A 57,671-nucleotide genomic window follows, 5' to 3' on the forward strand; every position below is an offset into this window, starting at 1 on the left:
ATACCAAGTATCAAACCGCCCTACACATATTTGGTTTGTCGAAACAATGTTCAGTTTTCAAAGGTCTACCAAGTTATTTGCTCTCGCAAACAACTTAATTATTATACCATCTAACTGATATGATGTCAACAAGAAGTTTGATTTAACAACGTTTCTCGTTAATCCGCTGTTCCAATGGAGCAGCTTATTTAATATATCATTTCATCATCATGCTTGTCAACAACTAATTTCAATCTTTTAAATTGGTCTAGTTGGTGAATCGCCGTGACAACGTATATAACTATACCAACCACAGCTTGCCCCGTCAACTAAAATCGCCAATAAATGTAAATTATTTTCAAAGCCGAATGGTATTTATGAAAACATGAAAAAACGACCGAGTTAACCGGTCGTTTGGCCAGGGCACGCCTGGAGATAGTTCGCGTCAATTATTGCTTTCTTTGTAAAGCCGGCACAACGCCAACCAAGAAACTCATGCCGATGACCGCATCGATCCCGGCGCAAATCCAAAACAGAACCGGGAAAGACGCAAACTGGGCGATCACCGCGCCACCCATGACCGGACCCAGGGCCTTTCCTAAGGAAGAAAAAGCGTTCACCAGTCCCTGGTACTTACCTTCATTGCCAACCGTGTACAAATTGATCAGTGCGGGGACCCCTGGAACGTAGACGGCCTCCCCCACCGTGAGCAGGGTCATGGCCGCAAACAAGACCACCACGCCTGATTCACTAGTTAATAGAAGAAAAGAGCTGCCAATGGCAATCAAACCACCTAGGATTTGCCACGGTAAGACCTTACTACGACTGACTTTTGCCATCACTGCTTGGACGACAATTAAGAGGATGCCGTTGTACACCCAGAGGTAGCTGTACAGTTTAATCCCTAAGCCCTCATTTTGGATGTAGACGGAAACGTTGCTCATCCATTGCACGTAGGTCAGCCACATGAACACCAGGCTCAATAGGATAATAACCAGATTCGTGCGGGAGAGCTTGCCGCGGGCTGGCGTGGCAGTCGTCGCCGTGGTGCGTGCCGTCTGTTTCGCCGGTGCCGGTGCTGCCGACTGTCGTTCAAAGCTGCTTGCCCGCCAGCGCCACAGAATAGCGGCCAACCCGTAGCACCCCAGCAACAACCCGAAGATGGGCCGCAAGCTGTTATGGTAGAGAATCCCGATGCTGGCGGTCCCAACGACCAGGCCAACGTTGATAAATATGTAGAGTAAATTGAACAGGCGCCCGTCCAGATGACTGAGTTGCGCCGTCATGGCGGTTATCAGCGTCAGCATGCCCCCGGTCAGGAGACCGAAGATGACCAGGACGATGGGGTACGCCACGATGCCGTTCCAGAAGAAACCGACTAGCGCATCCCCAATCAACCCGGCCAGCATCCCCACCCCCACCGTTTTAGCCGAGTAGCGATCCGTCAAGACGCCGCCCAGGTAACCGCCGAGCACGTTACAGCCGGAGTACGCTGCCAGGATCAGCCCACTCTGGACTAAATTCAGGTCCAGGTCGCCGTGTAAATAGATCGTGGTCAGTGGCCACATGACGCTATAGGCCGTGTTCACCAGGAATCCCAGCAACAGGAGCGGCCACATTTTTCGTATCAATTTTAACATTGCGTTGTTTGCTGCCTCCTTTGCGCTTCCTCATTGTGCCCAGTCTATCATGTTTGGCGGGGTCCTTAAAAGGGGGGCCAACACATTTGCCATTCTGTCGCCTCATTTCTGCGGTTATGGGCCTTTCAAATTGGCACGGCGGATTTCCACCCATTTGAAAGCGTCTTCATTCACCCAATCCCCCTTTATGGCTTGCTTATTGGGCGAAAATCAACTAAATTTAAGGGAGGTCTGGATTCATTGAACTTTTGAATCAATACTTAATAGGAGGACACAACATGGGTAACAGCAAAAATAATAACAATGCCGCACCAGCCGATCTGAACGATCAGATGCAGGTTCGTCGGGATAAAATGGAAAATTTACAAGCACAGGGCATCGCGCCTTTTGGGCATCGCTTTGATCGCACTGACGACAGTCAATCACTCACTGAAAAATACGACAAGTATGACAAAGAAGAGTTGATGGAAGACAAACATTATGTTGCTGTTGCGGGTCGGATTACCGGTAAGCGGGGCAGTGGTAAAGCCGGCTTCATGGATTTACTCGACAGAACTGGTGTGATCCAAGGTTACGCGCGTCAAGATGAACTGGGCGAAGACAAGTACGCCCTCTACAAGACGTTAGACTTAGGGGACTTCATCGGCGCCAAGGGTTACGTCATCAAGACCAATACCGGCGCTTTGACCCTGCGTTTCACTGACTTCGAATTCTTATCAAAGGCTTTGCGGCCATTACCAGACAAGTACCACGGTCTGACAAATCCTGAAACCATCTACCGTCAACGGTACCTGGACTTGATCGCCAACCACGATAGCTTTGACCGCTTCATCAAGGTGACCCAGATCAAGAAGGCCATTCGTGAATACTTGGACGGCCAAGGTTACTTGGAAGTCGACACCCCCGTCCTGCAAACGGAAGCCGGTGGCGCCGAAGCCCGGCCATTTGTCACCCACTCCAACGCCTTTGATATTCCTTTATACTTGCGGATCGCAACGGAACTTTACCTGAAGCGCCTGATCGTTGGTGGGATGGAAAAGGTTTACGAACTGGGCAAGGACTTCCGGAACGAAGGAACTGACCTGCGCCACAACCCTGAATTTAACATGGTTGAAGTCTATACGGCTTACGCAGACTACAACGACGTCATGGACTTGACGGAAAACATCTTCCGTTTCGTGGCCAACAAGGTTAACGGCTCTGGTAAGGTGACCTACCAAGGCAAGGACATCGACCTCGACTCCGATTTCAAACGGGTGCACATGGTCGACGCCGTGAAGGACGCTACCGGAATTGACTTCTGGCAACCAATGTCCGTTGAAGACGCTAAGAAATTAGCTGACGAAAACGGCATTCACTGCGAACCTTACTGGACGGTTGGGCACATCATCAACGCCTTCTTCGAGGAAAAGGTCCAAGACAACTTGGTTAACCCAACCTTCATTTACGGTCACCCGGTTGAAATTTCACCGCTGGCTAAGAAGAACCCTAAGGATCCACGGTTCACTGACCGATTCGAACTCTACATTGATGGGAACGAATACGGCAACGCCTTTACTGAATTAAACGACCCAATCGACCAAAAGCAACGTTTCGAAGCCCAAGACGCAGAACGCGCCGCTGGGAACGAAGAGGCGCACGGGATCGATACGGATTACGTTGAAGCCATGGAATACGGCATGCCGCCTACTGGTGGTCTCGGTATCGGGATCGACCGGATGACCATGCTGCTGACGGACGCTGCTTCCATCCGCGACGTGATGCTCTTCCCAACCATGCGGCCAAACGCCTAACCACGAAAAGAGGCAATTGAATGAGAGCAAACCAACTGATTGCGCTGCTCCAGGAACACGACTTGTTGCTGGGCACCACGCTACCTTCAGCTGACGTCGACTTTGCATCGTTAGCGTACGATTCACGCAAGGCCAGCGCCAATGGCCTCTTCGTCTGCAAAGGCTTCAATTTCTCAGTGGACTATTTACAATCGGCAATCACTAATGGGGCAACCTGTTACTTGGCCGAAAAGGATTACCACGTTGACGTGCCGGTCATCCTGGTCAGTGACGTGCGCAAGGCCTTGTCCTTGGCCGCCCAACTCTACTTTGGCTTCCCGCAAAATGACCTGTTTCTCATTGGCTACACCGGGACCAAGGGGAAAACGACCTCGACGTACCTGACCACGAACATCTTAAGCCACGCGTTTCCACAACAAGTGGCGATGTTCTCAACCATCAATCACATCATCGGCCCCAAGCCAGAAGACCAATTCAAGGCCCACCTGACCACGGCGGAGTCGTTTGACCTCTTCCACGAAATGCGCCAAGCCGTCGACAACGGCAGCAAGGTGTTGGTCATGGAAGTCGCCTCCCAGGCTTACCTGCTGGACCGCGTGTACGGATTGACGTTTGACGTCGGTATCTTCTTAAACATCTCGCCCGATCACATCGGGGTCAACGAGCACCCGAACTTCGCCAACTACCTCTTCTGCAAAATGCAGCTGATGATCAATTCGCGTAACTGTATCATTGACGCGGACATGGACCATTTTGACGAGGTTTACGCGGCGGCTAAGGTCTCCACGGATCCCGATCACATTTTCACGTACGGGTTCGCTCAGGATGACGCCACGCTGGCCATCACCAGCAGTACGGCGACCTTGACCGACAGTACGTTCACGCTGACGACGCACACGACCGACGCGCGGCTGCAGGAACTCGCAACCACGTATCACGTGTCCGTGCCGGGTGATTTCAACCAAAGTAACGCCACGGCTGCCATTCTGGCGAGTCGCTTGGCGGACGCTGCGGTGGCTGACATGCAATTTGGGCTGGCCAATACGACCATCCCCGGGCGCATGGAGTCGATTACCACCAAACATCACGGGACCATCTACATTGACTACGCCCATGATTGGGGCAGTATGAACGCCCTGCTGAGCTTCCTACACACGCAGTTCCCCGACCACCAGATTACCGCCGTGCTCGGCAGTACCGGTGACAAAGGTGAAGACCGTCGCGAAGGCTTTGCCAAGGCGCTGAACGATTACGCGGATACCGCTTTTCTGACGACGGACGATCCGGGTCACGAGGACCCAATCGCCATTGCCAGGGAGATTGACAGTCGGATTGACCACGATAAGGTGCAGACGACCATCATTCCCCAACGTGAAGACGCCATCCGCCACGCCATTACCAGCGCCACCAATCACGATTTAGTCGTGCTGGCCGGTAAGGGTGAGGACGCATATCAAAAAATTAATGGCGTCGACACGCCTTACGCTTCCGATCCGGTCGTGGCTGAGGACGTCATCGCCGGGTTGGCGGACGAACAGTAATTATCTAAATTGGTCGTTGACTGCGCCTCCGGGCGGGTGAAAACTGGGCCGGGACGCTGTGGGCGAACGTGCGGAGCCGAAGTGCGGTCTTCACACTTACTTTGAGCCGCTAGCGCGTCTCAAAGGTATCAATTGCCTAAGCGACGAAGGTCGTCACTAAGGCAATTCCCACGGCTGTGCCCATTGTCACCCGCCCTGCGGCTTCGACGGATTTAGATTGTTATTGTTGTGTGCTGACGGTATTTATACATTGTCACTGAATTTTAGTGAAACCAATTAAAAACGAGCCAGTCGGTTCTTCCTGTGTGGGAGAATTGACTGGCTCGTTTTTTGTTGGGGATTAATACTTTGGCATTGTCGTGTGTTCAAGGAAGTTCGGAACTCAGTCAGTTTGAAGTGACTTTACTCAACCACTTGTCCCAATTTTACACACAGCATGGTACTTTGTGTGTAAAATCGGGACAAATCTGATCACGTGCCGTCGCTGTTGCCCTGAAAACACAGAAAGAGATGGCATCCCTCAATATCGAGGACGCCATCTCTTTTGATTGGACTTCAATCCAATCAGTATTTACCGGCGACGATGCTTCCGCCGCTTTTTTTGACTGTATTTAATCTGCTTAATGTGTTTCTTATGCGTCAGTTGCCGGTCGGTCGTGAACAATTCGCGACTGGTTGTCGGGTGGGCGCGCAAGTATTCTTGCGTGAAGGCGTCCACGGCTTTGGCATCATCGGCGTCGATATTCTGCGCCTGCATCGCGGTGGTCAGGTCCTCAAAGAAGCTTTCCAGCTTCGGATCGTACATGGTAACTAGCGCGGTGTGGTGCTCGCTGACCCAGTTCTCTAACTCGGTTGCGGCCGGCAGTTGGTTCTGCTCGTCCAGGTAAGTGAACAACGTCGTCAGCGCAAATGGCACCAGGTTGAAGAGTGCCGGTACCCGATCCTCTTCATCTAGTAAATGGGTGAAGGGACCAAACATGATTTCGCTTAACGTTTGCACGTCCCAGTCTTTTGGCTGTTGTCCCTTACCGGTAATCATTAATTCAGCGGTCGTGTGGACGATGGTCACGAAGTTCTGGCGATCACCTGCGGCTAAATTGGCCACATCTGACCGATCAATCATCGCTGCAACCCACTGCTCAACCAGCGCCACGACGCCTTCGTAGGCTTCTTGCTCACCGGCCGCATCGCCATGCTTTTCAACCAACGTGGTCCGTGCGGCTTTCAACGCGGCATCTAACGCTTTGAGATTGGCCAATTTTTGCGCCTTAAAGTAAGCTGCTAAGACGGGCACGACCGCGACAAAGTACAAGTGGGGTTGGTCCACCATGGTTGGCAGCGCGGCCAAAGTCGCCGTCACCTGTTGTGGCGTCCAGTCCCCCTGCGCCATGTTGACGGTCTCCCGAACGTGCAGGACGTCTGCCAAAATGGTCGCGGCGTATTTCTGTTGATTAGCTGATAATGAAGCCAACCGTTGCGGCGTCAAGAATTCTGCCGGCGTCAACGATTTGGCGGTTGCATCTGATTGTTCCATCACGCGTATTCCCCTATCTTGAATCCATTACTTATATTATAGAGAAGTTGCGGGAGAAAATGCAAATCTAGCGGGAAAACGGCCTTCGAATCCACCAAAAAACGGGCCCCCTCCCCAGGACCCGCCGCGTTCACCTATTACTTATTCTTCTCGTTTGCGGAAATGGAAGTCACGACCGCCATAGTCCTCAACGTATTGATACAGAATCAGTTCCATCACCGAAATCGTCGAAATTCGTGAACTAATGTCTGTGTTATTGACGGTGACCCCGTCCGTGAAAATGTAGAAATTAATATCGCTCAAATTTTGAATCGTGTTGTTGTCCGGCTCCGTGATCGATACGAGTAGCGGCCGTGGCTGCATATCCACGAGCCGGCTCATGTTATCCAGCATTTCCCCGTCGGACCCTTCGTACGTCAAAATGAAAACGAGCGCGTCACCGTCAACCTGGTTTAAGGCCTGCTTGCGGTAATCGTGGTCGCGTGGGTAGTGGGTCTTGAAACCGGCCATCGTGTATAAATATTCAATATATTCCACGGCGTGCTTGCTGACCCCCTTGGCGAAGAAGAACACGTCAGGGTGTTGTGCCAGCTTTTCAACCACTTGGTGGAGGCGGTTGGGTTGAATCACGTGAATGGATTCCGCAATATTCTTCAGGTATTCCTCCCGGTAGTCCGTCTGCTTCACGACAAACGGCGTGGCTTGGTCGGCTTCTTTCCGGTTGATCAACGTAAATTTGATAACCGTGGTAAATTCACTGAATCCGGAAAAGCCAATCTTCTTCACGAACCGCAGAAACGTGGCCGTGGAAACGAATGTGGCTGAGGCGACCTCCCGAATACTCTTGTTCTTGATCTGGTCCATATTTTTAACCACGTAATCGAAGAGCTTCTGCTCGTTAGGGGTCAAGCTTCCCAAATGGGCGTTGACGATTTCAAAAAAATTCATGCTTATTTTCCTCCCGTATGATGCCCCGGAACGCCGGCCGCAATCGTATGAATGTTGCCGCCACCGGTTAAAATCTCAGTTGCAGGGACGTCGACGACTTGGCGGGTCGGGTAAAGCGCAGCCAGTTGTTCGTGCGCCACGGCATCTTGCGGATCGTCAAAGGTCGGCATCAGAATCGCCTGATTCGTGGTGATGTAGCTCACGTAGCTGGCGGTTAAGCGCTGGCCAGCCACCCGGGGCAGCATGCCGTTGATTGGGTCAACACCATTGGCTTCTGCTTCGCTCAGCGTCAAGACCCGGGGCGTCTGCAGTTTATGAATTTTAAAATGGCGGCCCCGGGCATCGGTCACTGCAGTCAGCCGTTCGTAGGCGTCTTCACTGATTTCGGCTTGCGGGTCGCTGGTATCGTCCGTCCAGGTCAAGACGACTTCACCGGGCGCCACGAAGTTCAGCATATTATCAATGTCACCATTGGTTTCATCCATAAAGTAGCCCTCTGGCAACCAGATGGTCTTGGTCACGCCAAGGTAGTCGTGGAAGATTTTTTCGGCATCCGCCTTGGTCAGTCCGCCGGGGTTCCGGCCTTCCGACAACACCACGCTCTCCGTGGCAATCAGCGTTCCCTGACCGTCCACGTGAATCGCGCAACCTTCCAGCACGGCAGCCACTTCGTACACGGGAAATCCCTGTAAGTCCGCAACCTTTTTACCGATTTGATTATCTTTATCCCAAGGGAAATACAGCCCATCTAAGAGGCCACCCCAGGCGTTAAACTGAAAATCAACCGCCCTGATGTCCCCAGCATCGTTGACCACGTAGAATGGCCCACAATCCTTCATCCAGGAATCATTACTACTCATTTCGACGACACGAACCGCCGGCGATAAACTTGCCCGCGCGTGGTTGTACTGGTCCTGGTTGACCAACATCGTCACCGGCTCAAATTGGGCAATCGTTTCAGCTAAACGGGCAAAAGCCTTTTGGGCTGGCTTGCCCCCTTCGCGCCAGTTATCTGGTCGTTCCGGCCAAATCATGTAGCTCGCAGCCTGGTCCTCGAATTCGCCAGGCATGTGAAAGCCGTCTTGTGCGGGTGTTTCTGCTAGTCTCATATTACTCACTCCGATTGTTTTTATCATTATTATGTTTCAGGTTAAACTGTTCGTTGCCAGTGCCTCCGGGATGGTGAAAATGAGACCGGACCGCTGTGGGCGAACGCCTGGAGCCATAGTGCGGTCTCCGGGCTTATTTTCACCATCCCTGCGGCCGACACAGGTTTAGCCCTGAATCCGTGAATCATGCTTTTGCCGTGCTCTGACTATGAATTAGCCAAGCTCCAATCCATCCGCTTTAAGTTCTTCACCATTTTACACTAAATTGATTCGTAAGACCCGTCGAATTTTAATGACCTGAATCACCAGCAAATTAGCCAAAATGATGGACAACTAGCGGCATCAACCTAAGTCGATACCGCTAGTCGGATGTTATCTGAATAGGTTCTTGGCAGTAAATACAACAACCCACGGGCCAAACACGTGTTAGCCGCAGGGAGTGGGCAAATAGGCTCAGCCGTGGGAATTACCTTAGTGGCGATTTTGGCCGCTTAGGTAATTGGTATCTTTGAGACTCGGGTTTCGAGGCTCAAAGTAAGTTGGTAGACCGCCTTTTGGCTACCAACGTCCGCCCACAGCGGCCCGGTCCTATTTGCCCACTCCCGGAGGCGCAGCTAACGCCTAGTCATCCCCACTAGCCAAATCCAACCATGAGACCCAAGTAACCTGCAGCGCCCGTGTAAGCGACCAGAGGCGGGTCAACGTTTCCAGCTGTGTCGATGGTCTTAGCTGAGTGATTTGCTCAGGTTAGACCATGGGCCGACCTTGGAACCTCACGGGTTCCAGTGAGGTTCCAAGGCGAGGCGGAAGACCGCCCCTCAGGCTGAAGCCGGGCCCCACAGCAGGAAACGTTGACCCCGCCGCCGGGAGCGTCAGAGCAACCCCCAAGGTTACTTGCGGATGATGGTGCCGGAACCGTTTTCCAGGAACTCGCCCACGTTGGCCAGCGAGGTAATCACGACTTGCCCCTGCGGCTGGTTGTTCACAAAGTCCAAAGCCGCTTGGATCTTCGGGAGCATGCTCCCCTTGGCAAATTGGTTCTCGGTAATGTACTGGTTCAGTTCCGCTGACGTGACGTCGGTCAATTGCTTTTGGTTGGGCTGGTTGAAGTTCACGAAGACGTGGTCAACGGCCGTCAAAATGATCAAGAGGTCAGCGTGGACAAGTTCTGCCAATTTTTCAGAGGCAAAGTCCTTGTCAATCACGGCTTCGCGGCCGACCAATTGGTTGCCTTCCTTGACGACGGGCACACCGCCACCCCCTACGGAAACGGGAATGATATCGGCATCGACTAACGCGTTGACCACTGCGGATTCCTTGACGTCGATTGGCTTAGGTGAAGCCACAACGCGCCGGTATCCCCGGCCAGCGTCTTCCACGTACACGTTGTCTGGGTGTGCGGCCTGTTCAGCGGCCACTTCATCCTTGGTGTAGAAGGGACCGATGGGCTTGCTGGGATCCGTGAAGGCTGGGTCATCAGGAGAAACCTCCACCTGGGTGACCACCGTGGCAACGTCTTTTTTCAGGCCTTCATCAGCCAGAGCCTTGTCCATGGCATTTTCTAACCAGTAACCGATGCTCCCTTGGGTCATGGCAACTGCCGTGTCCAGTGGCATTGCGGGATTCTTGGCCGTGCTGCCGGCGGCTTGTTGTAAGAGTAAGTTGCCGACTTGCGGGCCGTTTCCGTGAGAAATGATCAGCTGGTCACCCTGCTTGACGAATTTGACCAAATATTTAGCCGTGTCTGCCAGCGCCGCCTGTTGGGCTTCAGCTGAGGCATCATTGGCTAAGATCGCGTTGCCGCCTAAAGCGACCACAATTTTACGTTTTGACATGTTTACTTCACTCCTATTTTATAAAAATCATGATTAACCGAGAAAAGAGCCTGGGTTTTTCCCAGGCTCTTTTTTGGATTTCCAACTTTATATTGTTGAAACGTGCGACCAAAGGCAGCTGACTCCGCTTAAAACTGGTAGCCAAACAATCCAAGCCCGGGATTATTCGGCTACCAGCCTTAATGCTCGCCAGCTAACCGCCTTTTGTCCCACTCTTTTCCCGTTTCAAAATTTAAGCTTCAGGAACCTGTTGCGTGATGCAGTGGATGTTCCCACCACCGAGTAAGACTTCACGGGCAGGAACGCCGACAACTTTACGGTCTGGGTAAAGTTCTTCTAACGTGGCCTTAGCCTTCTCGTCGGCTGGGTCGCCGAACAGTGGGAAGACAATGCCGCCGTTAGCCGTGTAGTAGTTGACGTAGCTAGCAGCTAAGCGGTCGCCAGCAGTCCGTGGCAAGGTGCCGTCAACAGCGTCAACGCCTTCGCTTTCTTCCTTGGTAATGGTGATTGGCTTTGGCAAGTAGAGCTTAACGACCTTGATTTTCCGGCCCTTAGCATCCGTAGCGTTTTCCAAAATATCCAAGTTTTCTTTAGAAATCTTGTATTGGGGATCGTTCTTGTCGTCCGTCCAAGCCAGGGCAACGACGCCGGGCTTAACGAAGTTGGCAATGTTGTCCACGTGGCCGTTGGTTTCGTCCAGGTAAATCCCGTTCTTCAACCAGATAACCTTCTTCAGGTTCAGGTTTTCCTTCAGAACTTCTTCAATCTGTTCTTTGGAAAGCTGTGAGTTCCGGCCGTCGGATAATAAGCATTCTTCGGTGGTAATCAGGGTGCCTTCACCATCAACGTGAATGGAGCCACCTTCCAAAATGAAATCGTCTAACCGGTAACGGTCAACGTGTTCCAGTTCGGTCATCTTTTCAGCAACCCGGTCATCCTTGTCCCATGGGAAGTAGAGGCCATCAACCAAGCCACCCCATGAGTTAAAGGTCCAGTCGACGCCACGCATGTTGCCCTTGTCGTCTTTGACAAAGGTTGCGCCACAGTCGCGAATCCAAGAATCATCGTTAGACATTTCAACCACTTCAACATTGGCTGGCAACAGGTTCTTCGCGTTGGCGTATTGGTCATCGTTAACCCCGACCGTCACGTGTTCAAACTGAGAAATCGCCTTGGCAACTTCAACGAACGTCTTTTGGGCAGGCTTGCCACCGTTCCGCCAGTTGTCTGGACGTTGGGGCCACAGGATGTAAACACCCTTGTGTTGTTCAAATTCACCGGGCATGCGGTATCCGTCTTGCTTTGGTGTACTATCTAACGTCTTCATAATTGGTTCAGCTCCTTATCAAATTTAGTTGTTTTCTTTCGGTGTTGCTGAGACAGATTCTTGATCGGTCGGCTGGTGGTGTTCCGCGTAACGAACCACAATTTCACCAACGACTAACGTGATGATGACCCCAATCAGAACTGGCATCTTGGCCGCGATTTCGCTAGCAGATGAGTTCATTGGGAAAATGGAGAAGATAATCGTTAAAATTAAGAGGACTTCTGGGACCCAAGTCATTAAATTGATCATAACTTTGCCACCAGGAACCTTAAATGGCCGTTCTGTGTCTGGATCTGACTTCCGTAATTTCCAGAATGCTGGGAATAACAGGGTGTAGGACAACAGTAAAGCGACAACGTTTAAGGAGAAGAAAGCCCAGAAAATGTCTTGGTTCGGAATGAATGGTGCGGCAATGACTAAGACGGTCGCAATAATCCCGTTCAAATAGCCAGTTCCGATTGGCATGCCTTTGGCGTTTTCCTTACCGAAGATTGCTGGTAAGGCGCCATCTTTCCCGGCGTAGTCGGCAACGTAGTTAACCCCTAACGCCCAGGATATCATTTCTGAAACTAAGATGTACAGGAAGAAGATACCGATTAGCACGACGAACCAGTTCATGTGACCAATCAACAGAACAAAACTGTCGATGAGACCACTGGAAGCGGATAATTTGTCAGTAGGAATCGCAGCCCCCATCCCGAACGCGCCTAGTAAGTAGAAGAAGGCAATCAGGATACCACCATAGATGATGGCTTGGGGAATCTGTTTCTTCGGGTTGTCCATGTCGTCAGCCATCGTGGCCACAACTTCAAAGCCTAAGAAGTTGAAGATGATGACGGACAAGTTGGTCAAGCCAGACAGGTTGAATTGTGGCATCAACGTGTGTAACGTGAAGGTGTTGGCCACCCCACGCGTCATAGCCACGTAGATTCCCAAGCCGCCCAACGCCAGAATCGTGAAAATCTTGGTGAAGGCCGCTAAGTTCATGATCCATTTGCTTTCCGAAACGGGTTGGTTCCCCATCAGGACAACCACCCAAACGAAGATCAGCTGGACCACAATTGACCCGAACGTGTTGAGTTTGATATTAAATATCTGGTCACTGACTTGGACAAAGAGCACAGCCAGACTAGCCATCCACAATGGATAGTTGATCCAGTAGAGCCAAGCCAACCGGCCACCCCAACGTTGACCAAACGCCTTGCGGACCCAGTCATATAAGCCACCGTCCCCGGTGTAGGTTGTCCCCAACTCGGATGAAATTAAACCATACGGGATGAAGAACAAGATTAATAAGAAAATCCACCAGAAGAACTGCGACGGGCCGATAGCAGCCGCCGGAGCGACCGATTCCACGACCATGATGACAACCACCGACATTAAGACGGCGTCAAAGAGTCTAAATTTTTTCTTTTCTGTTTGCACGATCCTATCTCCTTAGTCCGCTATCCTTGTTCCGTTGTGCGGCACGCTAATCGGATAGCCAGTTTATTAGTTGTTACGTTCGTCAACGGCGTTCCGTAACATTAATTCAAATTCAGCATCGTACTTGTCGGCAACAGCCTGAGAAGCGTACTTTAATTCTGGGTTCAACAGGTAAACGAAGATTGCACGCATCGCCGTCTTACGGTTTTCAGCTTCGTCCCAAACAATGGAGTAGTCGGAGTCAATGACTTCGTCGGTAACTTCTTCGCCACGGGTAGCTGGGAGGCAGTGCATGAACTTCACGTGATCGGAGGCCTTGGCAACTAAGTCAGCGTTGACTTGGTACTTCGGGTAGAAAATCTTCATCCGGTCTTCTTCAGACAGTTCAGCTTCGTACAGGCCGTACCAAACGTCGGTGTAGATGAAGTCAGCATCCTTCAAGGCTTCGTCAGCGTCTTCCGTGATTAAGACGGAACCGCCAGAGATTTCAGCGTTCTTCTTCCCGATTTCAAGGGTTTCAGGCTTGATTTGGAAGCCTTTAGGGCCAAATTGTACAAAGTCCATCCCCATCTTGGTAGCCATAAACATGGTTGACACACAAACTTGGGTAGCGTCACCAACAAAGACAATCTTGCAGTCGCTGAGCTTTTTGCCCTTTGGTAAATGTTCCGTCATAGTAATGATGTCGCCAAGTTCTTGGGTTGGGTGATTGTAGTCACTCATGAAGTTCACAACAGGAACCTTGGCGAATTTACCAACTTCAGCAACGGTGTGGTGACGTTCAACACGGGCACCGATGATGTCCAGGATCCGGCCAAGAACTTGTGAGGTGTCTTCGATGGATTCGTGACCACCTAATTGGATTTGGCCTGGTGCCAGGTATTGGGCGTGACCACCTAATTCGGTCATGGCTGCTTCGGCGGAGGTCCGGGTACGGGTTGAAGATTGTTCGAAGATCATGCCGAGCGTCTTGTTCTTCAATAATGGTGGATAGTAGCCGTTCTTGATGGATTCCTTAATCTTGATCCCCAATTCAATCATGTATTGGATTTCGTCTTTCGTGTAAGTGTTGGTGTCAATAAAATCACGTTTAGTCATTTCAATTACCCCTCTGTATTTTTTATTTGTGTGCTTCGTATCAATTGATTACGTGCTTAGCATACGGTAAAAATGCATACTTGGGAAGCGTTTTCAGACAAGCTGACTCCAGGGTTTTCGGGGTGTTTTTGGTTTCATTTGATGAAACATGTTTCATCACCGGTGGTGCGCGGGTCGACGGAACGTCGTGGTGACGCGTTTCCTATTTAGAGCATGCTTTAGGCTCGTGAACGATGAAACATGATAGCATGGTGCCGCTGTTCTGGGGTAGGATGCATAGGTTGTGTATAAAATTACAGTTTATTCATAATTTTATGCTGCGGTAATTGCATTTTAAATAATTCTCCCGCTGAAAATTAAAAGGAACCATCAACCTGTCTTTATGCCAGACAAGCCAATGGTTCCTCATATCCTAAATCATTTTACTTTTTTAACTTACGCGCCCATGTATGCAAATCTGTTCCAGCTTGCTTTCGATTAACCTCTGCCCAGGTATAAGGAAAGTAGTTCTTCCAGATTTCATCCGTAAAGGCGATTTCATATTTTTCCAATTGCGGCACGATTGTTCGATCTATCTTCAATAAATTTGCGATGACCTCTAACCCAACAGTTGAAAAACAAGTCGTGACTATTTTCCCCTCTTCATTTGTGACCCAACTACCTTCGTCGCCATTCAGAAAAGAAAAGACATCATTTTCAACCTCATCTAATTTCCGTTGTTGTTGCACCAGATAAATATTCCATTCATTCCGCGTTGAATAGTACCGCCAGAAATAATAATCTTGAAGGAACGTTGCAAAATTCCCAGAAAATTTGGTTGTCGGTTGGAAGTCTGGTCCCGACCCACGAGAAAACATGGAAGCATTGGCAATTAACTTATGAACCGTGCCAAAAGGATTGGCTTGCTTCGTAAACATCGATAAGTAACGCATTTGCCGAGAAAACAAGTCTACTGCGTCTTTCGGCTTCAATGCTCTAACAGTCGTGAGTTCCAAGGACATATCAACTTTGTCAATATATCGAATTGAATCCTTAGGCAACCGACCAGCTTCTCGTAAATGACTGACGTTGCTTTGAAATTCTAGCAACAGTTCTTGACGTCGTTCATCGTCGGGCAATTTATTAACTGGAAACGATTTTGCATATACATAAATGTCACCAATTGACGAATTCCAAGGAAGCTTTGAATACATATAGCTTTTCATCGCTTCGCTTTTAGTAAGCGGATAGTTTCTTGATGATCCAGCAGTCTTCGCATCGCCAGACTGCTGCATTCTGTCCACTCCCTTATACACAAATAAATAGTAGCCCAGTCCTGCTGCTAAAAGTACACCGCTATACATATTCAAGTCTCCCTTCCTTTTGTATTAACTAATACGATACACCAAACTGCATAAAAATAAAGCAAAGCTCATTTCTTTTTAGAAATCGAGCAAAATCAGCACGGAATAGTTTACACTTACATTATATGATAGCAAAAAACAATCATGCAATTATTTATGCATGGTTGTTTTAAAAAACATCTCAACTACCCGTATCCTGACTACATTTCCGTGATAGCCTTATTCAGTAGAGCAATAATCGTGTTTGTCGCATACAGATGCAGAATCTCATCAATTTGGGGTGCCGATTGAACGCCCGTGAATGCGACATTCAACGGAAAATACAGGTTACGGCCCTTAACACCCGTATCAATGCTAACTGCTTGAATGACTTGGTTAAAGTCACGAGCAACACCTTCGTTTTGCAATACTTGAACTTGGTTTCTAAAACTCCGCAACACGGATACCGTTTCATCTCGATCAAATCGATTCAACTGATTGTAGTCGATATGTTCATTTAGAATATTCGTGTACCAAACAATCTTCTCCATAATTTGACTCAATTGATGAACTTCAGATTGGTAAATCTTGCAAACCTGCCACGTAAAACCGCGCAAATCTAGCAATTGTAATCCCTGAACCTGCTTGGCCAAATCTGATTGCCCTTCACTGACAAGCTCAAGAACCCGATCCGTCATATCATCTAAATCAAGCTTCTTAATGTACTCTGCATTGGTCCAATCTAATTTACTTTGATCGAAGTAAGCCGGGGACTTTGACATTCTAGTTGGATCGTACAATTTAATTAGCTCATCTCGCGAGAAAATTTCTTTCTCGCCAACCGGGGACCACCCTAGAAAAGCAATGAAGTTAAAAATTGCTTCGCTGAGATACCCTTGATTTTTGTACTGACTAATAAATTGCAGCGTCTCTTTGTCCCGCTTACTTAACTTCTTCCGTGTCTTCGGGTTATAAATCAAAGTAATATGACCGAAGTTAGGATGCTCAATCCCTAAGGCCTCGTACACCGCAATTTGCTTGGGTGTATTCGCAATGTGGTCGTCACCTCGTAACACATCGGTGATATCCATCAGGTAATCGTCAACGACTACTGCAAAGTTGTAGGTTGGCATACCATTACTTTTTTCAATAATGAAATCACCGCCCATGTTGTCCGAGTTAAAGGCAACATGTCCCTTAATGATATCATCCCATGCGTATACATGGTTTTCCGGCAAGTGTAACCGAATACTTGGCTTTAGCCCCTTTGCTTCTGCCTCAAGTTGATCAGCTTCACTTCGACCATACCAACGTCCATCATAATGAGGCGCATCACCATTTTCACGTTGCGTCTCCCGCATTTCGGTTAGTTCATCTTCCGTTGCATAATCCTTGTAGGCCAGTCCCTGATCCAATAGTTGCATAATGTACTTATGATAGAGATCTTGTCTCTCCGTTTGATGGTAGGGTGCATACTTAGGATTGGGCTTATCAGGACCTTCATCCCAATCAATACCTAACCAATGTAAGTTGTCAATTTGACTGTCCTCTCCATGAGGAACATTCCGCTTAACATCAGTATCCTCAATTCTCAATACCATCGTTCCATTGTAGTGCCGCGCAAATAGGTAATTGAATAGCGCAGATTGGGCATTACCGATATGCAAGAAACCTGTTGGACTCGGCGCATACCTCACCCGCACATTCCTTCTCGATTTCAAATTATCACTCACACTAATTCCTCCCTATGCTCATACATTTTTAACTATCAATCCAAGTACCGACCGCCAGGATCTAGTTATGAACCGTCGTCTTATTGTCCACACTAATGTTGGATTCATCGACTGAACCAAAGCTATGATTCAAGCCATCAACAGCTAATTTCAAGTCGTCTAAGAAATCATCTGCAATCGTCATCGTCATTGAAGGACGAACAACAATTCGACTGATTGTCACGTCGTCCCGGTTCTTTGGTAGTGGATATGCCGGCACTTGCCAACCATATTTTGCCAGTTCAGACTCCAAATCGTACAGCGTCCACTTAACATTCGCGTTATCTGCTAGTTTCCAGCAATTGATTGGTAATTCAGAACCGTCAACCAAAATTTCAAAAATACCATATTCCTTCAACGCTTCAGTCAGCTTCATTGAAACCTTCCGAACATTCTTCATAATGGTCTGGTAACCAGCCTTGCCAAACCGAATGAAGTTGTAGTATTGCGCACTAATGTGAGCACCACTATGTGAAAAGTTAATCGCAATTGAATCAACCGTTTTCCCTAGGTAAGGTACTTGGAAGCGCATTTCTTTAGGCAGAATATCTGCCGTATTATGCCGCCAAACAATCCAACCTAATCCAGGGTAAACCATACCGTATTTGTGACCCGAAACATTGATAGAAACAACGTTCTTCAGTCGGAAATCCCATGGCTTGAATCCATCTACGAATGGTGCAAACAGCCCACCAAACGCAGCATCAACATGAATATGAACTGGCATGACAGCCGCCTTGTTATACTCTGTTACTAATTGATCCAAGGCTTGGATATTATCAACTGATCCAGTGTACGTAATCCCTTCAATACCGATAATACCAATAGTATTTTCGTCAACATACCCCATCACACGGTCCATATCCAAAGAAACTTCATCACCATTAATTGGTACTTGACGCATTTCAACGTTCCAATAAGTACAGAACTTTTCCCAAACAACTTGATACCCGGACATAATAACCAAATTTGGCTTATGGGTATGTAAATTGTCAATGTCAAAACCCAAGTCCTTCGCACGGTGCTTCCAACTGTGCAGTAAGGCTAACCCACCTAACATGCAACCTTCAGAGGAGCCGACTGTTGAGGTACCGATGAAGTCATCATAAATCTTTTCTTCTTCAGGAATCCCCCATAAATGCGCAATCATGCTGACACAATAGTTTTCCATGGCTGCCGTTTTAGGATATTCAGACTTGTCAATGGCATTTGTATTCAATGCATTCTTCATCAATTCATCTGCTTGCGGTTCCATCTGTGTGGTACAAAATGTTGCCAAGTTTTGGTTGGCCTTAGCTTCATTAAGCCGATAGTGTTCGACAAGTTGAGCAGCTACATCTGGTGCCATTGGCTTGTCTGGTAAGACATTCGTTGGCAAAGATTGGCCGGATTCAACGCTGCCCAGAAAGGTCTTTTCTAAATCAACATCACTGATAATCTGCTGCGTTTCCTGATCTTGTTTAGTCATAATATGTTGTCATGTTCAGACGCCAAACATGACTTCCTCCTTAATAAGTGTATTGCTATTACTTTGTTTCTTCCTCTAGAGATTCCGCAGCTGTATCATCTGCAGATCCCGGAATGCTAACACCTAGTTGACTTGCCCATTTATCATGGAACATATACAAAATAAATGGCAAGACTAACATCACGACGAACGCACTGCCTAGCAAAATTAAGTACGTATGTTTAGCTGCCGATGATAAGTCAGCTGGTGGGAAGAACGTGACAATAAATCCAAATGCCGAGAGAACAAACCCTAGGAACCCGTAGACGATTCTTAATGTTTTCGACTTTGAGGCAAAGAATGCCCGATGCAAATCTGGATAACGGAACTGAAGAACCAAGTAGCTAATAAACATTAACATGTACATCAACGTGTAAAGGGCAACCGTTAAACTCATAGCGATTTGGAAGGAAAGGCTCGACTTATTCCCACCAGCACCAAACGTTAGCAATGCCCCCACTATTGAAACAATCACACCTTGTAAAATCATGACATTAGTTTCAATGCCATACTTGTTTGCCTTTGAAAACCGTGGTGGTAAGTATCCTGCCTTGGCAGCTTCGAACATACCAGAGTTAGGTCCAACTACCCAGCTACTAATTTCACCTAAAACACCCACAGCAAGTAAAAACCCTGTTAACTTTTCAACGAACACCACACTGACACCGTAGTTCTTGACCAAAGCGCCATATGCATAAACAATCCCATTGCTAAGTTGAATTTGGTTATTAGGGATAGTCATTGCAATTGCCATACTTCCAATAATATCGGAGCAGATTGCTGCAATTGCGAGTGCCATCATAACTTTGGGATAAACGGTTGGTTTGTCCAGATCCTTAACATGCGGTGCTGAACCTTCAGCTCCTGCAAAGGCTAGAATAAATGGCACAAAACCAACCAAAACGCTACCACTCCAACTCTTTGGCATAATCGTATGCATATTGACATCGATCATTGCCGGATGGCCTTGAATCAGGTACATGATGAATAAAAATAGCAGGAAAAATACAGGAATGATCACGCCTAGCGTGAAGCACCATTGTGCAATTTTCCCGGTTACACTCGTCCCTCTCTGTTGTAATGCAATCAAGCCCCACAGAATAATCATCATCAAAATAAATTTAACGAGTGGATTATCCGTAATTATCGGAAGCCCAAATGTTACTGAGAAACACCCGAGGATAAAGTACATCATCGTGTTCATCCCTACAGTAATATGAATCCATTGATAGAACAACGCCGACCAACCTGCTCGTTCACCCAGCATATTTCGTGACCATGTAAAGATGCCACCTTTACTCCAGCCGTCAATAGATGCCATTTCTCCTGAAGATCGCGTAACTGGTAAAAACCAGAGAATTCCCGCTAAAAACAGGTAAAAGAATGCGGTCGGTCCTTGTTTAGCAAACGCCGCAAAGCCATAAACCGTCATAACCATGGAAGTAGTCATTGAAAATAACTGAAATCCCGTTATTCGGTTAGCTTTTTGCGTGTCAATCTGCTCTCCAGACTTTTTCTCATCCACATTGTACAATCCCTTCGAATCAAATTGATTCCAACCATCGTTTCACCGTTGAAACAGTTGTTAGCGGTTTCAATTTGAATAATAAATACTCGGCCGAGTATCGAAGATTATCCACAAAAAATTTCTTAGTGGATAATTACTTTGTTAACAAGTTCAGATTAATACCAGCGGGTAAAATAGAGAATAGACAGTAGCCAGCTTCTGTACAGGCCTTATACAGACATTAATTGTTGTCTAAATGGATCATCTTCTTTATCGATTACGCCATGAAACAATGTACGTAGTTGCCGTTGACTAACCTTGCTCACACTTTCAACTAGCAAACTGGGGTTTTCCCGTAAGCCACCCCTAAACCAATTTCTTACAATTCCTTGTAGTCCATACTCAAAGAGCAACAGTCCTGACTGATCACGAATTTTAAGCTGGGGGTGCTCCTTTTGCAGCGATTTTTGAAGCTTCGTAATAATGAGATCAATCACCTGTAGCATGAAGTCATCAGCGTATGTGTAAGCATGGGATTCACTCACGTGTTGGAAAAAAGTTTGGTTCTTATCGATGTACAGGAATAGGTCTAAATATACCTTCAGCCAGTTTGACGTTGTTACATCGCCCACCAAATTACTCGCATCCTGATAAAACTGATATTGTAGGCAATCATACTTGTCCTGAAAATGGTAATAAAAAGTTTGCCGATTGACATGACTCTCCAAAACTAACCGTTTAACCGTTATTGCATCAAATTGTTCATCTGAAGCGATTTTTTGTAGCGTCGCCCCAAGAATCTCTTTTGTTCTCGATTCCATAACCTCATCTCCACTTCCGGTTACATGCTCCACCGTCAATTCTGCCCCGCGGCAATTCAATTTAGTATAGACACATTCAACATTTTGTATAAGATAATCACTGCCACCAGCAACTTAGCATGGAACATTCCTTTTAAGATTAATTTCACTTGAAGAAATGTACCGAGAATTCCTATGTTCATCGTTAATCTCTCGAATGCGAAGAACGCCTGAAAAGGCCAGCTTGTCGCGGATACAAATACGACAGACCGGCCTTTTTTCGGATTTTAAATTGACATTGTCTGTGACTTAGTCTACTAGCAATTTACTTAAGTCCTCACTTTTGACATTTGAAGTCAACCGTTCATATGCAAAATTATCTGTTTCCGGTTTCCCAGTTGCAGCAAGGTTAACAGATCCGGTTCGAACGAATCCACATTTTTCAATCACGTATTGCATTGCTTTGTTTTGTGGGTGTGTATCAATTCGAACGCTTTCAATTTCCCTCACTTGATCAGCCTCTCTGATTAGCTCTCGTAATAACCGTTCAGATATCCCCTCGCCATGATGCCCTTGAGCAACCGATACACGATGAATCGCTAGGTAATCTGCGTTCATCGTTAACCACTGGCCGTCAAATATTTCTTGATAGGTTGGATCTGATCCGCTTACCAGCGCGGCAGAACCCAACACTTCATTTTCTTGTACCAAAACAAGCGTGTTCCCCTGCTGTATATCCTCTGCCAAGATTGACATATTAGGATAATCCTTTTGCCATTGATTGATAAATTGCATTGCCAATAATTGTCTTCCATCCATAACCATGTCATAAATCTGCGGTAAATCAGCCATTGTTGCTTGTCTTAACAGCATATACAGCACCACCCTGATATTTATTATTTTTATTCTAAAAAAATGTATCCGCAATCTTACCTCACTGCGCAGATACATTTTTTTAATTGGGCTAGGTGGATTCGAACCAACGCATCACGGGATCAAAACCCGTTGCCTTACCGCTTGGCTATAGCCCAATAATGAAAATGACCCGTACGGGATTCGAACCCATGTTACCGCCGTGAAAGGGCGGTGTCTTAAACCACTTGACCAACGGGTCATACAAACTTTATTTCCAAGTGAACCAAGAACGTTGAATCATTTCGATTCGATAAATTTATTATGCCTCTGATCTTTATTGACGTCATTATACAAAGTACACTCTTTGTCGAACAATCTAACTATTCTGACAGTTCTATCAACTTGTCTAAGCCAATTTTGTCAATTCTCTTCTAAAATGTCAGTTAGAAAGGAAGTGCGCAATGGCACCGAATCGGTATTTTTTATCTTTTAAAATTAGTCAAATTCGTGAGCATTGCTTTGCCGAAAGTTACTCTAGTTTCATAAGAGGTCTTGTTTCCATTACCGGGAAAGAAGTTGGCAGGGGGACATTAATCCGTTGGGAGAGAGGTCAGTCCACACCAAAGCTTACTTTTCTCATCGCCATCGCTCAGCTAGGGAGTGTCAGCTTAGATAACATTCTCAAACCCAGCTATGAATTAAACGTTAATGCGGCCCCTTCAGAGTTATTAAATCAACTGTCTCCTAAAATGATTTCTGACATTTCTCTCAAATTTGGACAAATTAAAAATTTCCCAGTCGAGCGAACCGTTTCAAAATTTTCTCGCGATATTTTCTCGGAATTTGGCTATAACATTAGTACTGTGAAATTGACCTACTGGATAAATGGTGAACACTTGCCCAACCCCCTTTACCTTTATCCACTTGCTCATATGGCAGGCATCTCCGTCGATGAACTGCTGGTTCATCCTTACCCATTGGACTTAATAGTTGTTCAAGAACCAAATTTCTATTAAGTTGCATCATGTACTCGGATACGTCTGTCATTTAAAGGAGGATAAAATGGAAACCGTTTTGACAATTGCTGGATCTGATACTTTATCAGGTGGCGGCATGCAAGCCGACTTGAAAACATTTGAAGAACTCGACGTTTTTGGAGTCTGTGCTCTTACCGGCATCGTTAACGTGACTTCGACTGATACTAAACAGACTCTCTTTTCTCCAAATCTGCTTGCGGATCAGATTGATTCAATTCTTACACAGCTCCCCATTCAGTTTGTTAAAACTGGCTTATTAGGAGATTTCAACAACTTACTGGTTGTCGTTAATAAATTAATGAATACTGAAATTAAATTAGTCATCGATCCTGTGCTCTTTTTCAAGGAGGGACAGCTTAACTTCCATAAAATTTATGGTGATTCAATCAAGTCATTACTAATGCCACTCGGGTTTTTAACAACACCAAATTTGCGTGAAGCCGCATATCTAAGCGATATCCCACAAATTTCGACAAAATCACAGGTGCAGCTAGCCGCCAGAAAAATACAATCATTTGGCTGCCCAAATGTCGTTATAAAATGCGGTAGTGAGTTTCCTGGAGACATTGCTTATAACTACTTGTTAAATGGGGATGAGAGTCATTGGATTACAACGCCCAAACTTCAAACAGTTGCCACTGATGGTGCAGGATGTACCTTCTCTGCCGCCATCACAGCTCTTTTAGCACAGGGATATCCTCTGTTAGATTCAGTTCGAATTGCCACAGAGTTTGTCTACATTGGGATTCAACGTGGACTCACCATTACCAAAGACCTTGGCAATGTTTGGCAGGGGGCATACCGCCAGAAAGTAGTGACAGCAAATGAGAGGAAATAACTTAAAACAAAACGTTCTCGCCGCAATTCTAACTGCTATGACGGTGGCTTTATCAATTCTAGTGATCATCCCTGTTCCGGCCACGAACGGATTTGTAACTTTATGTGAGGTTGGTATCTACACTAGCGCTATTTTATTTGGGCCCAAGGTAGGGAGCATCGTTGGTGGTGGCAGTGGGTTTCTAATCGATATATTGACTGGATACCCTATTTGGTGTGTTTTTTCTCTAATTATCCACGGTTCAGAAGGATTCGTAGTCGGCTACCTCTCATCGCAACAGAACTCTTCACTTAAATCGATGTTTATCCCGCTGCTAATCGGAAGCGCTATCATGGTGCTTGGCTACTGCTTTGCTACCATGCTACTTTTTGGCTGGCCAGCTGGACTGGCTTCAATTTTCAGCAATTGTCTCCAAGTGCTCTTTGGTACTGGTGTTACTTTGGCCATTATTGGGAGTCTCAAGAAAATTAGAATTCACTCCATATGAGGAAAGGATCTACAAAAATGATTGAAATTAAAACTACCCAACTTGTCTCACAGCTAGCCACTGATATTCAAGATATTCTTGATATTGCTCAGCTGAATAGTGGCGATTTATTTGTTCTAGGGTGCTCTACCAGTGAAATTGTTGGTGGTCACATCGGTAAGGACTCAAACTTAACTGTTGGTACCTTGGTTATTAAAACTCTACAGGAAAAATTAACGCCACTGGGCATAGGATTGGCCGTCCAAGGATGTGAACATATCAATCGTAGTCTAGTCGTCGAACGGTCGCTTGCTTTAAAGAACCAGCTGGATATCGTAACAGTGGTTCCTGCCCTACATGCCGGCGGTGCCTGTTCAATCGCGGCTTTTAAACAATTTGATAATCCAGTTGAGGTTGAACATGTAACTGCTGCAGCCGGTATTGATATAGGTGATACAGCCATCGGTATGCATGTGAAGTTTGTTCAAGTTCCTATACGGCCAACGTACACTGAAATTGGCGGGGCCCATGTTACTGCGTTACGGTCCCGACCTAAGTATGTCGGCGGTCCTCGTGCAAATTACGATCTCAGTAAAATTTAGTCAACAAGTAGACAGTTGGGAGCCGACGTTCCGAGGCCCCCAACTGTCTTTTATTTAATGTGTTTGACTAACTGTTATACTTCATTTACCGACTGTATTCCTTAAGAAAATGCAAATCCCCCACCATCTCAGCGCGTCAAGCAAGACAAACGGGGGAAAGTCAGTTATATTTAAGGTTCGGATACTATCGGAAAAGGAGCGTTATCATGGCAGAAGAAGTTGTAATTGTTAGTGCAGTGCGAACCCCAATCGGAAAATTTGGGCGGAGTCTTCAGGGACTTTCTGCCGTCGAATTGGGCACCGTTGCGGCGCAGGCCGCCGTGAAACGCAGTGGCCTCACCCCCGCCATGATTCAGCAAACCATCTTTGGCACCGTCCTCCAAGCAGGGCTCGGCCAAAACGTGGCGCGACAGATTGAACTAAACGCCGGTCTGCCCGTCAGTAGTACGGCGATGACCGTGAACCAGGTCTGCGGCTCCAGCCTCAAGGCGATTCGCTTGGGCCAAAGCGCCATTCTCATGGGCGACGCCGATGCCGTGCTAGTTGGCGGCACCGAGAGCATGAGTAACGCACCATTTTTAAACAACGATATTCGCTGGGGGCAGAAGCTCGGGCACACCACCTTGGTGGACAGCCTGTCGCTGGATGGCCTGACGGATGCCTTTGGCGGCGAGTCCATGGGCATCACCGCTGAAAACGTCGCGGCGAAATACCACGTCAGCCGCAAAGAACAGGACGCCTTCGCGCTGCGTTCCCAGCAAAATGCCACCCAAGCGCAAGTGAACCACCGTTTCGACGCGGAAATTGTGCCGGTCAAGGTTGGCAACCAAACCATTACGGCCGACGAACCCGTGCGGACCACTACGTCCTTGGATCAGTTGGCGGCGTTAAAGCCAGCCTTCAAACCGGATGGCACCGTTACGGCTGGCAACGCGGCCGGTCTAAACGACGGCGCCGCGGCCATGGTCTTGATGCGCAAGTCTAGCGCGGTGGCGGCCGGCGTTCCCTATTTAGCCACGTTACGCGGCTATCAGGAATCTGGCATCGATCCCGCCATCATGGGGTACGCCCCGGTGACGGCGATTCAAGCTGCCTTGGCCAAGGACGGCCTAACGGTGAATGACGTCGACCGGTTTGAAGTCAACGAAGCCTTTGCGGCGCAGTCGGTGGCCATCACCCGCGACCTGCACATCCCCAACGACCGCCTGAACGTGAACGGCGGCAGCATTGCTTTGGGTCATCCCCTGGGCGCATCCGGCACCCGGATCGTGGTTACGTTGTTACACGAATTAATTCGGAGTGACTTGCATCGCGGCCTCGCGTCGATGTGTATCGGTGGCGGCATGGGCATTGCCCTCGCCATTGAACGTGACTAACCCATTTTCTGGTATACTGGTAGCAACTACTACCCACAAAGGAAGCGCGCAGAATGCTGACAACGGATTTTGACGTTAAACTGAAATTAATCATCATGCTAGTCGTTGGTCTGCTGGTCTTGGCCAGCGTCATTGGTTTGCTCTGGCACCGTGACCGCCACTACACCCGCTACTTCACTGGGGTGCTCGGCGTCATGGTTGTCCAAGCGTTTATTCTGGTTTCGCTATTTTTGATTCATCAATAGTTGCTTGCGACTGGGACCATCATTTCACAGGACACAAAAAGTAGGCGTGCTACGGCCAATCGGTCATAGCGCGCCTACTTTTTTAGGCATCGTTTTTAATTTGAGTATCAACGTGGTCAGATTGCCACCAGAAACTGGCAACGCCCAACGACTTTGCCCGCCTACTCCGCGGCCAAATGGCGAATCTGCTTCACGGGCACCGACAATAGGTCGCCACTCGCCAGTAGGTAGAGGTACTGACCCAGCACGGGTTTGCCAGTCATTTGCTTTAGTGCGGCCGCGTACAAATTCACCTGCCCGCCATAACGTTCGAGCAACTTGGCCTCACTTTGCGCAACGGCTTGGGCATTGACGTGGTCGGTCTTGTAGTCAAACAGGATTACCCCGTCCGGCGTGTCCAAATAACCGTCGACGATCCCATGGACCAATACCTGTGAATCGGCCTCCTGGAAATCCCGGAACAGGCTGCGCGCCGGCATTAACAGCGAGAATGGTACTTCGCGATGGAGTTTGTCGGGCGCTGCTAAAATCTGCTGGCCCAAGTCACTGTTGTAGAAGCGGAGAATGAAGTCCGGTTGAATCCGCTGGGCGACTGCCGCCGTTAAGACTTGGTCGGCCACCAACTGGTCGATCACGGCCTGCACACTTTCGGCCGTGGGCGCGCTGGTGACGTCTAATTCCTGGAGCACCAGGTGGGTGGCACTCCCGATTTCCGTAGCCAACGGCTCTCTGACCGTCTGGAGGAAGTCCGGCCGGGAAAAGTCATGGGTCACGAACCGATTCCCGGTCGTTTGACCACTGGCACTGGCGCGGTACTCACCGATTGACGCGTTGTCGGGGTCTTCAAATAGCCGTTTGGCCTCTGACACGGACTGGTAAGCCGTGGTCATCGTGGCCGCTTGGTGGGGATAACGGAAGTCCATGATTGCCTGGAGCTGTTCCCCGGAAACCGTCTTGGCGTTGACCTTAGCCGCTGTTTGGCTATTTTCTTGGAGCCAATCCGCCGCGGCCGCAGCCACGTCGGGTGCCGAGTCTAACTCATCCGCCGTCACAAAGGTCACGCCAAAGTTGGCGGGATCCCCGGCTAGCCCGGAGAAGGTGGTCGTTCCCTGGCGGAGGTCGGCAGGGAACTTGCCGTCACGCACCAGGCACATCCCAATCCAGTCCAGGTAATTGGCCAGCGTGGATTTCTCCCGCAAGGTGGCGTTTAAGACCAGTTCTGGACTCTGGTAGGCCTGTTCCCAAGCAGCAATGGCCTCTTCCTGGGTCTTGTGGGAACCGACGATGTAGAGCCGAGATTCAGCCCGCGTCAACGCCACGTAGAGCTTCCGCATTTCTTCGGCGAGACTGGCCCGCGAAATTGCTTGGGCCGTCACCAATTTTTGTAGGCTCGGCGCCTTGACCCGGCTGTCAGGATCGAGGTAATCAATCCCAATCCCCGTCTTGCCGCTCATGACGTAATTCCCCTGTTGGTCTTGCTTGTTGAACTGGCGCGAGGCATCCATGATGAAGACGACTGGAAATTCCAGCCCCTTGCTCCCGTGAATGGTCATAACGGACACCGCATCCGTCGCCGCCTGCACTGGGGCACCAGCCAGATCGGCGTCCCGTTCCTGGAGGCGTTCAACGAAGCGGACGAACTGAAACAGGCCCTTGAAGCTACTCTTTTCATAGCTTTGCGCGCGTTCATACAGGGCGTGCAGGTTGGCTTGTCGCTGTGACCCGGCTGGCATCCCGCCAACGTAGTCGAGGAAGCCGGTATCCTGGTAGATCCGCCAGATCAGCGTCACCAATTCATTTTGCTGGGCCACGTCACGGAACGTTTGAAGCTGTTCTAAGAAGTGACTGATTTTTTCGTAAACGGCCTGCTGCAGGTTGCTGGCTGAAGCGGCCGCAAAACTATTCTGGAAATGGACCAACGCCTGGTAGTAATCACCAGTCTTCTGGTTGATTCGCAGCATAGCCAGTTCATTTTCGTCCAACCCCACGATGGGTGAGCGCAAGACGGCGGCTAGCGGAATGTCCTGGTACGGATTATCAATCACCCGCAACAGGGCCATCATGATCTGAATTTCCGTGGTCTTAAAGTAATTTTGGGCGTCGTTCACTACCACCGGAATGCCTAAGCGGCGCAGCTCATCGGTGATAATTAGGTTGTTCGTGCGGGTCGGTGTCAACAGGGTGATATCCCCGTAGCACATGTCCCGTACTTTTTTGGCATCGCGGTCATAAATTGGCGTCTTAGCGGCAATCAACTCCTGAATCTTCTTACCGACCATCAGGACTTCTCCCTGGTGCTTGTTGTCGACTTGGAAGGTCGCATCCATGGGTTCCCCATCTGTTTCCGGCGTTTCAGCACCCTCAGTCAAATAGACCAGCAAGTCCGCGGTGCTCGTGGCCCCGGCGCCCTTGTCATCGTAATAGGTCGCCCCATACTTCAGCTGAGCCGATCCAGTGTAGGCGATTTCGCCCAGTTCCCGGTCCATCAGTTGCTTGAAAATGAGGTTGGTGAAGTCGTCCACATTTTTCATGGAACGGAAATTTTCGGCGAGCACAATCAGCTGGCCGTCGTCACCGTTGGCCTCGTAACGGTCGGTCTTGTCCATGAACAGGGTCGGATCCGCCTGCCGGAACCGGTAAATGGATTGTTTCACGTCACCCACCATAAATAAGTTGCCGTGGGGGGCTGGCTGCGCAATCGCGGTCAGGATGGCTTCCTGCAAGCTATTCGTATCTTGATATTCATCGATCATGATTTCCTGGTACTGGTCGCGGAGTTGGGCGGTGACCTGCCGCGACTGCGCGGTGTCACTGCTTAAGATATCTAGGGCCGCGTGCTCAATGTCGGCGAAGTCCAAGACGTGCCGGCGTTGCTTTTCCTGGCGGTAGGCGTCACGAAATAAACCCACGACCCGGGCCAATTCGCCAACCAGCTCACCTGATTTGGTGATAGTGGTCGTCACTTGTTCCTCAGTCTGCAGGAAATACGAGGCTTGCAGCTGATCCAACTGCTTCTTGGCCGGATCGTAGTAGGTCGCCTTCAATTCATTGTAAACGGGATAGTCTTCATTATTCTTCCGCACGAACGGCATACGCCCCCAGGCAAAGCCCTGAATCGCGGCTCGTAGCGCGTTCCAACTGTCCCCATCTACCAAGTCGCTGACCGTCTGCAAGTCGCTTAGAAGCGGCATCAGGTGGTCCAATTGCTTGGTGAGATTGGCCTGGGTGGCCAGCTGTTGCGCGCTGGTCAGGTCGGCCTTAATTTGCTGGAGTTGTTGGGTGAATAAGGGTTTTAACTGTTTTTGATAAAAGGTCGTACCGGTCAGGTGGTCACTATCCAACTGATAGGGTTGCGGTAAGGCCGCCAACCAGGCCGCGGGATCCGGCGTGGCGTTGGCAAACGTATAGGTCCGCTGTACCAAGTCGGCCAGGCCGTCGTCACTGCGGTCCCCGGAAAAGTTTTCGGTCAGCCGGGCAAACAGCCCCGACTCGTCGTTGGCGTAGAGGTCTTCCCGCAGGTCGGCCCAGACCTCATCACGCAGTAACGCGTTTTCCGTCTCGTCGGCCATCAATCGGAAGACCGGGTCCAGATCAATTACATAATAGTAGTGCTGGAGAATCCGCAGACAAAAGGCGTCCAGCGTACTGATGTCGGCCACCGGCAACTGGTTGAGCTGCCGCAGGTAAAATTGTTGTTGCTCACTGTTGCCCTGGCTCGCCGTCAACTCTGCGCGCAAGCTGGTTTGAATCCGCTCACGCATTTCAGCGGCGGCGGCCTTGGTGAAGGTCACAATCAGAATGTGGTCGATGCCCATCCCCGCCTTCAGGTGTTCAATCACCCGTTGGACCAGGACCCGGGTCTTCCCGGAACCGGCCGAAGCCGAGACCAGCAGGTTATTCCCCGTTTGATAAATGGCGTCGTGTTGACTGGGTGTGTACTTAAATGTTGTGCTCATTGGGAGCCTCCTGTTCCTGTTCGGCCTTGATGCGATCCATGACGTCTTCCTTCTTGAGCGCTGCCAGATCCCGGTAGTTATTTTCCGTCAATAGCGGGTCAAACTGCATGATGGACTTGTACGGGGAGTATTGCAGCGCCGTCTTACTCTGTTGGCGGAACGGCGAGAGGTCAACGTGACCGTCGAAAATTTCCGTCGCCGCGCGCTTGATCAGCCGCTCCGTGTGGTTCAACAGTAAGGTCAGCTCAGTCGGATTGACCAGCATCTTACCGTAAGACGTAATGGTCCCCTTCTTGGTCCGCCGTAAGCCGCGGAAGAGCAGTGAACTGCCACTAAAGTCGGGATCGGCAAATAGCGTATCCAGGTTCGTCAATAGGTCGGGATCGTCCAGCAAGAGGCCTTGATACTGTTCGGCCTTCAACAACGCGTCGCCCAGATCCTCACCCAAGATGTCAGCCGCCTTTAAAATGGGGTTCTGCATGTGCAGGTACACGGCGCCCGCCAGCTCGGCATCCTTGGCCGTGGCCGCGTCCAGCAAGTCGGGCATATTTTTCTGCACGGCATCGAGGTACGTCAGCATTTGCATGGCCTGGCCATAGTAAGCGTCTTGATAACTAAATTTATGCTCGGAACTCTTGTAGTCCACGATCCCGAGATAGGTCTTGTTGTTGACCTGCATCGCATCCAACCGGTCGATCCGCCCGCGGACGGTGACCTGGCGCTTTTTACCAACGTCAAAGGACAGGGCCGCCAAGCCCCGTTCGTCCCCCAGCCCAAACTGCAGCTCGGTTCGCCGTGGTCGGAACTGCGTGCGTTTACTCTGCTCCTGCAGGGTTTTGGCCATTCGCCGCATGGTCTTAATCAATTGTTCACGAATATAGGTCATCCGGTGTGAACTTTCCAGGATGGCAAACTGCGGATTGGCCGTGGTATCTAGGATCTTAGCGATGACCTCATCCGTCATTTCTCCCAGTTGCTGGTCGTCTAGCGACGCGAGGTCCAGCTTCTGCTGGTTGACCAGCTTCATCAGGCCGTCTAAGGTCGCGTGAAAGAATTCCCCGGTACTTGCCGGCGAGAGCGCAAAGACGTCGCGCTCCTGCAGTTTTAGCCCATATTTGAGGTAGTATGCGTACGGGTTGGCGTAGTATTCTTCCAATTTAGAAATGGAGGTACTGATCTTGTTGCCGTACAGCTGGGTCACGATATCTGGCGTCAACTGGGTGGGCACGTTGCGGTAACTGAGGCTGCCCAGTAATTTAGTGGTCAGCTCGCCGTAAGTCGGGTCCGCTCGTAACAAATGCAGGACGTACAGCCAGGCATTGGAGAGCGGCTTTTCCCGCAATTGACTGTCGTGACTGGCCTGTACCAGGTGCCGCAGTGTGGTCCGCCGAGTGCCGATAAACGGCAAGATCTCACCGTCTTCGGCTTGCGGCGTCCCCGCAGCCACCTGAGTTGGCAGGTTAAAGTAGGCCTGAATCCGCGCCACGTAAGGCGACAGCTGGAGGCCGTTCTTGTCATCATCGCTGGTGGCCGGGTAGCTGAAAATGAGCTGTTCACTGCTACTCAGGAAGGCCAGGTAGTTCAGATACGGCTCGCCCGCCAGCTGAGTGGCCGCATCGTCACGCAGGTAACTGCTGGCGTCGACCTGCTGGAGTTGACTGCTCAAGTCTTGGCGGTCGTTATCCGCCAGTAAGGTCGTCGGGATCTGATTGTCCGGCATGGTATCAGCCGTGGCCCCCATCAGAAAGGTCACCTTGCGATTGTTGGTCTGCACGATCCCACTTTCAGAAATGGTGACCTGATCCAGCGTTGACGGAATTTGATTGAATTTCGCCCCGGCAAACCCGGCCTGTAACAGCGCTTGAAAGTCAGCCTGGACAAATGGCAGGTCGCCCAAAATCGTATGGAATTCGTCTAAAATTTGGCAGAAAGTGGCCCAGGTCTGTTCGGGCTGGCCCGCACGAACTAAATCGCCGTCCGTAATAGCCTGATCCCGCCAAGCCTGCAGGCGCTCGGTCACGCCGGCCTGGTCTAAGAACTGGTAGAGAACGGCAACCGCGTCGGTATAGGTCTTCGCGGCCTTTAACCGGGCAAAGAATGGCGGTAAGGTCGCCTGCACAAAGTGGCGGATCAGATTAATCTGTTGCGAAATCTGGTCGTCTTGCGTGGTCTGCACGCCACCATCCCCCACGGCAAAGCGGTTAAAGACCCAATCCTTATCCTGCGTCCAGCGATACTGGCCCTCGTAGCCGTTCTTCAGGACCAGATTTTCCGTGAGTGCCAACGCTTGCCGGTACGTGGTCAGAGACAGCGGCTGGTCGTCCGCATCGCGGGGCAACAATAGTTCTGATTTCAGCACCCGAAAGACGTCAGCGTAACGGTAGTTCCGGCGTTCGACGTCGAACAAGGCGTTGAGCAATTCCACGAAGGGGTGGTCGGCCATTTGCACGTCGGCATCGTCAAAGTACGGGATCGCCTGTGCGCTGAAAATGGGGCCAATCACGGTCTGATAGGCATCCAAATGCCGCGCCAGGACTAAGAAATCCTGGTAGCGGTACTTGCCGGTCGCCACCATCTGGCGAATCTGGGTGGCGACCCGTGAAACTTCGACGTACCGGTTAGCCGCCTGAACAACTTGAATGTTGGTGGGCACACTGGTGGCCGGCACGGGTTCTGGCGAAATTGTGTTGCTGGCCTGCCAGTAGGCGTCTAACGCCTGCAGGTCGGCGCTCACCCGGGCCGTCTGCGCGCGTTGGTCCCGCAAGACGTGAACGCTGTTGGCCTGCGCCACCACGTAGAGTTGGTGGTACGTTTTGGCCGACTGAAAGAACAGGTTGGTCGGGTCGGGAAGCTCGCCTGGATAGCCTTTGTCGAGGTTCAAGGCGACCGTCACGCTAGCAGCGTGTTCAATCAAAACGGCAACCAGCTGGCGTTCCTGGGCGCTCAATTGGGAAAAGCCTTCGAGGTAAAAATGCGCGTGACTCAGGTCCACCCGCTGGCTCAAGAAATCGGCCAGCTGGTTGAGTAAATCCGTATTTTCGACATATTTGCCCAGCATCTGGGCTTCAAAGGCGTCATAAATAATCATCAGGTCGTGGAGCTTGGCCTGCAGGTCGGCATTCTTGCCGGGCAACTGGTCAATGGCGGCAAGCAAGTCGGCCGCGGTCACCTGCCCCACCTTGAATTCGGCGAGTTGGGTGGTCAGCTGACTGATGAAGCCCGGCCGATCAACCTCTCCTCTGAAGATAGTCAGCTCATCGGCGTGGCTCTGAATGATTTGATAGATCAACATGTTCAAGCCGGCCGTCGAAATCCGGGGCAGCTGGTACACGGGTTCATTTTTCATGAAGAACCAGGCCAGACGGGTGAACGAGAAGACCTGCACCTGGGTCTGGGCAAATAGCGGTTGATCGGGGGCTACGCGCGCCTTTAAGGCCGCCAGCACATCGACTTCCGTTTCAAACTTAATGTGGTTGGGCACCAGGTAGTAACTCTGGTCCATCGGTTGGGCCGTCACCTGTTGCGCCAACGCTGCCACCATGGGTTCTCTGTGGTCCTGACCGGCCCCACCTAAAATAAATTGTAAACTCATCCGCTACCTCCAATTTCTTTGCCAATCGTTTGTCCTGCACGCCTTACTGAACGTTGTCAGTATACCAAGTCTCCCCGTCATCATTTGTCGTTCGTTAGTATCAAACCACCACTTGAAAAATCAGCGGCGCAAACTTCTGTTAAGTTGATTATATGATAGCATACCGTCGAGCAAAAGCGAACATTTGTTTGGTACAAATTTTGTCATAATCTAACGACTTTGCGAGCCATTTTTCTGAAAGCGTGCTACACTGAATTATAATATTAAAAATTGGTGAGAAAGCGGGCTTGCGTTTATGAAAGATAGTGAACAGATTCAGATTCTCCAGGATTTAGTCAGCATCAATTCCGTCAATGGCAACGAGGACGCCGTCGCCACGTACATCAAACAGCTCTTCGCCGAACACGGCATTGCGTCTAAGATCATCCCCTACGCCCCCAATCGCAGTAACATCGTCGCCGAAATTGGCGATCCCGCTAGCGACAACGTCTTCTCCCTGGCCGGTCACCTGGACACGGTCGCCACTGGCGATTTAGCGGACTGGCAGTTCGACCCGTTCGCCGCCCACATTGACGGCAACACGCTGTACGGTCGGGGTGCTGCCGACATGAAGAGCGGCCTGGCGGGCATGCTGATCACCTTCGTGAACCTGGCCGACGCCCATACAAAACTGAACGGTCGCTTGCGTTTCATCGGGACCGTGGGCGAGGAAAATGGTGCCATGGGCTCACGGATGTTGACTGAACAGGGTTACGCCGACGATTTGAAAGGCATGGTCATTGGCGAACCCACCGGTGGCAACCTGGTCTACGCCCACAATGGTTCCCTCAACTATCACGTCTATTCGCGCGGCGTTGGGGCGCACAGCTCCATGCCAGAGAAAGGCATCAACGCCATCACCAATTTGATCAAATACGTGACCGCCGAGGCCACTGAATTTGACGACGCCCCAGTCAGCCCCGAACTCGGGCCGCTGGTCCACAGTGTCACCGTCTTTAACGGCGGCGAACAGGTCAACAGCATCCCCGCCAAGGCCGAACTGCAAGGCAACATTCGGCCCATTCCAGAGTTCGACAACGCGGCCGTGATCAAGCGGCTAAACGAGACCGTCGACCGGCTCAACCAGGAAGATGGCGTGGCCTTGACCTTACACGTTGACTACAGTTTCAAGCCGATCATCAGCGCGCAAGATTCGCCACTGGTCAAGACGACTAAGGCGATTGCGGACGCCGAATTTGGCCATCCGATTGATCTGCAAGTCATCCACGGGGCGACCGACGCCTCCGAATTTACCAAGTCCACCAACGCCTTCCCCGTTATCGTTTACGGCGCGGGCAAATGGTACGACGCCCACTCACTGAACGAATCCGTCGACCTCGATGAATTCCGCCACGTGCAACGGGTCTACGAACAATTAGTCAAAAAAATGCTGGCTTAATCGCCACACAAAAACGCTTGGCCTCACGGGAAAATGTTCCACGTGAAACTAAGCGTTTTTTGATTGCCTATTTACCGGCGATTCGCGAATCATTGGCGCCAAAGTACTGACGGCCTGGCAATGCCTGGTAGTTTAAGAGTTGACTGACCGTGACCAGCTTGTAGCCCTTGGCCTTTAAGCGTTTGATAATCGTCGGAACGGCAGCCACGGATTGTTTGTGGATGTCGTGCATCAGAATGATGTCGCCCCCACGGGTATCCTTCATCACTTCATTAATATCTTTTTGCGTGTTCAGGTAAGCCCAATCCCGTGAGTCGACCGACCAACGGATGATGGGTTGCTGCACCTTGCGCCCTTCTGCGGCAGTGATGTTACCGTATGGCGGCCGCACGTACTGTGGCAGCGTGCCGGTCGCGTTGTAAATGGCGCGGTTGGTCCGCGTAATTTGGCTAAACGTGTTGGCGGTCCCGATGCTGTCAAAGTTGGGATGATTCCACGAGTGGTTGCCCAGTTCCTTGCCCCCAGCCAATACGGCGCGGGTAATCTTTGGGTAACGCGTCACGCTCTGGCCAACTTCAAAGAACGTCGCGTGCACGTGATTGTTCTTCAGCGTCTTCAGCAACCGCGGCGTCAGGGTTGGGTCCGGCCCGTCGTCAAACGTCAGCGCCACCATCTTACTGGTCTTCACCTTGCTGGTCCGGTTGGCCTTAGGTAGGTAGCGATTCAGAATCTTGCCCTTCAAGTCACGATAGGGCACCGTAACGTGCGTTAATTTAAAACTGTTCTTCAACAGTGGCATCCGCAGGCCGTTCTTGGTCAGCGTGGCCTTCTTGGTCATGTGCGTTGGTAAAGCCACCTGATAAACGGCGGCGACTTTGGAACTCTTCGCCTTGGTCGTCTGCAGGATGGACTGACGCGCGGCCTCCCGAATCGCCCCGAGCCGGTACTGATTCTTGTTGGTCAGTTGTCCGTAAGTCACCGTCTTGTTCGTCGTCTTGGCTTGGGCGCTCAGTGGCCCTGCCCCTAGTAATAGGACGGTTGCTGCCGCTAAAATTCCGGTCACGAGTCCCCGTTGGTATGTACGCATAGAAATCCCCTCCAATTGCATTGTAAACTCCCCTGAGTCTACCCCCATGTTACCAGTTTTACCCCTAAAAAGAACCCTTTTTGCCCATGCATTTTTCTGTATAAAAAAAGGCAACCGACCGTAGTCAGTTCCCTTAGTCCGTTTCACTGTCGGGCGGGTTAATCGCCTTGTGATTCTCCGTCAAAACTTCATTGGTATACTGTTCCAAATCAGCCAACGTGGTCGCCGCATCGCCGGTTTGGGCGTTCTGTTGGGCCGCCATATTCTCGGCAACCGCCCAGCGTGCCAACGTGTCGGTGATGGGCACGATGTCTTGGATAATCACCATGTCTGAGTCAGCTTCGTGTTGTTCTTGCAGCGCTTGAAAGCTATCGATATCGGTAATCAACCGTAAAACTTTACCCGTTTCTCGTTCAGTGGATTCGAAAATCACAAAGTGGGCTACCTGATTGGCCGCCTGCATCCGTTCCCGAATCGCTTTTAATTGCTCATCATCTATTTCTAGTGCCAAAGTCTTCACCCCACTGCGTCTATTTTAACAAAGATTGCGGCTGGCTACGTACTATTTCAGCAGGTTTTCGGAAATTTTAGTTTTTGGCAGCTAAAATTGGGACCCGTTATTGACAGATCGCCAACGACTGGTAATCGTAGCCGCCATTTTGCAAGAGGTCGACTGCCACCTGAGCCACTGTTTCACGTGAAACATTTCCAGCGGGTACGGGGGCGCCTTCCTTGATGATTTGTGGCGTCGTGCCCAGCTCGGCCGTCAGCGTGACCGGCCGTAAAATCGTATACGGGAACTCGGCTTCATCCACTAATTTGGCGGCATATCGCTGCTGGTTCAGGTATTCCTTCACGTTGTCGATGCCGGGATAGACCAGCTCGCCTGTCACTTCCTGGTCGACGCCCGCCGTACTGAGCATCACGAACCGTGTCAGCTGCAGGCGTTGGTGGTACTGCGCGTCGAACAAGGCCTCAAAGGCCAGGTCAACGTCCATGCCGCTCAGCGCTGAGAAAATGATAGGGCTGTCCTGTAACGGCGCCACGTAAGTCTCCTCGGTCGCTAAGTCGCCGCTAAATTCGGTCACCTGCGCTGCCAGGTCAGCTGGCAAGGTTTCTGTTGGGGTGTGCAAGACCCGCACCGTCGTCTCTGCATTACCTGCCAATTGCCGCGCCACCAGTTGACCCAGCGCCGTTGCGCCCACAATTAAATAAGTCGTCATCGTTTATCCGCTCCTTTTTTCCTTGCCTCCCAGTGTAGCAGAAAGTCGCGGCCGCTAACACCGGGCCAAGATATTTTTAACTTCAAAATTAATTCGGTATAATAGGAAATGTATTTGAATCCGGTTTCATTAATTATTAGGAGGGTCTTTGTATGACACACAAACAAGTCACGATTGGTAAAACTGATGTGCAAACAACACCGTTAGGACTGGGAACCAATGCAGTCGGCGGGTATAACCTCTTCCCGAATTTGAAAGACGAAGATGGATTGAACTTGGTCAAGGCGGGCTTAAACAACGGCATCCAGCTGTTGGACACGGCCTACGTTTACGGCCTGGGGCACTCCGAAGAACTGGTCGGCCAAGCCATGCACGACTTTGACCGCCACAGCTTCACCCTTGCCACTAAGGGCGCGCAGGACTTCTCAAGCGGCGAACAGGTCATCAACAATGACCCGAAATTTCTCACCGAACAAGTCGAAGCCAGCCTGAAACGGCTCAACACCGACTACCTCGACATTTACTACATTCATTTTCCAGACAAGCAAACGCCTAAGGCCGAAGCGGTCGGCGCCCTGCAACGGCTGCGGGAACAAGGCAAGATTCGGGCAATCGGCCTGTCTAACTTCAGCTTAGACCAGGTCAAGGAGGCCAACGCGGACGGCTACGTCGACGTGGTGGAAGACGAATTTAGCCTGTTGCATCGCGACCACGAGGCCGACCTGATGCCATACCTGAAGGATCACCAGATTAGTTTCGTACCATACTTTCCACTGGCTTCTGGCCTGTTGACCGGGAAATACGACCAGAACGTGGCCTTCCCCGCCGATGACATTCGCAGCCAAATCAGTGACTTCCAGGAACCCCGCTACACGCAAGCACTGCAAGCTATCGAAGCCATCCGGCCAATCGCCAGCGCCCACAACGCCACGGTTGCGCAGACCGTTTTGGCTTGGTACATGCAGGATCCACTGATCAGCGTCGTCATCCCCGGTGCCAAGCGCGCCGCTCAGGTCGAGGCCAACGCGAAATCACTGGATGTGACCCTGAGCGCCGCCGAATACCAAACGATCGACACGGCCTTCGCTGGGTTCAAGGCAACAACCAGCGGCAAGTCCCTAGCCGACCCAGACTAAACTCGGATTGCTGGTCTTTTCCGTTCCCGGCGGTGGGTTCAAGGTGCTCTGCTGTGGGGCACGGCTCCAGCCTGAACCCCGGTCTTTCGCCTCGCCTTAAAGCCCCGCAAAAATCGCGAGGCTTCAAGGTCGTCCCATGCTCTAAGCTGCCAAAACCGCAGCTAAGACCATCGACACAGCTGAGCACCTTGACCCACCTCTGGTCACTCACCTTGTGATCTGAGTTTCGACTTTGTGTGGCTCGCATCAGACATAACAGCTCTCAGTGCTTCCAGGATGGTGAAAATGGGACCGGATCGCTGTGGGCGGACGTCTAGCCATCACTATTTACGTCTAAGTCACTTTGGATTTTTGACCTGGCTTGAACCGCATTAACTTAACCTGGCCACCAACTTAGAATCCTTGGTACCCTAGACCACTAGCACCATGCTTCCCCAAAAGGACGCGAGAAAAATTTCTCGGGCCCTTTTTCTTTGGCCAAATCCCGCCAGACCGGTTTATTCGTGTTTTACGAACTTGCTCGGTATAAAATTGTTCATAATTCGTGATTGCATTTCATTTAGCGAAATGGTAAGCTCTATAAGTATTGATTTTAGATAAAAACACGAACGATAGTTAAAAACGTTCGGATTTTACATAAATTGGATTTGAAGGAGCAATTATTCATGCAAAGAATCGCTGACTTTTTTCATTTTGAAGAACTGGGTACGAACTACAAGAAGGAAACGCTGGCGGGGTTAACCACTTTCGTTTCCATGGCCTACATCCTCTTCGTGAACCCGCAAGTGCTGGGGGCTTCCGGCATCAGCCAAGGCGCCGTGTTCACTGCGACCGCCTTCGCCTCCGCCTTTGGGTGCATGTTGATGGGGATTCTCGCCAACTACCCCATCGCCATCTCCGCTAGCCTGGGGATCAACGCCTTCTTCGCCTACTCCGTGGTTATCGGCATGAAGGTGCCGTGGGAAACGGCGCTGGCCGGGGTCTTTGTGGCCTCGATTCTCTTCATGATTTTAACAGCGTTCAAGCTGCGGGAAAAGGTGGTTGACGCCATCCCCCGTGATTTAAAAATGGCCATCAGTGCCGGAATCGGATTGTTCATTGCCTTTATCGGGTTGAGCCAGGGTGGCTTGATCATGGCTGACAAATCAACGGTCGTGACGTTGGGCTCCCTGCAAGTCGGTAGCACCTGGTTGACGATTTTCGGGCTGCTGGTGACGCTGATCTTAATGAGTGCCCGCATTCCCGGTGCCATCTTCATCGGGATGGTCGCCAACTCCATTTTAGGCTTGGCCACCGGCTTAATCGCCATGCCCAAGCAAATCGTCTCCGGCGTGCCGTCCATTAGCTCCACGTTCATGGTTGGGCTGACCCACGTCACGAGCATCAACTCCCTCCAACTAGTTGTGGTCGTTTTGACCTTCTTGTTGGTCACCTTCTTTGACACCACCGGGACGCTGGTTGGCCTGGCCGAACAAGCCGGCTTGGTGAAGAATAACAAGCTGCCACGGATTGGGAAAGCCTTGATGGCCGACTCCAGTACGATGGTGGTCGGTTCACTGCTGGGGACCTCACCCATGGGCGCCTTCGTGGAATCATCCGCTGGGATCGCCGTGGGGGGCCGCTCAGGGTTTACCGCCATTGTGACCGGGATCTTCTTCATTTTAGGGGCCTTCTTCTCCCCACTGCTGGCCGTCGTGACCAACCAAGTGACCGCGCCCGCTTTGATTATTGTGGGTGTGCTGATGGCCCAATCGCTGAAAAACATTCACTGGGAAAAATTTGAAGTCGCCGCCCCTGCCTTCCTAATCGTCTTGGGCATGCCACTGACCTACAGCATCTCAGACGGTATTGCCTTGGGCTTCATCACCTACCCGCTGACCATGATTGCGGCCAAGCGCGGCAAGGAAGTCGGCGCCATGATGTACGGTCTGGCCGTCGTCTTCGTCTTGTTCCTGTGGATTTTAAACGCAGGCTAGTCGTGCCTGATGACTTTGGATATAACGTTAAGAAGCTCGCCAGATTTTGTCTGGTGGGCTTCTTTTTTGCACTCTAAAATTAAAAACCAATCAAAAAAACTCCCCCACAACCAAAACCACGTTGTGAGCAAGCCATTTAAGCACGCCACCGCCGATAACCCCAGCGGGCCAAATTGCTCAAAACAATACCAATCGTGACGACTAACATGCTGATTCCCATCAGAGGGCCGGCAACGGGAAATCCGAGAATGTCGCCGAGCACCGAGACGATGCCACCAATGACAATCAGCGCCATCAGGACCGTCTTCGACCACGTCCAAACGGTCCGTTGGTTGGGGGCCGTTTCGTTTAGCAAGTAGAACCACCCTGCCATTTTGGTCGGTGAAACTGACTCACGCCGCCCCCAGAAGTGGTAATAGCTGTCGACGGCCAGGAGCGCGACCACGATAAGTAGGAATAAGACCCAATAGCCGGGTGGCAGCTGTCCCGTTGGCCCCATGAACATCAAGGCCGCCTCAATCACAATGATGAGAAACAGGCCGGCCCCTAAAATTTGTTGCAGGTACTCGTGCATTTGTTTCGTCATTTATCGTTTCTCCCCGTTGATGCGCGACTCCGAACGCGCGCCATCCCTTTCAGTCTAGCAAAAATAGCCGTCACTGACCAGACTGATTCTGCGCCAGCCACGCCCGATACGCCGCTGGTTGAAGGACCGCGCCCATGATCATCGCCGTCAAATCAGCCAGGGCCTGGGGCGTGTCCGGATAGAGACCTGACCGCACACCGGCCGCATAGTGATAGACCGGTCGCGCTAGAAAGTAGCGGATGAAATTAAGATCGACGGCGCGCAACAACTGTTGTGCCACACCGACCTGCAGGAGCCGCTGAATCCGTTGATTGGCCACATCGTCTTGTTTCAACTGTAGCTGATGCTTCAACGCCACGTCATCTAACAGTACCTGAATGGCCGTCACCGTCTCCGGAAAGTCGCGGGAAAACTCATATAACGCCGTCACACTGGCCTGTAGCTGCGTCACCAGCGGTGCTTGGGCATCCAGCGCAGCGGCCACTGCCACACTCTGCTGGTGAACGGTCGTTTGGTAAACGGCTTCCAGCAGACTCTGCTTATTGGCAAAATAAATGTAAACGTTGGACTGCGGGATCCCCGCTAATTTGGCCACCTTAGTCGTGGAGAAACTGGCCAGTCCCCCAGTCGCCAACACGGTCACCGCGGCCGTAATCAGGCGATCGTATTTTTCTTCATCCTTGAGTTTCATGCGTCCTGACTCCTTTTTTTGCGTTTTCTTTAGTTTACCAGTTGACAAAGTATAAGTCTATCTCTTATAATGGCCTCAAGTTAAAAGATAGTTCTATACTTTATGAAAGAAGTCCTTCCCATGAGAATTACATTAACCGGTTCCCTCGGTCACATCAGTCAGCCCCTCGCCCAAGCCCTCATCGCCGCCGGTCACAGCGTCACCATCATCAGCCACAATCCCGACCGTGCCGCGGCAATCACCGCGCTTGGCGCAACCCCGGCCATTGGCAGCATTCAGGACGAAACCTTTTTGACCCAGGCCTTCACTGGTGCCGATGCCGTCTACTTGATGATCACGGCGGGCCAAGACAATAGCGATATTTTTGAAGCCGGCCGCCGACAGGCCCACATCTATGCTAACGCGGTCAAAGCTGCGGGCGTGAAGCAGGTGGTCAACCTCAGTAGTGTCGGGGCCAACCTCGGTCCAGAAGTTGGGGCCCTGCACATTTACAACATCATCGAAGGCGTCCTGACGCAAGAACTGCCCGGGGTCAACCTGACTTTCCTGCGGCCAACGGGGATGTTCTACAACCTGTTGAGCAATATTCCGAGTATCAAACGCGACCACACCATTTACACCAACAGTAGTTTGACCAAAAAGAATTCCTGGATTGCGCCCGCGGACATCGTGCCGGTAGCTGTGAACGCCCTGACGGCGCCTACCCCCGGCGTTACCAGCCAGTATGTGGCTAGCGATGAACAAAGCTACACGGAAGTCGCTGCCATTTTGGCTGAAGCCCTGCACCTGCCGGATCTGAAGGTCGTGCAGATCAGTGATGACATGCTGCTCAAGAACCTGTTGGCTGCCAACATGCCAGAGTCCTTCACCCGGGGGTACGTGAAGATGACCGCTTACGAGCGCGACCACGACTTCTACGCGGACTACCGGGCGCACCAGCCAATCCTCGGACCAACCAAGCTGACCGACTATGCGGCCGGAGACTTTCTCACCGCTTATCAGAACTAGTAAAAAATGCTGTCACGCCTAGATTGGCGGACAGCATTTTTGCATTTGTAAGTATGGTAATTCCTAAACTTTTTTCACCGCGTGCCGCTTCCGGCTGAACGCCCACCGTAGCACATTCACGCTCACGATGCCCAACGCGACCACGATGCTGTCCAGGCCCAAGAACAAGTCGGTGGCGGGCGGCAGGACTAGCAAATCATCACTAATCGCGACTGACGTCATCAGAAGGCCCAACCCCACGACGACCCCTTTGGACCAGGTCCACCAGTTACGTTCCAGGTTGGCATCGTGCTCGTTGAGTAGGTACAGCCAGCCAGTCGTGTGCGCGGCCGTTACTGAATGGGAGCTTCCCCAGAACAGGTGCCACCCACTGACAACGCAGATGCCGATGATGGCCAGACCCAAAACGCTCACCAGCAGTATCCGCCAGGCCCAAAGGTCTTCCCACGCCAACATGGTCATCGCAATTTGCAGCAGTAACATAAGTAAAATAATATCCCCGAAAAATTGTTGCCAGTAGTCCCTGACTTGTTTTGTCACACTCAATCTCTCCCCGAAAGTTGCATTCTGTGTTGCCACCAACGATACCCCCACAACCCCATGTTCATGAGGAAAATACCCGTAACCAGGCCAATCAGTCCCACGCGGATGTGCGCGACTTGCGTCAGCCCCAAGAACTGTTGAAATTGACGGGAAAGAAGGCCCAGAGTTGCGGCGATGAGTACCGTCAGTTTGGACCAGGTCAGATTGTGCCGCTGATAATCCCCGTTTTGCTCATTATACAGATACAGCCAATGCCGGACTTGAGACCAATCGAAATCTGCTGGATCCGCGCGGGGACGCCAGAGGCTGAGAACCCCCATGGCCCCGATGCTACCTATCATAGCGTAGAAAACGACGTTCCGTCCCCACTGGAAATACCAGCTCGTAAAGTCCGTGTTGTCGCTAGTGACGATATTTATAAAAATCAACAACATAATAACATCGAAAAACTGTTGTAATAAATAGCTGCGCACGTGTTCGGTCATTTTTTTCTCCCCATAGAAAACCTACCTGACAACCGCTTGAATGCCGGGTTAACCCTGAGCATTTGTCCCACGTGGCCATCACCCCCTGACGACCACGTTGCGTTAACCCCAACCATAAGTTTGCTGATATTGTTGTGACGTGAAACACGAATGTTAACTGAGTTCCCGGCACTGATACGCGTAACCTTGACTCAGTCAAATCCGCGTATCCGTTAAGTACGTCTCCCACAATACACTATCTGGAGTCATTTGAAAAGGGAAAATACCCACTCCCCAAAACTATTTATATTAACCGGTAGTTTCCCGGCTCGGCAGGTCAATCGAATGCCGAAAAAGGACTGCCACAGATTACATATGGTAAGGCAGTCCTTTCATTTCCCCCAATATAACCCGGGTTAATTCTGACCTAATTCACTAGATTCGAGCACCTAATGGCAACCTGACTAACGGCCACAAGCGACCAACATCTACGACGGCTTAAATCAGTCGAACTACCTCAAGTGTGTTTCAGGTAAGCAGTCGTTGTCCACCTGAAACGTAGACCCCGGTCAGTCCTTACCAAAAAAACGGGATTTAACCAAGCCAGCAATCACTAAAACAATCGTCACAAATAACGTGGTCTTGAAGTCTGTCACCAGCCTAAATAGCCAGAACAAAATTAGCCCAGCCACTAAGCACAAACACAAAGTTTCAATAGTTTTTCTCATACACCCAATTTTACACTAAAATACCATCAGTCGCATCAGCAATCGCAAGCAAGCGATTCTCGCCAAAAAAGACTGATCAGCCACCAAAAGTCGGTCGCTGATCAGTCTTCTTATTTGAAAATATAACCCGGGTTAACTGCCGACTACGCGGTTATAGCCATGTACCTAACGCGAACAAGACCGGATACGCCACGAAGAACAGCGACGCGCTTTTGACCATGGCCATGAACGTCCGACGTTTATCCTGAATCGCAAAGAAGGGGCGCATGCCCCGCCACATCAGCGGCAGTAACAAGACTGCCAAGGCCGTCCAGACGGGGGCTAGCCCTAATGCCACGTTGACCAACGGCCAGAGGCTCCCCACCACTACGACGACCTGAATCAACCGGACGGAACCCGCTTGGCCCAAGTAATATGCCAGTGTGTAGCGATGATTGGCAATGTCCTCGTCCCGGTCGGCCGTGTCATTTGCCATCTGTAGCGTGAAGAAAATCAGCGTTAACGGCAGGCACAACAGGAAGGTCACCCCGACGATGGTCCAGGTGAGCGGTCGCTGATCATAAATGGAAACGTAGACGCAGGTCAGCTGAATCAGAAAGGCAATCGCTAAAGCAACAATCACCGCTGAAAATGGCGTCGCGTTAATCGGCCGTGGTCCAGCCGTGTAAAAGATGCCAATCAGATAACCGACGGCGCCAAAGACCGCCACCGGCCAGCCCGTACGCAAGACCAGGATGAGCCCAGGCACAGCGGCCAAGGCGTACAAGCCCCAGGCAAGCCGGGCCACGCCATTTTCTGGTAAGGCTAACCGACCAACTGGATTGGTCTTCTGCGCGTAATCCTCACGGTCATGGGCGTGCTGATAATCGTAATAATTGTCGGCCACGTTGACCGCTAAATCAAAGATGAAGACGACCAACAAACACAACCCGACGTTCACCCAGTTCACCGTACCCGCATAGTACTGGGCAATCGCTGCCCCCAAGATGAACCACATGACGTTGAGCGGCGCCGTATAAATTTCTGTTAACTCGTAGAACACTGGCCACGTTAACCACCGTGCCATTTTCATCACTCCCCTAGATGTTTGACTCTGTTTCTAGTGTACCAAACTTGGTGGGAAATGTCGGGGTTTAGGGTCATGAGTTACTTCCATAAATTCGCAAATGTTCATACAAAAACCAGGTCGCAAAAACCAGGTGCCAAAAATCCTCGGATTTCTCGCACCTGGTCTTTATTTTAGAGGCCTATGTAAAGCTAATCCGGTCTCATTTTAATTCATCTTCCGCCACAACTATTGAGTCACCAATTTGAAAACATCCTCTTTGTTTCCGGTCAGGTAATTCACGATGTTTTCCGTTGATATCCGTTGAAGGCCCGCCATGGAATCCTGACTGTAAAAGGCCACATGAGGCGTAACAATGACGTTATCTCTCCCCACCAGTGGGTGATGAGCCAGATCCGGATGCTCGTCTTCCAAGACATCCATGGCTGCACCTTTCAGCTGACCCTGATCCAGCGCCGCAATCAAATCTGCCTCTCGCAATTCAGCCCCTCTACCCATGTTGATAAAGTAGGGATGCTTCCTCATCTGAGAAAATTTAGCCGTATCAAAGTAGCGATGATTGGTTTCATTCAGATTCATATGGTTCGTGACGACATCGGCTTCCATGAACAAAGTTTCCGGATCAATCAGCCGAACAAAATCGCTAACTAACGCATAGTGCTCGTTGGTAATAAAGGGATCGGTCGCTAATACCCGCATTCCTAATGCGTGGGCTCGGGTAGCAACAGCCCGACCAATTTTACCCAAGCCGACAATTCCCAAGGTCATATTTTCAATTCGCAAATTCGGCAAACACAGGTCATAACGCCACTCATGATTGCGCTCAACATTGTTTGCATACGCCTTCAAATTGCGGACCAGCGCATGCATGACGCCAATGGTAAATTCGGCTACGTCTTGCGTACAATATTCCCCTACTGGGCACACACCAACGCCATACTCCTGGGCAACTTTTAGGTCAACGTTATCGTAGCCCGTAGCGTTAATGGACACGACCTTGAGCTGTGGCGCGTGCTCAAACACTTCGCGGTCAAGCTTAACAAAGGCCGTGAGAATAGCATCCACATCCGCAACCAGTTTTAAAAATTCAGCTCGCCGGTCATCTTGATACTCGTACACCATGATTTCACAGTCATCTAGCCCTGCACTCAAAACTTGGCGTTCAATATCGTGTTGTGGCATCATCGATTCCTTGTAATCGGTAATTAATATTTTCATAGTCGTCCCCCTGACATCCCGACATCAATTAGTTCAGCTTCATATTATGGCCGAGACAGTGGGAAAGTCATGCAGTGAGGACCGCCACCAGCTTTGAGAATTTGTTCCAGCGGTAACTCAATAACATTGACACCAGCAGCTCGTAAATCACGGTTAACCGATTGATTGTTCTTAATTCCCAAGACCGTGTTGTGGCCAATGGCTTCAACGTTGCACCCATGTTTAAAGACCAGCTCACTTGGGACATGAATGATGTTGAAGTTACGCCGCTTGAGCATTTCCAAGAAATTGTGGGGCAGTTCATCGGTTGCAGCTAAACAAACGTGCGGTGCCACAATATTAAAAATCATATCTAAATGCAGGTTAGCTGGGGCCGCTGGTACGCCGACAACTGTGTAACCAAACTTAGCTAACTGATCACGCAGGTTATCTACGCCCGCTTGGTCCGTCCGGTCAACTTGGCCAAAGGCAATCGTATGTTCATCGATCATCCAAATGTCTCCACCCTCGAAAGTTCCGGCATTACACCGCGCAATAACAGGAATACCCAGTTCTGCGAGTTTCTTTTCATAGGCTTCACTTTCTGCCTGACGGACTGGATGCCGGAAGCGGCCCATAATCGCACCTTCCTTAACCATTCCCCCAAAGTCACGGGCAAACGTTTCAATCTCTAGGTCTGGCGTAGGTTCCATCTCAACAACTTCAATGCCGTTGTCCTTGTAGGCCTGAATCAAAGTTTCCCATTCCTCGACCATCTTTTTATTTTCTTCGGACTCACCTTTATCCATCCAGTTCTTGGTGATTTCGTTAATTGCATTAAATTTATAATACTGTGGTGAGCAAACTAACACTTTCTTCAAATCATTGGTCGCGTTAGAAACAAATACTTGTTCATTACTCATTATTATTTCCTCCAATATCTATTGAACTTTAACCAGCACCGCAGCAATCAGGATCAGGCATGAAACCACGAAGTAGGCACAAACGGGCTTCCAGGTTACCTTGATCCAGGTACCATAATTAACGTGAGCCGCCTGAATACAAGTCATTACAATAATTGATGTTGGCATGATTGTTTTGACAATTCCCAAAGATAAATTGTAAATGATGACCATGACAGCTTTTGATACCCCAGCAAAGGTCGCCAGTGGCGCCATGATTGACATAGTCGCTGCCGCTAAACCGGTGGAGCTAGGAATGAAGCTAGCCAACAGGATATAAACAACTAGACACACAATAACAAAGACAATTGGCGACAGACTACCCAAAGTTGTTTCACAGGCATGTAACACCGTTGCTGTGATATTTCCGTTAGTCATGAGGACTTGAATCCCCCGAGCTAATGGGATGATAAAGGCTGTCGAAACTAAACCAGCCGCCCCCTTGATGATCGTATTGATGATATCATCAGTCGAGTAGTGCATAATCTTGCCGGCAATAAAGGTCATGACCAGCAACAAGCCATTGATTTCATTGAAGTACCAATTACCAAATGGCACGACATCGCTACCGATTACGGAAGAGATGATTGGTGCATGATTAATGAAATGGGCAAGGTCATCGAAGAGCGTCCAGTGGGCATTCAACGACGTCCATGGTACCAACGATACAATCATAATGACGAAGGTCCAGATAAAGACATGGAAGACCTTACGTTGCTGCTTCGTTAGAGAAACCTCTTGCCCAGTACCAGCGAATTCCTTAAGATCCGCTTGTCGGCGTGCAAACTGAGGTGACTTTTCCGGATGCGCTTGAATTTTTTTAGCATACAAGCAGATAATCGTTGAGACTAATGCCAATAAGACCACGAACATGCCTACCCGGAATACCAGACCGGCTCCAGGGCTTATGCCCGCAATTCCAGAAGCAATCCCCGTTGAAAACGGATTGACAATTGAGGCCGCACAACCTGCCTGAGTACCCAAAATGACAATCATTAAAGCAACAATGGTATCCAACCCCAGTGAGAGAATAATGGGTAGGAACATTAAGAGATAGACGAAACCCTCTTCATATGATCCTTGAACCGTCCCAAAGATACCCATGATAACGGTGAGCACCGCAATCAACACATATTGATTCTTCTGATATTTCTCAGCGACTCCACGCAGCGCAATGTTAACCGCGCCAGTCTTGTCCATCATCTCTAAGAAACTCCCGAACATCAAAACGTTCAATGAGATTGTGATGGCGCCCGTAACCTTAGCGTTCCCCACCATCCCAATAATTGGGGCTTCAATAATGTCCCAGAGACCTTGATGATTGGCCTTTACCGTATGATACGTATTGGCAATTGCATTACCAGCTTGATTCGTTCGGTAGGCCCCGCCAGGAATAATCCAAGTTAACAGCGCCACCATAACCAAAACCATAAAGATAATCACATAGGTATTGGGTGTTTTAAGTTTCCGCTTCTTTTTCTTTTTTTCCATCTCCATTGCCATGCTCCTATCTCTTGTGGTTAGGGTTATTAGTTGGCATATGCCGCAATAATCCCTTTAATGGAGTGCATCCGATTCTCTGCTTCATCAAAAATCACTGATTGTGGGCTCTCAAGGACTTCATCAGTCACTTCTTCTCCACGGTGAGCTGGTAAGCAGTGCATATAAATCGCTGTTGATTTCGCCATCTTCATGGCATCTGCGGTCACCTGGTAAGGTTCAAACGCCTTCTTCAGCTTCGTAATTTCCTCATCAGTTTGACCCATACTGTATTCGGCATTACCGTAAACAATATCGGCATCCTTCATGGCTTGCTCAAAGTCTTGGGTAATTTCAATATGTGCTCCCGTAACTTTTGCCCGCTTCTGAGCTTCATCAACCAGCATTTGATTTGGTTCGATCCCAGCCGGGCAAACAATAGACATGTCCATCCCCAACGTAGCCGCAAAGATCATGGTCGTATAACAAACGTTGTATAGGTTACCCATGTAGGTTAACTTCAACCCTTCATACTTACCAAATTTTTCCTTGATGGTCATCATGTCCGCAATTCCCTGAGTAGGGTGAGCAATATCAGTCAAGCCATTGATAACTGGCGCCTTCATCCACTTTGAGCATTCCTCAACAATTTCATGACCAAAGGTTCTAATGAATAAGCCATCATACATCCGATCCAGAACTCGGCAGGTATCCTTCAAAGGTTCTCCCCGACTCATCTGAAGTTCGTCAGGCCGTAAGTATGTAACCGTGATACCTAAGTCGGCTGCTGCCCGTTGGAAAGCATTCCGTGTCCGGGTACTATTCTTTTCAAATAAAGCAGCCCAAACTTGTCCTTTAAAATAATCATGGGGTTCACGCGCAATAAATTTTTTCTTAAAGTCCAACGATAAGTCGGTTAGAAACTCAATCTCCTCGCGATTAAGATCTTTGAAAGCCAGAAAGTCTTTTCCTTTAAACTGATTTCTCATTCTTCTTCACGTCCTTTATCAACTTATTAATCATCTTCACGGGACTATCATACCGAGAAATCGTAAATCTCGGAACTAGACTTTTATCTATATTGGAAACGCTTTCTATGGACTATGTTACAATTTACTTAAACCATTTAACGAGGTGCTACTCTATGAATGACGCAATTACCGTCACTGACCTGCTTGGCCATTCCGTGTTTCAAAATTCTGATACATTTTCGGATAGCGCTGGCCTAAGCCATGAAGTTGGTACGTGTACCATTATGGATATCCCCAACATCATGGGCTGGCTAAATGCAAACGACGTGGTTATTATTGGTGAATATACCGACAACTGTCTAACCTCTGAATTCATCAGCAGCCTCCATCACAAGCAAATCGCCTGTCTCATTACCAAGAAAAAATACCGTCCTAACTTTACTAAGGAAATTATTCACCAATTTTCTGAGTACCACATTCCCATTATTTTGGTCACCGATAATTACGCGTGGAGTGCCGTTATCAGGGCAGTTCAGCAGCTACAATTCGGTCATTATCAAAAAATAATAGATGAAAAAGAGACTTTTTATCAGTCCCTGATTCGTTCATCCGTCAATCACTCTGCACATGAAAGCCTGGGCTCAACCTTTAACGTGAATACCGGGGCTTCCCTTGCTATCGTTGATCAAGATAAAAATTTAGTCGATGCGTCATTTGACGTGGATTGGGTCTCACTGCTGCCTGAGCTCAGCCTTAGCGACCTTCAGCCTAACCAATCCATCACTAAAAATGACAACCAACTGTTTGGTCATTTACTCATGACCTCGGCAAGCTTTCCGCTGGCCACCGTTTGGAGTATTCCGGTCTATTATCGCCGCCAGTTGCGGTATTACCTCTTGGTAGGCTTACAAACGCCAACGAAGTATCTACCTGAGAACCTTCTAGTTAAACTAGAGAGTGTTAAGAAGGTAATGCTCATCAAAGAAGAGCTACGCCAAGATTTTATTTACGAACGCTTTTTCAAGGTTAACGAGGCCTTTCAAGCAATCGCCAGTCATACGGCGAACAAGGAAGCTGATTTTATCACCTTGCAGTCTTTTGCTGGTATTCAGTTGCAGCAACATCTCCAGGTGATTCAAATCTCCAGCCTGCAGCCGTCGGACTCACTTTTTGAAAACAATGTTTTAGCCATTCAGGCAAGCTTGGCAAAATTAATTCGACACTCTTTTCCCGGAATCACTATCTACCACAATCGCTCTTGGCTAGTCCTGACAAGTGCCTCTAAGTCTGCCCTGACACAAGACTTGTCTAGCATTATGAATCAGCTCGACCAAGCCTACCCGGATATCCATTTTCGTGCAGGAGTTTCGCAACGACACGAGTTTTCACGCCTGAAGAAGACACTCACTGAGGCCAACGGAGCATTAAGTTACCTCCGTGCCAATCATCCGAATCAACAATTGCAGTTCTTTGATCAGCTGGGCATTAATCAACTCTTTATTGATAATGACTTTCATCTCAATAAGGCCTATATCACGACAATGGTCACGACCTTCATGACGCCCCTTGTCAATTATGATCAGGAACATCACACGGAGCTTGTCAAGACACTAGGTTGTTACTTCCGCCACCAATTTTCGCATACGCAAACCAGTACTGATCTTTTTATTCATAAGAACACTCTCCGCAACCGTCTAGCTAAAATTGAAGAACTCATTGGTCCTTCCCACGAAGACTTCTGGCTAAATTTACAAATTAGTTACCGCCTTTACCAACAAATCGAAACCGCTTAGTAAGCCAAAATGGCCCTTAGACAACAACCGCATGCAGCGGCGTATCTAAGGGCCTTACCTATGAAATTAATTTTAAAGGAGCGTTAGAATAACCAAAAAGACACAAGAAACACAGAACAAAATGACGATTAATTTGGCCGTCCATCGCCACCAAACTGAAAAACTTACATTGGCTAATGTCAGGGCACCAACCAGCATACCCGCAGTGGGCGTAATAGCAGTGACAAGCCCTGCAGCTGATTGATAAGCCGAAACCATGATACTCCCATCAATGTGTGCAAAGTGAGCCAGAGACCCCATGACACCCATCGTTGCCGCAGCTAGTCCCGAGGTTGAAGGAATCAAAAATGCTAGCAAGACAAAGAAGATAAAGGCACAAATGATAAACGGCCCTTTCGGCATCCCCGTCAAACTCTTCTCCCCATAGTGGAGCAAGGTTGCCGTAATCTTACCGTCGTTCATGACCACTTGAATCCCCCGGGCGACCCCAACAATAATCGCGACACTCAACAAGTCCTGCATGCCCTTGATGAAGGCGTCCATGAAGGCTTTTTCACGAATGTGACCGACAGCCATCACGACAACCGACATGAAAAAGAATAGTAACGTAATCTCGTTGAAGTACCAGCTACCCAGCGCTACCATCTTGTGACCAACGATAGTACCAAGAATTGGCGTCGTCACAATTAGATGATTAAGCGACTCGAAGAAGGTCCAGTGTGCATTAATACTAGTCCAAGGAACCAGTCCCAGAATCATAATCCCAAAGGTTAAGGCAAAAACTAGTAGTACGCGTCGTTGCACTTTCGTAATGGCTCCAGTTGCTTTAGAATTCGTAGCGGTCATAAACCGCCGCTCATTTTCTTCTCGTAAATGATAAACCAATGACTTCGTTGGATCCGCCTTAATTTTGCTAGCATAGTGTAGCACGTACCACGTCTCAATACCGGTAACAATCACCCATAAAATAAGCCGTGAAAGAAGACCCCGTCCGGGAGAAATACCGATAATTCCGGATGCTAGGCCCGTCGTAAACGGATTAACGGTTGAGGCCAAATCCCCTACCCGCGTGCTTAACATGATTACCGCAGCCGAAACAATCGGGTCGTACCCCACACTCATCATCACTGGCGTGAGTAACGGTACGAACGCGAGCGTTTCCTCGCCCATACCATATGTAGAACCACCGAGGGAGAAGAGAATAATCAGGGTGACAATCAGCCGTTTTTCATGTCCTCGTGACTTGTCGACAATGACCTTAATCCCATCATCCAGAGCACCCGTTTGATTGACGACCCCTAAAAAGCCCCCAATCACGAGAATGAACAGGGAAATATCAATTGCCCCAACCGTATGTTGATTACCAATCATTCCGGTAATGGGCGCCATAAAAACATTCCAAATACCCTGTGGCTGACTTTTAACGGTATGATAGGTCCCCGTCGTGAGCTGGCCGGCCGAGTTGGTCTGATAAGCACCAGCTGGAATTACCCAGGTTAAGACTGCCATTAGAACAATGAGCCAAAACAGAATTGTGAATGCGGTTGGCATTTGAAAGCGGAACCGCTTTTTCGTTTTATTTGTCATACTATCGCGCCCTTCTATTCTTTAACCATCGGTGGCAAAGTGAAGGTGATTAGGCCGATTTTGCGTGAATGATCTCAGCTTTATGAAGGCGCTTTCAAGATAAACAATAACAACCCCGTGACGTTTTGACAACCCTTTTATCTATAAAAAAATAAATAACGCATCCACTTCCCCTCACCAAATAAAAAATGGCAACTCTCAAGTCGCGAGAGTCGCCATTTTAGTACACCTTTAACTAAGTCCGTTTCCGCCAACGCCACCAGCCAACCTCACCAACTAACACGATGAGGCCAACTGCCGTTAAGAGCCAACCGAGTTTCAGTCCCGGCGTCTCGTAAGTCAGCTTGATGCGGTGCGTGCCGCTGGTCAGGCGCGCGCCCACGAAGCCGTCATTGACCACCAACGTCTTGGCGGGTTGCCCGTCGACCGTCAGCCGCCACCCCGTGGAATACGGAATCGACGTGGTCATGACACTGGTCCGCGTTGTCGTCAGATCGCCAGTCACCTGGTTATTCGTGACCTTGGCGTGTTGCAGGCCTCGACTTTGCGCTTGATGTACCTGTTGATCGTAACGCTGACCAAATGGGACCGCAATTAGTTTAGCTGATTTAAAATTAATTTGCTTCGTCGCACTAAACGACACGTCCACCGTCTTGCGCAGCTGGTTCGTGTACCCCAGGTTCAACAGGACGTGCTGCTTGGGTTCGTAGTCGGACAGATTATCGATCCCAAATTGGGAAAACGTCTTGGTCGCATCCCGCGTCTTGGCCGTGACCCAGTAATCGCCCAGATCCGGCATTCGCGTTGCATCCCGCCAGGCATTTAGCTTGGTCAGCGTTGACCGTGGTGTCGCCCCCAGCACGCTGGTATTGTCCTGCGCCTGCATCTGATTGCCCGTCGTCAACTGATCCGACGTGATCCCGCTCAGCTCCAAGTAGAGCTCGGTGCCTTGCGCGCGCTTAGGTTGCTTCAACGTCAGCGTGTAGCTGATTGGCTTGCCCTGTGCGTCGCTGGCCAGTTGATGCAATCCCGTGGCATTGGCCTGCGCCGTCCGCTGCAAAATTTGCTGGTTCTGCGTCAACACGCGTTTGAGCGCGGCCTTGTTTTGGGTCAATTGAACGATGGGCCCGTACTGGCGCACTGCTTGTTTACTGATCAACCCATTCTGATCGACCGTCAACTGTGGCACTTTGATGTTACTACCGTAAGTGGTGAGTTGTTTTTCATTTAAGCCGGTTTCTTGCCCGGCGGCGCCCTGTTTCAACCGGTACTGAATGACCTTATTGGTACTGTCGATCACCGGTATCGAATTGGTCGTCACCGTGTAGGCCAACTGGCGCTTCGGCGACTGGTAGCTAGCCGTTTTCACGCCGGCCACCTGGTTCGTCGTCACTGCCGTTTGTGTGAGGCTGCGTTCGCGGTCCACGCCGCTCAACTGCCGCCAAGCCGTGGTCGTCAACGCTTGGGGCTGGGTGTAGACCAGCGGAAAGGCTAAATTCGTGGTCAACACCTGGGTTCCGACCCCGTTGGACAGTCCGTAGACTGGCTTTTCGGGATAGACCCGCTTTTGCGCGTGGTAACCGTACGGCAACGCCATTTGATTGGCCACCTGGTCTTCGCGGGCAAACAGGTATTTGACGCCCAGCAACTGATTCAGCGTCGTGCGACTGTCAGCCTGACCAATCGGCGCGTTCATCGCGTACTCTGAGTTCTGCAGGTCGTTGCTAAACTGCCCCACATAGCCATTTTGCACGGAAAAATACGACATCGTTCCATGCAGGCCGTGGCTCATGGTCATGTTGTTGCCGACGGTCCGGAATAAATTAAAGTTCCGGGTGGCGTCGACCCGACTGAACGTTTTGGCCTGCTGGGCCACGGTTTGCGCGCCGTCAAAGTAGTCAGCAATATATTTAGTCGCATCGCCACGACGGATTTCCTGGGTGGCTTGGACGCCCGCATTAGGATCGTAGTAGCCCCAGGCGTTATTGACCAAATTAAGGCCAACTAGCGTCCAGACCAGGCCCATCGTCCAGCGCGCTGGTGCGTCGACCATGAGGATTGCCGTCAACGCCAGCAGGAGGCCGTAGGTGATCAGGTCGCGCGCGGCGTTACTGAAGACCAGGCCATTGCTGAGGTAGACGACGGCGAGCAAGCCCGCCACGCTACCGGCCAACCACCAACGGTCGCGCAACGTCAACTGGGTCAGCTGGTCCGCCAGCGTCATGGTGGCGAGACCAACCGGCACGGCCGCCAGTAAGATCCAGCGGTTGGATGGCGTCGATAGCACGTTGAAGAACGCGGCAATCATGGGAATCATGAGCCCGATGACAATCGCCACCAACGTCCCAGCAAGCCAGCGATTTTGCCGCCAATGAACCAGCGTGAACGCACACCCCAGAAAGGCGATGCCGCTCAGCCCCAGAACGCTCCAGTAGCTGGACGTGTTACCCGTGGTCAGAACGGCGTTCCCCAATTTTAGATAATAGCCCAGCGGATACAGGAACAGGCCGTTGGCAAACGTGGAACCGGTCCGCGTGGATTTTAACATCATTAATAAGGACGGTAATAACAGGACGCCAGATACCAGTATCCCCGTTGCGGCAGCCGCTAAGAACCGACCAATCACGGCCGGCAGCTTAACGGCTAACGTGCCCACTTGTTTCACGTGCAGGTAGCGAATCACCGCGTAAATCAGACTCCCCAGCCCCAATATGTAGGCGAAGTAGAAATTACTGAGAATCGTGAGTCCGGTCATCAGTGCCAGCAGGCCCCACCCTTTGCCGTGCAGGATGCGGTCGATGCCCACGAATAGCAGGGGCAGCCAGATCATCGGCAGCAAGAAGAAGGGATGGTGAACCCCGACCATCAGGGAGTACCCGGTAAACGCGTACGTGACGGCGCCCAGTAGCTGACTGCTAGGCTTGAAGGCGTAGCGCTTGGCAAACGCCAAAAAGGCCAGCCCCGTGGCGTACAGCCGCAGGATAATCGCCCAGCCGTAGCCCACTTCCAACAACCGCGTTGGTAGCAGCGCCAGCAAGTAGGCAAACGGATCGCCCAACACGTAATACGCCAGCGTGGTTAATTTATCAGCACCCAGGCCAAACGTCCACGACCAACCGGCGAGGCCGCCGATGCCCTCTTTGACCAGCAAGCGGTGCATTTCCAGAATCACTGGGTAGTGTTGCGTAATCCCGTCCACGTTCCAAATCATGGTCCGATTTGCCAGACCAAACACGCCAAAACCCAATGCCGCGATCACCGTAAACGCTAAGGTGTAAAGCCCCCACAGCGGCCACTGGCGGTGTGCGATTTTCATTTTCCCGTCCTCCATTTATCTTCATCCCACGAGGTGTGCGCCAGCGCAAGTCGGTTCCGGACGTCATCCTCATCACGCCACCAGCTTACGTTACCCTCCCGCGGCCCTGCCCCGGAATACCACCTCAATTATCGCTAACAAAACTAAGTTAACCTTAATTTACACAACTACGTCACCCCATGTCAATGGCTCTGGGCAGACAACACCCAATTGTAATGTTTGGCGGGAGAGATTTTTCACTGAGAATGTTTCATGTGAAACATCGCGGAAGCCCACCAGTAATCTTCAGTGTGCAAAAAGACCGGTACACAGACTT

General features: G+C 50.1%; 43 protein-coding genes and 2 tRNA genes. 13 read left to right on the forward strand and 32 right to left on the reverse strand.

What is annotated here, in order from left to right; all coding sequences use genetic code 11:
- Nucleotides 1-428: 428 nt before the first annotated feature.
- Nucleotides 429-1,619: an MFS transporter gene (locus EKM99_RS09575; RefSeq protein WP_125583199.1), complete on the reverse strand. Its 1,191-nt coding sequence runs from the start codon at nt 1,617-1,619 to the stop codon at nt 429-431.
- Between the two features lie 278 nt (nt 1,620-1,897).
- Between EKM99_RS09575 and lysS the strand changes: the two genes are divergently transcribed.
- Both lysS and EKM99_RS09585 read left to right on the forward strand, forming a co-directional pair.
- Nucleotides 1,898-3,412, forward strand: a complete 1,515-nt coding sequence (lysS, locus tag EKM99_RS09580; RefSeq protein WP_125583200.1) for a lysine--tRNA ligase — start codon at nt 1,898-1,900, stop codon at nt 3,410-3,412.
- Nucleotides 3,413-3,432: 20 nt separating this feature from the next.
- Entirely contained in the window at nt 3,433-4,953 is a 1,521-nt protein-coding gene (locus tag EKM99_RS09585) for a UDP-N-acetylmuramoyl-L-alanyl-D-glutamate--2,6-diaminopimelate ligase (protein ID WP_125583201.1), read from the forward strand.
- Nucleotides 4,954-5,524: 571 nt separating this feature from the next.
- On the opposite strand, the gene EKM99_RS09590 is transcribed toward EKM99_RS09585, so the two are convergent.
- The 15 genes from EKM99_RS09590 to EKM99_RS09660 form a co-directional block, all read right to left on the reverse strand.
- A complete protein-coding gene (locus EKM99_RS09590) occupies nt 5,525-6,487 on the reverse strand; it encodes a hypothetical protein (RefSeq protein ID WP_125583202.1) in 963 nt (320 codons plus the stop codon).
- A gap of 141 nt (nt 6,488-6,628) precedes the next feature.
- Nucleotides 6,629-7,435 carry a MurR/RpiR family transcriptional regulator gene (locus tag EKM99_RS09595; protein WP_125583203.1) on the reverse strand — a complete coding sequence of 269 codons (807 nt, stop codon included), beginning with the start codon at nt 7,433-7,435 and terminating at the stop codon, nt 6,629-6,631.
- A gap of 2 nt (nt 7,436-7,437) precedes the next feature.
- The gene (aguA, locus tag EKM99_RS09600) at nt 7,438-8,544 is read right to left on the reverse strand and encodes an agmatine deiminase (RefSeq protein ID WP_125583204.1); all 1,107 of its coding nucleotides are present in this window, start codon (nt 8,542-8,544) and stop codon (nt 7,438-7,440) included.
- An 890-nt stretch (nt 8,545-9,434) separates the two neighbouring features.
- Entirely contained in the window at nt 9,435-10,379 is a 945-nt protein-coding gene (arcC, locus tag EKM99_RS09605; protein ID WP_125583205.1) for a carbamate kinase, read from the reverse strand.
- A gap of 232 nt (nt 10,380-10,611) precedes the next feature.
- Complete coding sequence (gene aguA / locus EKM99_RS09610; protein WP_125583206.1) at nt 10,612-11,706, reverse strand: agmatine deiminase; 1,095 nt, start codon at nt 11,704-11,706, stop codon at nt 10,612-10,614.
- A 24-nt stretch (nt 11,707-11,730) separates the two neighbouring features.
- Nucleotides 11,731-13,131, reverse strand: a complete 1,401-nt coding sequence (locus EKM99_RS09615; protein WP_125583207.1) for an APC family permease — start codon at nt 13,129-13,131, stop codon at nt 11,731-11,733.
- Nucleotides 13,132-13,197: 66 nt separating this feature from the next.
- Nucleotides 13,198-14,229, reverse strand: coding sequence for a putrescine carbamoyltransferase (ptcA, locus tag EKM99_RS09620; protein WP_125583208.1), 1,032 nt, complete (start codon nt 14,227-14,229; stop codon nt 13,198-13,200).
- 422 nt (nt 14,230-14,651) lie between these two features.
- Nucleotides 14,652-15,572 (reverse strand): hypothetical protein, encoded by a 921-nt coding sequence (locus tag EKM99_RS09625; RefSeq protein ID WP_125583254.1) that lies wholly within the window; start codon nt 15,570-15,572, stop codon nt 14,652-14,654.
- Nucleotides 15,573-15,772: 200 nt separating this feature from the next.
- Nucleotides 15,773-17,284 (reverse strand): glutamate--tRNA ligase, encoded by a 1,512-nt coding sequence (gene gltX, locus EKM99_RS09630; RefSeq protein ID WP_125583209.1) that lies wholly within the window; start codon nt 17,282-17,284, stop codon nt 15,773-15,775.
- A 61-nt stretch (nt 17,285-17,345) separates the two neighbouring features.
- Nucleotides 17,346-18,791 carry a glutamate decarboxylase gene (locus tag EKM99_RS09635; RefSeq protein WP_125583210.1) on the reverse strand — a complete coding sequence of 482 codons (1,446 nt, stop codon included), beginning with the start codon at nt 18,789-18,791 and terminating at the stop codon, nt 17,346-17,348.
- 58 nt (nt 18,792-18,849) lie between these two features.
- Nucleotides 18,850-20,355, reverse strand: a complete 1,506-nt coding sequence (locus EKM99_RS09640) for an amino acid permease (RefSeq protein ID WP_125583211.1) — start codon at nt 20,353-20,355, stop codon at nt 18,850-18,852.
- 212 nt (nt 20,356-20,567) lie between these two features.
- Nucleotides 20,568-21,158, reverse strand: a complete 591-nt coding sequence (locus EKM99_RS09645; RefSeq protein WP_125583212.1) for a TetR/AcrR family transcriptional regulator C-terminal domain-containing protein — start codon at nt 21,156-21,158, stop codon at nt 20,568-20,570.
- Nucleotides 21,159-21,446: 288 nt separating this feature from the next.
- Nucleotides 21,447-22,010 (reverse strand): GNAT family N-acetyltransferase, encoded by a 564-nt coding sequence (locus EKM99_RS09650; protein ID WP_125583213.1) that lies wholly within the window; start codon nt 22,008-22,010, stop codon nt 21,447-21,449.
- Nucleotides 22,011-22,096: 86 nt separating this feature from the next.
- Nucleotides 22,097-22,168 (reverse strand) — tRNA-Gln (locus EKM99_RS09655).
- Between the two features lie 10 nt (nt 22,169-22,178).
- A tRNA-Glu gene (locus tag EKM99_RS09660) sits at nt 22,179-22,251 on the reverse strand.
- Nucleotides 22,252-22,453: 202 nt separating this feature from the next.
- Here EKM99_RS09660 and EKM99_RS09665 point away from each other — a divergent pair.
- From EKM99_RS09665 to EKM99_RS09690, 6 genes are all read left to right on the forward strand, one after another.
- Nucleotides 22,454-23,008: a helix-turn-helix domain-containing protein gene (locus EKM99_RS09665; protein ID WP_125583214.1), complete on the forward strand. Its 555-nt coding sequence runs from the start codon at nt 22,454-22,456 to the stop codon at nt 23,006-23,008.
- 46 nt (nt 23,009-23,054) lie between these two features.
- Nucleotides 23,055-23,867: a hydroxymethylpyrimidine/phosphomethylpyrimidine kinase gene (locus EKM99_RS09670; protein WP_125583215.1), complete on the forward strand. Its 813-nt coding sequence runs from the start codon at nt 23,055-23,057 to the stop codon at nt 23,865-23,867.
- The gene (locus tag EKM99_RS09675) at nt 23,854-24,354 is read left to right on the forward strand and encodes an ECF transporter S component (protein WP_125583216.1); all 501 of its coding nucleotides are present in this window, start codon (nt 23,854-23,856) and stop codon (nt 24,352-24,354) included. The genes EKM99_RS09670 and EKM99_RS09675 overlap by 14 nt, the downstream gene beginning before the upstream one ends.
- Nucleotides 24,355-24,371: 17 nt before the next feature.
- Nucleotides 24,372-24,935, forward strand: a complete 564-nt coding sequence (locus EKM99_RS09680) for a TIGR01440 family protein (RefSeq protein WP_125583217.1) — start codon at nt 24,372-24,374, stop codon at nt 24,933-24,935.
- A gap of 206 nt (nt 24,936-25,141) precedes the next feature.
- The gene (locus EKM99_RS09685; RefSeq protein ID WP_125583218.1) at nt 25,142-26,311 is read left to right on the forward strand and encodes a thiolase family protein; all 1,170 of its coding nucleotides are present in this window, start codon (nt 25,142-25,144) and stop codon (nt 26,309-26,311) included.
- Between the two features lie 53 nt (nt 26,312-26,364).
- Nucleotides 26,365-26,556 (forward strand): hypothetical protein, encoded by a 192-nt coding sequence (locus tag EKM99_RS09690; RefSeq protein ID WP_125583219.1) that lies wholly within the window; start codon nt 26,365-26,367, stop codon nt 26,554-26,556.
- Between the two features lie 161 nt (nt 26,557-26,717).
- On the opposite strand, the gene addA is transcribed toward EKM99_RS09690, so the two are convergent.
- The gene (gene addA / locus EKM99_RS09695; RefSeq protein WP_125583220.1) at nt 26,718-30,512 is read right to left on the reverse strand and encodes a helicase-exonuclease AddAB subunit AddA; all 3,795 of its coding nucleotides are present in this window, start codon (nt 30,510-30,512) and stop codon (nt 26,718-26,720) included.
- Nucleotides 30,496-34,104, reverse strand: a complete 3,609-nt coding sequence (locus tag EKM99_RS09700; protein WP_125583221.1) for a PD-(D/E)XK nuclease family protein — start codon at nt 34,102-34,104, stop codon at nt 30,496-30,498. The genes addA and EKM99_RS09700 overlap by 17 nt, the downstream gene beginning before the upstream one ends.
- 295 nt (nt 34,105-34,399) lie before the next feature.
- Between EKM99_RS09700 and EKM99_RS09705 the strand changes: the two genes are divergently transcribed.
- Nucleotides 34,400-35,542, forward strand: coding sequence for an ArgE/DapE family deacylase (locus EKM99_RS09705; protein WP_125583222.1), 1,143 nt, complete (start codon nt 34,400-34,402; stop codon nt 35,540-35,542).
- A 67-nt stretch (nt 35,543-35,609) separates the two neighbouring features.
- Here the strand turns inward: EKM99_RS09705 and EKM99_RS09710 are convergent, their stop codons facing one another.
- The 3 genes from EKM99_RS09710 to EKM99_RS09720 all read right to left on the reverse strand — a co-directional run bounded on the left by EKM99_RS09710 (nt 35,610) and on the right by EKM99_RS09720 (nt 37,852).
- Nucleotides 35,610-36,629 (reverse strand): polysaccharide deacetylase family protein, encoded by a 1,020-nt coding sequence (locus EKM99_RS09710; protein WP_225419832.1) that lies wholly within the window; start codon nt 36,627-36,629, stop codon nt 35,610-35,612.
- A gap of 133 nt (nt 36,630-36,762) precedes the next feature.
- A complete protein-coding gene (locus tag EKM99_RS09715) occupies nt 36,763-37,149 on the reverse strand; it encodes a hypothetical protein (protein ID WP_225419833.1) in 387 nt (128 codons plus the stop codon).
- A 97-nt stretch (nt 37,150-37,246) separates the two neighbouring features.
- The gene (locus tag EKM99_RS09720) at nt 37,247-37,852 is read right to left on the reverse strand and encodes an NAD(P)-binding oxidoreductase (protein ID WP_125583225.1); all 606 of its coding nucleotides are present in this window, start codon (nt 37,850-37,852) and stop codon (nt 37,247-37,249) included.
- Nucleotides 37,853-38,004: 152 nt separating this feature from the next.
- Between EKM99_RS09720 and EKM99_RS09725 the strand changes: the two genes are divergently transcribed.
- Together EKM99_RS09725 and EKM99_RS09730 are read left to right on the forward strand one after the other, a co-directional pair.
- Nucleotides 38,005-38,988, forward strand: coding sequence for an aldo/keto reductase (locus EKM99_RS09725; protein ID WP_125583226.1), 984 nt, complete (start codon nt 38,005-38,007; stop codon nt 38,986-38,988).
- Nucleotides 38,989-39,653: 665 nt separating this feature from the next.
- Nucleotides 39,654-40,964 carry an NCS2 family permease gene (locus tag EKM99_RS09730; RefSeq protein WP_125583227.1) on the forward strand — a complete coding sequence of 437 codons (1,311 nt, stop codon included), beginning with the start codon at nt 39,654-39,656 and terminating at the stop codon, nt 40,962-40,964.
- Between the two features lie 136 nt (nt 40,965-41,100).
- Here EKM99_RS09730 and EKM99_RS09735 read toward each other — a convergent pair whose 3' ends face one another.
- Together EKM99_RS09735 and EKM99_RS09740 are read right to left on the reverse strand one after the other, a co-directional pair.
- Nucleotides 41,101-41,550 (reverse strand): hypothetical protein, encoded by a 450-nt coding sequence (locus tag EKM99_RS09735; protein WP_125583228.1) that lies wholly within the window; start codon nt 41,548-41,550, stop codon nt 41,101-41,103.
- A gap of 70 nt (nt 41,551-41,620) precedes the next feature.
- Nucleotides 41,621-42,241: a TetR/AcrR family transcriptional regulator gene (locus EKM99_RS09740; protein ID WP_125583229.1), complete on the reverse strand. Its 621-nt coding sequence runs from the start codon at nt 42,239-42,241 to the stop codon at nt 41,621-41,623.
- A gap of 120 nt (nt 42,242-42,361) precedes the next feature.
- Between EKM99_RS09740 and EKM99_RS09745 the strand changes: the two genes are divergently transcribed.
- Nucleotides 42,362-43,249, forward strand: a complete 888-nt coding sequence (locus EKM99_RS09745) for an SDR family oxidoreductase (RefSeq protein ID WP_125583230.1) — start codon at nt 42,362-42,364, stop codon at nt 43,247-43,249.
- A 63-nt stretch (nt 43,250-43,312) separates the two neighbouring features.
- Here the strand turns inward: EKM99_RS09745 and EKM99_RS09750 are convergent, their stop codons facing one another.
- The 7 genes from EKM99_RS09750 to argF all read right to left on the reverse strand — a co-directional run bounded on the left by EKM99_RS09750 (nt 43,313) and on the right by argF (nt 50,677).
- Entirely contained in the window at nt 43,313-43,789 is a 477-nt protein-coding gene (locus EKM99_RS09750; RefSeq protein ID WP_125583231.1) for a hypothetical protein, read from the reverse strand.
- 2 nt (nt 43,790-43,791) lie between these two features.
- Nucleotides 43,792-44,277: a hypothetical protein gene (locus EKM99_RS09755; protein ID WP_125583232.1), complete on the reverse strand. Its 486-nt coding sequence runs from the start codon at nt 44,275-44,277 to the stop codon at nt 43,792-43,794.
- Nucleotides 44,278-45,135: 858 nt separating this feature from the next.
- A complete protein-coding gene (locus tag EKM99_RS09760; RefSeq protein WP_125583233.1) occupies nt 45,136-46,050 on the reverse strand; it encodes a prenyltransferase in 915 nt (304 codons plus the stop codon).
- A gap of 228 nt (nt 46,051-46,278) precedes the next feature.
- The gene (locus tag EKM99_RS09765) at nt 46,279-47,268 is read right to left on the reverse strand and encodes an NAD(P)-dependent oxidoreductase (RefSeq protein ID WP_125583234.1); all 990 of its coding nucleotides are present in this window, start codon (nt 47,266-47,268) and stop codon (nt 46,279-46,281) included.
- A 44-nt stretch (nt 47,269-47,312) separates the two neighbouring features.
- Nucleotides 47,313-48,170 carry a dimethylarginine dimethylaminohydrolase family protein gene (locus EKM99_RS09770; RefSeq protein ID WP_125583235.1) on the reverse strand — a complete coding sequence of 286 codons (858 nt, stop codon included), beginning with the start codon at nt 48,168-48,170 and terminating at the stop codon, nt 47,313-47,315.
- Nucleotides 48,171-48,188: 18 nt separating this feature from the next.
- Nucleotides 48,189-49,706: a YfcC family protein gene (locus EKM99_RS09775; protein ID WP_125583236.1), complete on the reverse strand. Its 1,518-nt coding sequence runs from the start codon at nt 49,704-49,706 to the stop codon at nt 48,189-48,191.
- A 32-nt stretch (nt 49,707-49,738) separates the two neighbouring features.
- On the reverse strand, nt 49,739-50,677 hold the full coding sequence (argF, locus tag EKM99_RS09780) for an ornithine carbamoyltransferase (protein ID WP_125583237.1): 939 nt from the start codon (nt 50,675-50,677) through the stop codon (nt 49,739-49,741).
- 92 nt (nt 50,678-50,769) lie between these two features.
- Between argF and EKM99_RS09785 the strand changes: the two genes are divergently transcribed.
- Nucleotides 50,770-52,452 (forward strand): helix-turn-helix domain-containing protein, encoded by a 1,683-nt coding sequence (locus EKM99_RS09785; RefSeq protein WP_125583238.1) that lies wholly within the window; start codon nt 50,770-50,772, stop codon nt 52,450-52,452.
- 72 nt (nt 52,453-52,524) lie between these two features.
- On the opposite strand, the gene EKM99_RS09790 is transcribed toward EKM99_RS09785, so the two are convergent.
- Both EKM99_RS09790 and EKM99_RS09795 read right to left on the reverse strand, forming a co-directional pair.
- Nucleotides 52,525-54,039, reverse strand: coding sequence for a YfcC family protein (locus tag EKM99_RS09790; protein WP_125583239.1), 1,515 nt, complete (start codon nt 54,037-54,039; stop codon nt 52,525-52,527).
- A gap of 235 nt (nt 54,040-54,274) precedes the next feature.
- Nucleotides 54,275-57,355 carry a YfhO family protein gene (locus tag EKM99_RS09795; RefSeq protein WP_125583240.1) on the reverse strand — a complete coding sequence of 1,027 codons (3,081 nt, stop codon included), beginning with the start codon at nt 57,353-57,355 and terminating at the stop codon, nt 54,275-54,277.
- Nucleotides 57,356-57,671: the final 316 nt, after the last annotated feature.

Source organism: Levilactobacillus cerevisiae, assembly GCF_003946245.1.
Classification (GTDB): Bacteria; Bacillota; Bacilli; order Lactobacillales; family Lactobacillaceae; genus Levilactobacillus; species Levilactobacillus cerevisiae.

Coding starts and splice junctions, on each gene's coding strand:
- EKM99_RS09575 (WP_125583199.1), bottom strand. CDS start 1,619: ATGTTAAAATTGATACGAAAAATGTGGCCGCTCCTGTTGCTGGGATTC.
- lysS (WP_125583200.1), top strand. CDS start 1,898: ATGGGTAACAGCAAAAATAATAACAATGCCGCACCAGCCGATCTGAAC.
- EKM99_RS09585 (WP_125583201.1), top strand. CDS start 3,433: ATGAGAGCAAACCAACTGATTGCGCTGCTCCAGGAACACGACTTGTTG.
- EKM99_RS09590 (WP_125583202.1), bottom strand. CDS start 6,487: ATGGAACAATCAGATGCAACCGCCAAATCGTTGACGCCGGCAGAATTC.
- EKM99_RS09595 (WP_125583203.1), bottom strand. CDS start 7,435: ATGAATTTTTTTGAAATCGTCAACGCCCATTTGGGAAGCTTGACCCCT.
- aguA (WP_125583204.1), bottom strand. CDS start 8,544: ATGAGACTAGCAGAAACACCCGCACAAGACGGCTTTCACATGCCTGGC.
- arcC (WP_125583205.1), bottom strand. CDS start 10,379: ATGTCAAAACGTAAAATTGTGGTCGCTTTAGGCGGCAACGCGATCTTA.
- aguA (WP_125583206.1), bottom strand. CDS start 11,706: ATGAAGACGTTAGATAGTACACCAAAGCAAGACGGATACCGCATGCCC.
- ptcA (WP_125583208.1), bottom strand. CDS start 14,229: ATGACTAAACGTGATTTTATTGACACCAACACTTACACGAAAGACGAA.
- EKM99_RS09625 (WP_125583254.1), bottom strand. CDS start 15,572: ATGTATAGCGGTGTACTTTTAGCAGCAGGACTGGGCTACTATTTATTT.
- EKM99_RS09635 (WP_125583210.1), bottom strand. CDS start 18,791: ATGACTAAACAAGATCAGGAAACGCAGCAGATTATCAGTGATGTTGAT.
- EKM99_RS09645 (WP_125583212.1), bottom strand. CDS start 21,158: ATGGAATCGAGAACAAAAGAGATTCTTGGGGCGACGCTACAAAAAATC.
- EKM99_RS09650 (WP_125583213.1), bottom strand. CDS start 22,010: ATGCTGTTAAGACAAGCAACAATGGCTGATTTACCGCAGATTTATGAC.
- EKM99_RS09665 (WP_125583214.1), top strand. CDS start 22,454: ATGGCACCGAATCGGTATTTTTTATCTTTTAAAATTAGTCAAATTCGT.
- EKM99_RS09670 (WP_125583215.1), top strand. CDS start 23,055: ATGGAAACCGTTTTGACAATTGCTGGATCTGATACTTTATCAGGTGGC.
- EKM99_RS09675 (WP_125583216.1), top strand. CDS start 23,854: ATGAGAGGAAATAACTTAAAACAAAACGTTCTCGCCGCAATTCTAACT.
- EKM99_RS09680 (WP_125583217.1), top strand. CDS start 24,372: ATGATTGAAATTAAAACTACCCAACTTGTCTCACAGCTAGCCACTGAT.
- EKM99_RS09685 (WP_125583218.1), top strand. CDS start 25,142: ATGGCAGAAGAAGTTGTAATTGTTAGTGCAGTGCGAACCCCAATCGGA.
- EKM99_RS09690 (WP_125583219.1), top strand. CDS start 26,365: ATGCTGACAACGGATTTTGACGTTAAACTGAAATTAATCATCATGCTA.
- addA (WP_125583220.1), bottom strand. CDS start 30,512: ATGAGCACAACATTTAAGTACACACCCAGTCAACACGACGCCATTTAT.
- EKM99_RS09700 (WP_125583221.1), bottom strand. CDS start 34,104: ATGAGTTTACAATTTATTTTAGGTGGGGCCGGTCAGGACCACAGAGAA.
- EKM99_RS09705 (WP_125583222.1), top strand. CDS start 34,400: ATGAAAGATAGTGAACAGATTCAGATTCTCCAGGATTTAGTCAGCATC.
- EKM99_RS09710 (WP_225419832.1), bottom strand. CDS start 36,629: ATGCGTACATACCAACGGGGACTCGTGACCGGAATTTTAGCGGCAGCA.
- EKM99_RS09720 (WP_125583225.1), bottom strand. CDS start 37,852: ATGACGACTTATTTAATTGTGGGCGCAACGGCGCTGGGTCAACTGGTG.
- EKM99_RS09725 (WP_125583226.1), top strand. CDS start 38,005: ATGACACACAAACAAGTCACGATTGGTAAAACTGATGTGCAAACAACA.
- EKM99_RS09730 (WP_125583227.1), top strand. CDS start 39,654: ATGCAAAGAATCGCTGACTTTTTTCATTTTGAAGAACTGGGTACGAAC.
- EKM99_RS09735 (WP_125583228.1), bottom strand. CDS start 41,550: ATGACGAAACAAATGCACGAGTACCTGCAACAAATTTTAGGGGCCGGC.
- EKM99_RS09740 (WP_125583229.1), bottom strand. CDS start 42,241: ATGAAACTCAAGGATGAAGAAAAATACGATCGCCTGATTACGGCCGCG.
- EKM99_RS09745 (WP_125583230.1), top strand. CDS start 42,362: ATGAGAATTACATTAACCGGTTCCCTCGGTCACATCAGTCAGCCCCTC.
- EKM99_RS09755 (WP_125583232.1), bottom strand. CDS start 44,277: ATGACCGAACACGTGCGCAGCTATTTATTACAACAGTTTTTCGATGTT.
- EKM99_RS09760 (WP_125583233.1), bottom strand. CDS start 46,050: ATGGCACGGTGGTTAACGTGGCCAGTGTTCTACGAGTTAACAGAAATT.
- EKM99_RS09765 (WP_125583234.1), bottom strand. CDS start 47,268: ATGAAAATATTAATTACCGATTACAAGGAATCGATGATGCCACAACAC.
- EKM99_RS09770 (WP_125583235.1), bottom strand. CDS start 48,170: ATGAGTAATGAACAAGTATTTGTTTCTAACGCGACCAATGATTTGAAG.
- EKM99_RS09775 (WP_125583236.1), bottom strand. CDS start 49,706: ATGGAGATGGAAAAAAAGAAAAAGAAGCGGAAACTTAAAACACCCAAT.
- argF (WP_125583237.1), bottom strand. CDS start 50,677: ATGAGAAATCAGTTTAAAGGAAAAGACTTTCTGGCTTTCAAAGATCTT.
- EKM99_RS09790 (WP_125583239.1), bottom strand. CDS start 54,039: ATGACAAATAAAACGAAAAAGCGGTTCCGCTTTCAAATGCCAACCGCA.
- EKM99_RS09795 (WP_125583240.1), bottom strand. CDS start 57,355: ATGAAAATCGCACACCGCCAGTGGCCGCTGTGGGGGCTTTACACCTTA.